Below are 56916 nucleotides of genomic sequence, written 5' to 3'. Positions count from 1 at the left end.
GCGACCAGCGGCACGGAGAGCGCGTCGCACTCGGTGGCCAGGCGGCGCACGTCGGCGCCCGGTACGTCGAAGACCACGGGCCGGGCGGGCAGCCGCCAGCTCCGCAGGGGGTCCAGGGCGGTCGCGGTGGCGCACTCCTCGGGGGTGGCGCCGATGACGTCCGCGGGGATGCCCGCGCGGCGTCTGCGGGTCTGGTCACCGGTCCACCGGTCCGAGAGGAAGAGGCGCCAGTTCACCGGGGCGCTCAGCTCGTCCGACGCCGACCACAGGCCGTAGGCGTACTGGCCGCCGGAGGGATCGCCCGCCTGTCTGTCGCCCCGCGGGTCGACGCCCACCGACCACTCCCCCACCTTGGGGATGACGTGCGGCCGGACCACCCAGGCGCTCGGCGGCGCGCTCCGCTGGAGATAGTGGGCGAGTGCCTCCCTTGCGGGCCGCCAGTCCCACGTCGAGGCGCTGATGAAGTGGTGCATGCTCTGTTCCGCGGCGCCGCCGCCGAGCAGGGCGGCGATGTTGCGCATGGACTTGCGTCCCTGTGCGGCGAGCAGCCCGCCCACGTACTGCTCGCCCTTGCTGAGCTGGTCCCTGCGGTGCAGGGAGTGCGGCAGCACGTACTCCGTCAGTCGCGAGGCCGAAGAGGGCGCCCTCTCCCCATGACCTGCTGGCTGCCTCGTGAGTGCGGTGGAAACCACGAGATCCCCCTTCTGGCTCGGTGTACGGCATCGGGCTGAGCACCACAGTGGCCGCTGGAGGACGCGCGGACGATGTGGCACCGGCACCCCGTTGGGGCGGTCACCGGTGGGCGGCTCATCAGGGGGACCGCCACCGCGGGGCGGATCGGGTGCCGTACGGGGATCGGGGTGTGGGCCGCCCACCATGGTGGGCGGCCCGGGTGGCCGGCGGCCTCAGACGAGCTGGGCGCGGACCTCCGGTGCGCCGAGCGTCCCGGAGGCCCGCAGCGCGGCACGCCGCACCTTGCCCGACACCGTCATCGGCAGCCGTGCGGCGATCTCGACGACCGCGACGGCCGTCTCCGGCGGCAGTTCGGTGGCCGCGAAGTCGAGCAGCGCCCTGGCCGCGCCCTCCCGGTCGAGCCAGCCGGGGGTGAGGACCACGAAGGCCTTCGGCACCCACAGGCCCACGGGGTCCGGCACCGGGACCACGGCGACCTGCGCCACCGCGGGATGCCGCAGCAGCACGCGCTCCAGCTCCAGCGGGGAGATGCGGTGGTCGAACGACTTGAACATGTCGTCGTCCCGGCCCGCGTAGCGCAGCTCCCCGTCGACGCCGAGGGAGACCAGGTCTCCCGTGTGATACCGGCCGTCCGCGAAGGCCCGCGCGGTCTTCTCCTCGTCGTCGAGGTAGCCGGTCATCAGGCCCATGGGCCGGTTCGTCAGTTCGAGGCAGAGCTCGCCGGTGGCGCCGGGCGCGGTGGGCAGGCCGGAGGCGGGGTCGACGACCACCGCGTCGTAGCCCGGCAGGACGCCGCCCATCGTGCCGGGCGTGGTGCGGGCACCGGATATGTGGCCGAGCTGCGCGGTGGTCTCCGTCTGGCCGTAGCCGTCGCGCACCCGCACGCCCCAGGCCCCCGCGACCCGGTCGACGAGGGACGCCTCCAGCGGCTCCCCGGCGCAGGTGGCCTCCCGCAGCACCGGCGGCACCGCGCCGAGGCCTTCGGCGAGCAGGCCGCGCCAGACGGTGGGCGGGGCGCAGAAGCTGGTGACGGACCGGGTGCGCAGCGCGTCGAGGATGTCGGCGGCGGCGGGCCGCGGATCGGTGAGCGCGACCACGGTGGCCTCCGCGTTCCACGGCACGAAGAAGGAGCTCCAGGCGTGCTTGGCCCAGCCCGGCGCGGAGATGTTCAGGTGGGTGTCGCCGGGGCGCAGTCCGTTCCAGAACATGCCGGACAGGTGGCCCACCGGGTAGCTGCTGTGGGTGTGCGCCACCATCTTGGGCCGGGAGGTGGTGCCCGAGGTGAAGTAGAGGAACAGCGGGTCAGTGGCGCGGGTGAGGACCTCCGGCACGAACCGCTCGCCGGACGCGGTCCACGACTCCTCGTACGACGTCCAGCCGGGCACCGGCGCGCCCGTGGCGATGCGGGTCCAGTCGCCCGGCGCGCCGGCGAAGCGGCCGGTGAGCGAGGCGTCGGTGAGTACGTGCCGCACCTCGGCCCGCGACAGCCGGTCGGCGAGGTCGGCCGGGGTCGCGGTGGCGTAGGTGGGGACCACCACCGCCCCCAGCTTGATCGCCGCCAGCATGGTCTCCCACAGGGCGCGGCCGTTGTGCAGGGCGATCAGGATGTGGTCCCCGCGCCGCACGCCCAAGCCGCGGAGCCAGTGGGCGACTTGGTCGGAGCGGAGCGACAACTCGTCGTAGGAGATGAGCTCGTCGGCCGCCGTGCCGGCTCCGACGAGGTGCAGGGCCGTCTTCGTGTTGCCTTCGGCGATGACGTCGAACCAGTCGAAGGCCCAGTTGAAGTGGGTGAGGCTGGGCCAGGAGAAGGCGTCGCGGGCGCCGGTGAGGTCGCCGTGGTGGTCGAGCAGTATGTCGCGGGCGGCGCGGAAGGCCCGGCTCCCCTCGGGGCTGTGCACGCTCATGCGGCACGTCCCGCGACGAGGGTGGCCGGCGCGGTCCTGGCCGCGTCGCGCGCCGCGCGCAGCATGTCGCGGGCGATGGCGTCGGCGTCCTGCCGGAACAGGGTGTTCAGTCCCGGCTTGCCGCTGCCGACCTGGGTGAACCAGCGGGTGTGCTCGGTCGGGATACCGAGGGCGTACAGGCCGTAGCGGACCGTCCCGTCGGCGGAGACGACGTGGAAGGGCGCCATGGTCACGTTGAGGCCGCCGGTGGCGCGGGTGCGGCCGGAGACCGGTTCCTCGTGGATGAACTCGCTGACCAGGCCCCCGGCCCTCAGGGACCGGGCCAGCGGTGAGACGTCCCGGTGCAGGTTCGGGGTGGGGATACGGGCGTCGATGAGCGTCTCGGCGCCGCGGTCGGACCCGGCCACCTGGGGCGAGCCGATCCGGAAGCGGCCCGTGGCCTCGTCCGCCGTGAACCGCGTGGCGGGCCCGGCCACCTCCACCACGCCGCTCTCCACGAGGGCGAGCAGCTGCTCCACCCGTTCGACGGGCGGACCGGCCGAGAGCAGCGCGTTGACCGGCACGAAGTCCCGCTGGAACTCCTCCGCGTGGGAATCGGGGTGCAGTCCGCCGAAGTCCACGGCTTCCCTGACCACGTTGCGGATGTCGCGCAGCACGTCGAGCGCCGCCTTGAGCGGGCCCGTTACGTTGCCCAGGGCGGCCTGCGCCAGGTCCTCACGCATGACCTCCACGAGCCGGTCGCGGAACGCCGCGGGAGAGTCGAACCGGGCGTCCTTGAAGGGGCGGGCCAGCGCGTGCAGGTCGAGGGGCGGCAGCGGCTCTGTGGCTCCCGACGCCCGGTGTGCGGAGCGGTACACATGGTCGAGGTCCTTCAGGAGCAGGGGCAGTACGTCCTCGTTGAAGCGCAGCCTGTCGCTGCCGGTGGCCGAGTACCGGCGCTTCCGGGCCGCGGCGACGGCCTCCTTGGTGAGGAAGCGCGGCCGGAAGGTGTGATCGGGCTCCTTCTGGTTCCTGCCGCGGGCCGGGATCGGCAGCCCGCTGCGCGACCCGGTGACGATCCTGGGTTCGAGGCCGCTGGGCACGTACCGGAGCCGGCCGTCCCCCGCCTGCTCGAAGGTGCCGCCGCGGCCGACCGTGAGGGAGAGCATCACGTCGTAGAACGACAGGCCCATGCCCCGGATGCCGACGGTGCTGCCCGGGGCGATCTCGCGCACGGAGAGCGGCATGTCCGCCGCGGAGTCACCGCACAGGTACGTGGTGCCGGGGTGGCGTGCCGCGAAGTCGAGGAGTTCGGCCTCGTGCGGGTCCGGCGCGTTCCGCGGGTGTCCGGTGGCGAGGAGGACCTTGTCGGCCTCGATCAGGTAGGGCGAGCAGTCGAGTTCGAGGGCGTAGCCACCGCGTGCGGTGGTGACGACGGAGGTGACCGAGCCGCGTATCTCGCTCAGCTCGACGTTCGCCGGGAGGTGATCGACGATCGTGCGGTAGACAGAGCGCAGGTACTGGCCGTACCGGCGCCGCGAGGCGTAGTCGTCGGCGCCCAGCGGGGGTTCGCCGTGAGTGGCGGCGCGCCGCGCGATCCACTGCCCGAGGGAGGGTCCGGCACCGGGTCGGGGCGGGCCGCCGTCGGGGACGCCGGAGTACATCGTCACCTGGCCGACGACGGTGTTCATGGTGAACCACTCGTCCTGGTCGGTGCGCCAGACGCGTCCGGCGCCCGGCTCGGTGGCGTCGATGGCGTGGATACGGACGGTGTGGTCGGCGAGTTCGCCCTCCGCGAGCCGGACGGCGAGCCGCTCCAGGACGGAGATGCCGCGCGGGCCGGTGCCGATGACCGCGATGGTGAGGGTGGGGCGTCTGCTGCTTTCTGCGGGCACGTTCGATTCAGTCCTTCGAGAGGGCGGTGGAGGAAGGGAGGGCGGGACCGGCCGTCGGGAGCTCCTCCAACGCGGCGTCGTCGTACCGCCGTTGCACGTAGCTGAGCATCTCCAGGAACGCGTCGGCGCGCAGTCGGCGCGCTCCGGCCGAGGCGGTCGTGGTGATCGGCATCGAGCCGACGGACTGCCATTGGAGGGTGCCGTCACCGGCTATGTAGCTGCGGGAGCGCTGGGCGTTGTCGGCGTGCAGGCAGTAGGGCACGTCCAAGTAGCCCTTGGCGAAGGCCTTGAGGAGGGCCTTCCCGATGTCCGGGTCCAGGTTCAGGACCGCGTCGACGAGGGCGCGCGCCTCGTCGTACACCGGGTTGCCGCCCGCCGGATCCGCGGCGGCGTCGATGCCCAGGGCGTCCGGCGGCAGCCGGGCGGCCGACTCCGCCGCGCGTGCCGCTTCCTGGAGTGCCTGGATGTTGTCGGCCACGGTGGGGATGCGGTGGGCCTCGGCGGGCGTCTTGACGATCATCCGCTCGGTGCCGGTCACCGCGGCGAGCACGGCGCTGTCCCGCAGCAGGGAGAGCGCTCCGGCCGGGGTGCGGGGGAACACGCCCATGTACGTGTAGAGCACGACGTGCCACTGGAGGTCGCCGAGGAGTTCGCCCGCGAGACGGCGCATGGCCCCGATCGCGTCGACGTCCTGGGCGAAGCTGGTCCCCTGCGCGTAGCTCAACGACACGCTGCGCAGGCCGTGCTGCTTGAAGAACATCCCTTCGAGCACGGAGATGGCCACCAGCAGGCCGGGCGGGCACAGCTGGCCGAGCATGCAGCCGCCGAAGCTCTCCAGGTGCGCCCCGTCGACCTGGTCCGCGAGCAGCTCGCAGCTGTCCGCCCAGGCGGTCACGGCTTCGGCGAGCGGGGTGCGGCTGTAGGGCAGGCAGTACGAGACGGGGCCGCCCTCGGTCGCGTCGAGCCCCGCGTCCAGCAGGGCCTGGACGATGCCCAGGGGCAGCGGCGAACCGTGCCGGACCTGGATGGCGAAGCCGGTGCCGCCGCCCACCCGGGCGATCATGTCGCGGGTGACGTCGGCGCCGTGCGCCACGATGGGGAAGCCGTTGAGATCGCTCCCCTCGTCGAGGGCCTTGCGCGCCGAGGCGTGGTCGCCGACCCGGGTGTAGCTGTCGAGCGTCACGGTGCCGACGGTGGTGGCGTCGGCCGCGGTCACCGCCCGCAGGCCGGTGAGCATGCCGGCCACGTCGGGGAAGCCCATGCGGGGCTGGACCACGAGCCGGCCCGCCGCCGCGGCGGCGGCCACCGCCGCCCCGAAGGGCGTGGTGGAACGCCGCCGCACGGCGACCGGGGCACCGGTCGCGAGCAACGTACTCATACGGTCTCTCCCGAAGCGACGAGAGCGGGCGCGGGTCGCGGGGCGCGGCCGATTCCCGGCCTGCCGGCTTCCGCGAGGTACCTGCGGAACGGGGCGACGCCCGCGGTGTCCTCGAAGACCGCGTCGAAGCCCGCGGCGATCAGCTCCGGACCGAGGGCGCGGTTCTCCGCGCCGCGGGTGCCGAGCTTGCCGCCGATGACGACGGGCAGCCCGCTCAGCCCGGGCTCGGCGCGGAGCCGGCCGATGAGCCGGCGGCCGTCCAGGTGGCCGTGGCCGTTGACGCTGCTGATCACCACCATGTCGGGGGCGGTACGGCGGCATTCCGCGATCAGCAGCTCATCGGGGACACAGGAGCCGAGATTGATCACTTCGTGTCCCAGCTCCTCCAGCATGAGCTGGAGGAAGACCAGATTCCACGTGTGGGAGTCCGAGGAGACGCTGGAGACCAGGACGCGCCGGCCGCCGTCTCGGACTTCGGGCGGGGCGTCGCCTGTCGGTGCGGGCGAGTGCATGAACCTCTCTCATTCGACGAGCCGTTGTTCGGTGACGGCGGCTGGGTGCGGGTCTCTCGGACGGAGGCGTCGGACGGCGGCGTCAGACGGAAGCGACCTCGCGGATCGGGCTCTGCGGCACCCGCGCCTCGGCCGGGCGCGTGCGGATGGCGAGGACGGTGCAGCCGTCGGCGCTGGACATCTGGTGCTGGGTGCCGGGGCCTTCGACGACCAGGTCGCCCTTGACGTACGAGGTGCCGTCGCTGTGGTCGAGGCGGCCGTCGAGCACCAGCATCAGCTCGTACCCGAGGTGCTCGTGGAAGTCGCCGTGGGCCGTCGGCGGGAAGCGCAGGAGCAGGCCGACCGAGTCCTCGCCGCTCTCGGCGTCCGGCGCCCACAGCACGTGGTGCTCGACGCCGGCCCGGCCGGGTTCCTGCCAGGACGTCCACTCGATGTCGGTCAGCTCGAACCCGCTGCGGAAGACGTTCTTGATGTACTCGATCTCGGACATGTGAATCCCATTTCTTTTCCGACCTGTTGGGCTTGGTCAAAAACTTATCCGGGTCGACGGGTGCCACAACGGGCCGGTGTCCGATGGGGGGCAACGGAAGAACCGCACGCCCTAAGTTGACTAAGTCATCCGGAGCGCGGTGACGCGGGCAGCCGCCGGACAGCAGAATGGGCCGATATATCAATGGCCGGAGGGGCGACCATGGAAATTACGCTGTATCAGGTGAGAACCTTCCTGGAGGTGGTGCGCACCGGCAGCATCACGCGGGCCGGACGCAATCTCGGATACTCGCAGTCGACCGCGGCGGCCCATATACGCGCGCTGGAATCACAGGTCGGCACCTCCCTTTTCCAGCGCCTCTACCACGGGGTGCGTCCCACGCCGGACGGCGAGACCTTCCACGGCTACGCGGTACGGCTGCTCGGCCTGGTCGACGAGTTGACCACGTCCCTGGCCGGCGGCCGGGAGATCAGCGGCCGGGTGTCCGTGGGCGCTTCCCCGCTCTCCGTCGACCAGGAGCTGACCCGGCTCGTCTGGGAATGCAGATACCGCTATCCGAAGCTGGAGCTCGCACCGGCGGGAATGGATTCCCAGCGCATCACGGAAGAGATATCCGCAGGACGTCTCGACATGGGCCTCATTCTTGAGCCGCAGGGCCGCGGCGCGCATGTACCGGCCGGTCTGCACGTCGAGGATCTGCGTTCCGTCGATGTGGTGGCGGTGGCCGGGCGTGAAATCCTCGGAATGCTCGAAGAAGACCGGCTGAACACCGCGCGACTGCTGCACGTGGATTCCGACGGCCAATCTCTCGAAAAATTCCGGGCGGGCATCGAAAACGCCTACACGCTGCGTACCGAGTTCATGTCGATAGCGTCCGTGCAGGGCGCGCTCGAACTCCTCCGCAACGGCCCGTGCATCGCGGTGCTGCCGCGCGAATCGGTGGGCCGGGAGCTGGAGAACGGCGAAGTCGGCGTGGTCGATGGGGTCCCCGGTGAACGCCATGTCGTGCGCATGGTCTGGAACCAGCAGACCTGGCTCCCGCCGGCTCTCGCGGCCACCCTCGAACTGGCCCGGCGGATCGGCTCACCGGCGGTCACCGTCGCCTGATCTCGCCCGAACCACCGGCCGCCCAAACACCGAATCCCGCACCGCGAGCGACGCGGTGCGGGATTCCTGGGATACGTGGACCGGTTCCTGGGTCACCACCAGTACGACGGGTAGGAGGGGGCGGCCCGGTTCAGGCCCGCCGCCATGCCGATGACGACCAGTACGGCCGCCGCCAGGGCAAGCAGCGCCAGGAAGGGCAGTACCGCGGGCTCCGTCAGGACGACGATCACCGCCGTGGCCGCGGCGGGTGAGTGCGGGGTGCGCGCCACCACCATCACGCCGAGCGCGAGGCCCCCCGCCACCGCGGCGGCGGCCATCGAGCCGCCGCCCACGGCGAGTACGACGAAACCGGTGCCCGCGGAGAGCAGTTGGCCTCCCACGACGCTGCGCGGCTGCGACAGCGGGAGCGCCGGGGCGCCGAAGATCAGCGCGGCGCTGGCGGCCAGCGGCGGCACGAGCAGCACCTGGTGCGTCCAGGCGCCGAGACCCACCAGGACCAGCAGGGCGGCCACGGCGCACAGGGTCGCGGGGATCACCCCCTTCCAAGCCGGCCTGGGAGGCGCCTTGCTGGTCAGGATCCTGACCAGCGGGCGGTCTGCTCGGGGGGACGGCTCGACGTCCCGCGTCTCGGTGGGGGTCTGGGGCTCGGTCACGGTAGGGGTTTCTGTTGCCATGCGCGCGACGCTAAATTCCGGCGGGGCGGCGACAGAAGCGGCGCCCTGTCACTTAGTCAGGTCCACCGGTCAGTCAGGTCCACCGGGCACGTCCACCGGCCGCAGCGCGCGCAGTTCGTTGCCGTAGTACACGGCCGGTTCCGCCTCGCCCGCCTGCGCCCAGGCGACCGTGCCGACCACGAGCGTGTGGTCGAACAGGGGCACCAGCTCGTGCACCTCGCACACCATCGCCGCGGTGGAGCGGCTCAGGACGGGGACCTGGCGCATGAGGTCCCAGCCGACCCCGGCGAACCGTTCGGCCGCCGTGCCGGTGGCGAACTTCCGCGTGAGCGCGCGGTCGGACCAGGGCAGCACGTTCACGGCGAAGGAGCCCGCCGCGCGGATCCGCTCCAGGGTGGCGCTCCGGCTGCCCAGGGAGACGAGGAGGCTCGGCGGTTCCAGGGAGAGTGACATGACCGCGTTGGCCGTGCAGCCCACCGGTCCTTCGGGACCGCTCGCGGTGATGACGGTGACTCCGGTGGGCAGGCGGGAGACGGCGGCGCGGTAGCCGTCCGCGGTGACCGCGGGCGAGGCGTCGTCCAGCAGGGCGAGCGGCGGGCCGCCCGGGGCCAGCGTGGGTTCAGCCATGGCGGGCCGCCAGGTTCGCGCCCAGGGCCTTGCGGTCGATCTTGCCGTTGGCGTTGAGCGGCAGCTCGGCGAAGACCGCGATGGAGCGCGGCACCATGTACGCGGGCAGCCGCGCCCGCAGCGCGCGGATCAGGTCGTCCGGGTCCAGGCCGCCACCCGTGCAGACCGCCTCAAGTACGGTCTCGCCACCGTGCCCGGCGACCGCGACGACGACGGCGTCACCCACCCCGGGCCGGGCGCGCAGCACGGCCTCGATCTCGCCGAGTTCCACGCGGTAGCCGCGCACCTTGACCTGCTGGTCGAGCCGGCCGAGGTGGACGAGACCGGTCTCGGGGCCGCCGCTGCGGACCCGGTCCCCGGTGCGGTACCAGTGCGCGTCGGTCAACGGGCCCTCGCCGTCGTAGCTCTGTGCGGCCGCCGACCCGTCCCCGGCGTACCGCACGAACCGGCCCGCGTTGTCGGCCGGATCCAGGTAGCCGGAGAACCGCTGGGCGCCGCGCACGACCAGCTCGCCCTGGTCGGCGGGCCGGCCCCGCTCGTCCAGGACGCGGTGTTCGAGCCCCGGGTAGAGCCGTCCGACGGGAACGGTGCCGTTGCCGGTGACCGGCCACGCGTCAGGGTCGCGCGGAAGCCTGAACTGCGTGCAGCTGATGGTCAGTTCGGTCGGCCCGTACAGGTTCTCCAGCGTGCTGTTCGGCGCCGCGTCGGCCCAGGCGCGGGCCTGCTGCACGGTCAGTGGTTCGCCGCAGAACAGGCTCCAGCGCAAGGAGGGCATCCGGTCGGGGCCCAGGGAGCGCATCCGGCTCGCGTAGGAGACCATCGACGGCACGGAGAACCAGTGGGTCAGTCTCTGCCGGGCGGCCCAGCGCACCGGCGCCATCAGGTCCTTGCGGTCGGGGACCACCAGGGTGCCGCCGCCGCCCCAGGCGGTGAACATGTCGAAGACCGAGAGGTCGAAGGTCAGGTCGAAGGTCTGCGAGACACGGCTGCCCGGCCGCACCTCGTACCGCTCCACGACGTGCGCGAGGTACGCGCACACCTGGCGGTGCCGGATCGGCACACCCTTCGGCCTGCCCGTCGAGCCGGAGGTGAAGAGCACGTACGCGACGCCGTCCGCCGCCGCCCGGTACCGCGGCGGCTCCGCCGTGGCAGCGGCGCCCGGCACCGTCGGGGGCACGAGGACGGGGACGGAGAGGCCGGCCGCGCTCCCCCGCTCCTCGGCGAGCACCAGGTCGAGGCGGCCCGCCGTCACCACGGCCTCGGTGCGTGCCGCCGGGAAGGCCGGGTTGAGGGGGACGACGGTGGCGCCGAGGCGCTGCACCGCCAGGTACCCGGCGTAGGCCGTCGCGCTGCGCTCGGCGAGCAGCCCGACCCGGTCGGGCACACCGCCGTGGGCCGCGACCAGCTCGGCGGCGAGGCGCTGGGCCAGTGCGTCCAGTTGTTCGTACGTCAGGCTGTCCGGGCCCACTTCGAGGGCGGGCTCGTGCGGGTGCGCGGCGACCGACGCCGCGAACCACTCGTACAGGGTCTCCTTCACTGCTGTCCTTCCAGGGGGTGCGGGGGTACCGGGGTCGGGGTCTGCACTGCGTCCGGGAGTGGTGCGAGCGCGTCGAGCAGCCTGTCGAAGGCCGCGCCCACCAGCCCCGCGCGCGGACGTCCGCGTTCGGCGGACCGGTCCGCGAAGCGCAGGGCGCGGGGCAGTTCGGCCCAGAGGGCGGTCAGTGTGTCGGCTGCCTCGCGGCTCACGGCGCCGGACTCGGCCAGCACGGCCAGGCGGTGGGCCTGGTGACAGCCCGCGGCCCACAGGTCATCGGCGTACCGGCCCGGTGCCGTCGGCTCGGCGACGAGGACATCGCGTACGTACGAGAGGACCTCGGGCAGGTCGAACAGCCAGCTCCCCTCGTCGGGCGCGGTGGCCGCCGGGTCGCGGGGGGCCGGGCCGGTGCCGTCCGCCGCGGGCTCCCGCGCCAGCCACCGGAAGCGGCCGGGAGCGGGTACCGGGACGGCGCTGCCCAGGGCGAGCCTGTCGCGCAGCGCGACCTCCGGCGCCGGGTCGGGCACGGGCGTGAGGGCCAGGGCCAGTTCGTCCCCGTCCAGATGGCCCAGGTGGGGCTCCTGCGGGCCGTGCGGTGTGAGGGCGACGAAGTGGTCGGCGACCAGCCAGCGGTCGTCGCGGTGGTCGTGCAGGAGCAACCAGTGCGGCGCGTCGGCGCGGCCGTACCCGGCCGACCACGGCAGGTACCGCGTGTTCCCGACCGCGAGAACCCTGCCGTGCAGGGCGAGTTCGCGGGCGAGCCCGGCACGGGCCGCATGCCGGTCGGCGGCGCTCCGGTAGGTGAGCGGGCCGAGGCCCGGCGCCGTGTCCACCCGGGTGTGGTGGGAGAAGGCGAGCCGGCCCGGTGGCAGTCCGGTGCGGACGGCGAGCCGTACGGAGTCCGCGAAGTGCCGTCCGGCGTCGGGCAGGTCCGCGGACAGGTAGGCGACCAGGTTCGTGGTGTAGCAGCTCAGCCTCGGGGGCGGTGCCGCGAGGGTCGTCGTCATCATCGCTCCAGGTCCGTGAAGGCACAGCTCAGGGGGATCGGAGAGCGGCGCAGGCTCACCCAGCGGTAGGGGCCCCAGCGGCCCCGGTCGCGGCCCGGTGCCACGTCGATCGTCCAGGGGCTGCCCGCGAGCCCGGTGCCCTCCGCCTTCACACAGGCCTCCTGCACGGTCCAGACGCGGGCGAACTCGGTGGACCTGTCGGGTTCGGGCAGGGCCCGCACCTGGGGGGCGTGGTCCCGCAGACATCTGCGTACCAAGGCGTCCGAAAGGCGCGCGGGCGGCACCTGGACGTCGACGCCGACGCGCCGTCCCGTGCCCACGGCGGCGGCGATGGTGCCGCCGTCGTGGGAGACGCTGATCCCGACGCCGGGGTGCCCGTCGAGGACGGGACGGCCGCGCCGGTCCTTGCGCACCGCCGCGTCGACGAGGTCGGCGCGCACCTGGTGCAGCAGGCGGCGCAGCACCGCCCGGCTCGCGGTGAACTCCGCGGCGCGCCACCGGGGCAGCCCGCGCGCCTGCCGCAGGTCGTCCTCGCTGGGCGCGGCGCCGGCGGGGAGGTCGTCCTGCGGGCCGCTGAGCACCCAGGTCCGGTCGGCCACCTCCTCGGCCCGCCAGGCGGTGGCGGTCATGCGCGCAGCCTCTCCAGGAGGGGTTCCGCGCCGTCGGCGACGCTGCCGAGCAGCAGCCCGGTGACCCCGCCGCCGATGCCGAGGACGGCGGCCTCGGCCCGGATCTGCTGCGCGCGGCCGCGCAGGAACCCGTCCGCGCCCTGGAGCTGTGCGCAGCAGGCGAGCACCTCGTCCGCAGCCAGGCCGACGGCGGACTTCAGGAGCGCCGCGGCCGCCAGGTCCTGCTCCTCGACGATGCGTCGCGCGTGCGTCTCGTACAGGGCGCGCAGGCCGGAGACCTTGACCAGGCAGGCCGCGAAGTCGCGGCGCACCACGTCGTTGTGCCACAGGGGTACGCCGTCGACGCTGCGGCCCTGGAGCACGTCGAGCGTCTGGGCGAGGACTCTGCCGGTGAGCGCGACGGCCCACTGCGCTCCGGCGAGCCGTTCGGTGCCCATGTGCCGGGCGAACGCGGCCATTCCGCGGCCCTGCCTGCCGACGATGTGGTCGGCGGGGAGGCGGACGGAGTCGAAGCGGATGTGTCCGGTGGCAGAGCCGGGCAGCAGGTCCGTCGCCGCGCTCACGACCTCGGCGCCGGGGGCGTCCGCGGGCACGAGCACCCAGGTGAAGCTGGTGAAGTGGCGGCCCGGCCGGTGCCTGGCGAGGACCAGGAAGTGTCCTGCCACGCGGGCGCCGGTGGCCCAGCGCTTTCCGCCGGTGAGGGTCAGACCGGCGCCGTCGACGCTCACTTCGGTGCCGAGTGCGGCCAGGTCCGAACCGGGGGCCGCGGCGTCCGTCGCCGCGAGGGCCACGGTCGTCTTCCCCCGCAGCGCCTCCTCGTACACCCGTGCCGCGGGCGATCCCGCGGGGGCGGAGCCCAGCAGGGGCACCGCGCTCGCCGTCTGCACCAGCACGCCGAGGGTGACGCCGTTGTCGCCGCGGGCGTCCGTGGCGGCCAGCAGCGCCCCGAGCCGTCCCGGGTCGGCGACGGGTCCGTCGCGGCCGGTGCGGCGGTAGACCCCGGCGAGGAGACCCGCGGCGCCGAGCGCACCCCACACCTTGGGGAGCGCGGCGTCCTCGGGCAGCGGCTCCAGGGCCCGCCCGGCCGCTGCCCGGAATCCGTCGGGGAAGGGCGGGCGGGTTGCGTCGTCAGACAAAGCGCACCTCCGGGTCGAGGAGGGCGAGCCTGCCGTCGGCCAGGTGCAGGCGGTCGTTGCTGTAGTTCAGGGCGGCCGAGCGCAGGTCGCGCAGCGCCTGTTCCAGGCGGGTCGGGGAGTTCTTGAGGTAGCCGTGGCGCATGCCGACCGCGGTCACCAGTTCGTCGACCGCACTGTGGCACATCTCGGCCGCGGTGATCTTGAGGGCGTTGAGCTGGAGCTGCACGCGGGGCACGCTCAGGTCCGTACTGTCCAGGACGGTCTGCTGCACCCTGATGAGCAGGGCGTGCACGGTGTCCAGGCGCTGCCGGACCTTCGAGAGCCGGGTGAGCAGCAGTTCGGAGGAGAGGTCGGTGCTGCCCCGGCCCTGCGGGGAGCGGAGCAGCTTCAGCACCCGCGAGAGCGCCCCGGCCGCGGTGCCCAGCCAGCACGCCGACCAGCCCAGGTGGGCGAGCGGTCCGAACACGGTGGCCGCGACGGTGTGGAACTGCCCGTGCTCGCCGATGACGTGGTGGGCCGGCACCGTGCCCGTCAGCAGGAGCGCTCCGCTGTGGCTGGCCCGCATGCCCAGGGGCTGCCACTCTCCGGAGGGCCGGATGTCGAGCTGTGTCCGGTCCGCGTAGACGAGGGAGACCTGGCCGGGTCCCGCGGCGCCGGGCGCGAGCATGGTGACGAGGAATCCGTCGGCGTGGCCGCCACCGGTGACGATGGGCGCGAAGCGGTCGATGACGAGATCGTCGCCTGCGGTGGTGAGCGCCGCCCGCGAGGTGAGCAGATGGCCGCCCTTCCCGGCCTCGGTGGTGACCGAGGCGAGATACACCTGGCCCGCGGCGATCCGCGGCAGGAGTTCGGCGCGCAGCCGTGCGCTGCCGTGGCGCACCACGGCCTCGGTCTGCTGGCAGTGCATCGCGAAGATCATCGCGACCGAGGTGTCGGCCCTGCCGAGCGTGATGCCCGCCTCGACGAGATCGGCGACGGTGCCGCCGAGTCCGCCGTACTCGCGGGGCACCAGCAGGCCGAGCAGCCGGGTGCGGCGCAGTTCGGCGAGTGCTTCGAGGGGGAAGGACGCGTCCTGGTCCCTGCGCGCCGCGTGCTCGGCGGCGACGGCTGCCACGGCGGCGACCCGGTCGGTCCACGGCACGTCGGCGGCGGTGGCGGCTTCGGGTGCTGTGAGGGTCACGCCGCCACGCCCTGGGCGGTCAGCGCCGCGTCGACGGCCTGCCACAGGCTGCCCGCCGTGGCGAACGTCGCGTCGTTCATGTCGTCGTCCGGGAGCGTGACTTGGAAGGTGTCCTCGATGGCGAAGAGCAGCTCGATGGCCTGCATCGAGTCGAGCCCCAGATCGCGCAGGGAGGAGTCCGCGCCGATCTCGTTGTCGCCGAGGAACTTGAGGAACGGGGTGAGCAGTTCGGTGAAACGAGCGTCCATCAGTCCATGACTCCTTGCCTGATAAGGGTGGTACGGGATATCTCGGGCGGCGTTCCCGGCCGGTCGCTGTCGACCACGGCCTCCGCGGGCAGCGGATGCCCGAGGAAGGCGACGAGGCTCGCCGACAGGCCGTAGGCGCCCACGTTGGGTACGGCGACCAGGTCGTGCGGGCGCAGCGCGGGCAGCCGCGCGGCACGCGACCAGGTGTCGAGGGGGGTGCACAGGGGGCCCGCGACGATGGCCGTCAACTCCCCTTCCGGCAGCGGTTCCTGGGCCGCGACCAGGGTCGGGTTGAGCGGCGGGAGCCGCCGCATCCCCGCCATGCCGCCCAGGTGGTTGATGCCGGATTCGAGGATCACGACGTCCTTGCCGTGCGAGCGCTTCACGTCGAGTACGGCCGTGAGCAGGGTGCCCGCGGTCCCCACGAGGTGGCGCCCGGACTCGAAGACCACCTCGGGGCCGCCGTCGCGCCAGCCGGGGATCTCCTCGTCGAACAGGGCCTCCAGGCGGGGCCGCAGGGCCCGCAGGTCGGGGGCGCGGCCGGCGCGGGCGAAGGGCGCCCCGAAGCCGCCGCCGAGGTCGAGCACCTCGCAGCGCACCCCGTGCGCGGACAGGGCGGCGTCGAGGGTCCGCGCGGTGCGCAGGGACCGGGTGAACTGCGCCTCCAGGGCGTCGACTTCGCCGAGGTTGCTGCCCATGTACAGATGCAGGCCGACGACGCGCGCATGCGGCCGGTTCGCGAACCGGGCCGGCTCGGCGAGGACCCAGCCGGCGTCGGCGCCGAACTGCGAGGCCACCCCGGTCATCGCGAGGCCCTGTCCCGGCACCGGTTCGTCGTCGTTGATCCGCAGCAGACAGCGGGCGGTGACCCCGCTCCCGCCCGCGAGACGGCTCAACTGGTCGATGGCGTGCGGCGAGTCGACGGAGAAGAACCGTACGCCGCGACCGAGCGCGTCGGTGATCTCCGCGTCACGCTTTCCGGGGCCCGTGTACAGCACCGTGTCGGCGGCCCAGCCCGCCTCCAGTGCGGCGGTGAGTTCGCCGGTGGAGCACACCTCGGGCCTGGCGCCGCCTTCGCGCAGGGTGCGCAGCAGGGCGGGGTGCGGGTTGGCCTTCAGCGAGTAGTACAGCCCGGTCCGCTCGGGCAGGGAGGCCCGCAAGCGCCGCTGGTTGCGGCGTACTTCTGCGAGGTCGTAGACGTAGGCGGGGGTCGGTACCTGCGCGAGGTCCGCCAGTGGGACGGGCAGCACGGACCCGCCCTCCTCGGTGGTGGGCCGGGGCGCGGCGTCAGTGAGCGCGGGCATGGCCGGCTCCTTCCTCCAGGGCGGCGAGCGCCTTGCGGTCGGTCTTGCCGTTGCCGGTCAGCGGCAGGGCGTCGATGACCAGGCAGTCGCGCGGAATCTTGAACTCCTCGATCTGCTCCCGCATGCGCAGCAGCACGTCGGCGCCGGTGAGGCCGCCGGTGACGTGGACGAAGAGCCGGGCGGCCCGGTCGCCCTCCGGGGCGAGCACGGCCGCGGCCTCCACTCCGGGCACCCGGCGCGCGGCCGCCTCCACCTCGGTGGCGCTCACCCGGAAGCCGTTGGTCTTGTAGATGTCGTCGCGGCGCCCGCTGAAGTACAGGAAGCCGTCCTCGTCGAGCCGGCCGTAGTCACCGGTGCGCAGCTCGGGGAAGAGGCCTTCCGCGCGGTGGAAGCGCTGCGCGGTCAGTTCGGGGCGGCGCCAGTACCCGGCCATGACGTGGGGGCCCCGTACGGTGATCTCCCCGATCTCGCCGGGCGGCAGGCGGTGGCCCGCGTCGTCGACGACGAACACCTCGGTGCCGGGCAGCGCCCGGCCGCTCGCACCCGGCCGTACGAGGTCCTCGTCGGCGGGCATGATGGTGGCGCGCTTGCACTCGGTGAGGCCGAACATCAGATGCACCCGGAGCCCGGGGACGGCCTCGCGCAGCGCGGCGAGGGCCTGCTGCGGCATCGCGGCGCCGGTGTTGGTCAGCATCCGCAGCCGGGGGGTGCGGTCCGGACCGGCCCTGCGCAGCAGCCGCGCCAGGGCGTCGGCCACGGCGGGGACGGCGGGCAGCACGGTCGCCCCGGCGCGCAGCAGGTTCGTCAGGAGCCGCGGCCCGACCTCGGCGGGCCGGCCGAGCCAGAGGTGCGCGCCGCTGCTCGTGGCGAGGAAGAGCTGGTAGAGGCCGTAGTCGAAGGACTGCGGCAGCGGGCTGTAGATCACGTCGTCCGGCCGGTAACCGAGCACCCGCTGGATCGCCCGCACCGCGAACACCGCCTGCTGATGGGTGCTGACCACGGCCTTCGGCAGCGCCGTGGTGCCGGAGGTGTAGATCAGGCAGAAGGGGTCGACCGGCAGCGGCGCGGCCGGCAGCGGACCGAGCGGTGCCTGCGGGTCGAAGGCCCGGCGGGCGACGTCGTCGGCATGGTGCGCGCGTACGCCCCGCAGCGCGGCGGCGGCCAGCGACTCGCTGTGGTCGCTCACCAGGAGCGCGGGCTCGCAGTCGCCGAGGACGTGGTCGAGGGCCGCGCCGCGCACCTGTTCGTGCAGCAGCGAGAAGGCGACACCCGCCCTGGAGGCGGCGTACACGAGGACGGACTGCAACACTCCGGGGCCGCCGGCGATGATCAGGCGCTCGCCCCTGCGCACACCCGACTCGTGGAGCCAGGCGGCGAGCCGGCGGCTGGCCGCGTCCAGCTCCGCGTAACTGACGTGCTGCTCACCGCTGGTGACGGCGGGGGCCTCGGGGTGGAGCCCGGCCGCGGTGTCGAGCAGTTCGTGCATGGTGGTGGCGCTCGGCGGGGCCGCCTGCGCGGTGGACGTCGGGAAGTTCATCGGCCCTCTCCGTCAAGGGCGAGCGCACGGGGTGCGCCGCCGTCGTTCGTTCGCTGGATGACGCGGCAGACCGCGTCGACGTGGTGCAAGTTCTCGGGGGCCAGGTCGTCGGCGGCGAACTCGATGCCCAGGTCGCTCTCCAGCCGCTCGACGATCTCCACGACCCGGAAGGAGCTGAACGACGGCACGGAGTCGAAGGCCGCGCCGGCGAGCAGGGTGGCCTCGTCGGTGCCGAGCACCCGGGCGGCCGTGGCGGCGACCGCGCGGCGCAGTCCCTCCGGCACGCCGGGGGTCCGCGGTCGCGGTGTCCGGGCGGCGGGGGCGGCCGGCCCCGCGCCGTGCCCGAAGACCACCGGGTCGGCGTGGAGGAGGGCGGCGAGCCGGTCGGTGAGGCCCTGGGGCTCCGGGCGGCCGCGCTCGACCCGGCGGTGTGCGAGGTAGGCCTGCTCGGTCAGCTTCCGCCAGGCGGTGAGATGCGCTTGCGGCGCGTCGCCGTCCGGGAGCCGCCCGGTGTGGCGGAGGTAGGCGGTGTGCAGCTCGCGGTCCCTGGTGAGCAGCCAGGTCTCCAGGGTCAGCTGCCGCAACGCTGCGTTGCGGTCGGGGTGTTGGCGGTACGCGTCGGCGTAGGCGTCCACCGTGTGCGGGTCCGCGAAGTCCGCCTCGGGCGCGGCCGCGGCGGGGGTGCCGCGCCCGGCTCCCAGCCGTACCGTGAGCGCCGGGCCGGGGACGGCGGCGGCGAACTCGCGCCGGGTCAGCGTCCACCGGCCCGGTCTGGCGATGCCCCAGGGCGTCTCGTTGTGGTAGCTGTCGCGGACGAGCACGCCGTCCGTACCGTCGTTCTCCAGCAGGAAGCTGTGCTCCATGTGGCGTTGCCGGTAGTACGGCACCCAGGGCAGGTGGAAGGCGTCGGCGACGACATAACAGCCGTCGGCGGGGGTGAGGTCCGCCGCCGAGGAGGCCGTGTACGGCTCGCCCGCCACGAGCCCGAGGCGCCGGGTGGCCTCCGCCAGCTGCGCGCGGACGCCGCGCTCCACCGTCGGCAGCCCGAGGGGCCCCGGCGCGGGCCTGAACCGCAGCGCGGCACCGAGCAGGAGATGGGTGCCGGCACCGTGCAGCCGGTCGGCGTGCGCCGCCAGGTTGACCTGGAGGCAGTCGAAGAGCTCAGCGTCCATCGCGGGCCCCGGTCAGCGCGATGTCGACGAGGTCCCGCACCGTCTCGAACCAGCGCCCGACGAGCACGTCGTCGGTGAAGTGGACCCCGAGCTCGTCCTCCAGCTCGACGAGAATGCTCAGTACCGCCAGGGAGTTGAGTTGCAGCACCTCACCGACCAGGAGCTCTTCCTCACGGACGGGGCCGGCGCCGGCGGGGAGCCGCTGGGCCAGGAGCCGTTGTACGCACGCGGCGACGGAGTCACGCGTCAGTAGGGCGCTCATCGTGTTCCTTCTGGGTCTGGGTGGTGTTCACGGTGTTCACGGTATTCACAGAGGGCGAGCGTCAAGGGCGGGCGTCGGACACGCCACGGAGGCGTCGACGAAGGTGTCGAGGTGCCGGAGGACCGTGCTGGTGTGCCCGGTGCCGAAGGTCTCGAAGTGGCCGCAGTCCAGCTCGGTCACGGCCAGCCGCGGTGCCCGCCGCCGCCAGTCGGTGATCTGCCGCTCGCGCTCGGCGCCCGCACAGGACATGAGCAGCACCGCTCCCGTGTGACGGCTCGTCACCCGGTGGGCGGCGCAGGCGTCGAGGTGCGCCTCGGCGGTGCGGCCCGCCGCCTCGGAGGCCGCGGGGCCCATCGGGACGAGCGCCCCGCGCCGGATGTCCGCGAGGAGCCGCTCGCGCGGTTTCCCGTACGCGGACCAGGGTTCGGCGAAACTGTCGATCATGACGACGGCGGGGGCGGGGCCGTCCGCGGCGAGCCGGGCCCCGGTCTCCCAGGCGAGCAGCCCGCCGAGCGACCAGCCGACCAGCAGGTTCGGGCGGTCCGGCAGGTCGCGGATGAGCCCGAGGTAGCGCTCGGTCATGGCGTCGACCGTGCGGTCCGGTTCCTCACCCGGTACGAGTCCCATGGCACGCACCCCGTGGACGGGGCCGCGCCGGGCCAGCCGGGAGAGCAGCGTCACGTACTGGCCGAGGCCGCCGCCCGCGGGATGGAACACCACGGTGTTCAGCGCCCCGGGCCGCCGTCCGAAGGGGGTGAGCACCGGCTGTGTCGGGGCCGTCATGCGGCGTTCACCTCCTGCGCGGCCGGAGCCTTCGCCTCCGACACGGCCACGGGCCGCGCCTTCAGCAGAACTTCGAGGGCGATCCCCGCGGCGACGGCGAGGGCCGCGTACAGCAGACCGACCGTGGACAGCGCGAGGACGTCGAAGAGCGCTCCGGCGAGCAGTGTGCAGACGATCAGCAGGCCGGTGCCGAGGGCGTTGACGAAGCTGGTCAGTGCCACCAGGTCGGTGGCCGGGCACTCCTGCACGACCTCCCCCTGCGCCGCCGTGAAGGCGAACTCGAAGAGGAAGAGGAAGCCGAAGTACGCGGCGTACAGGCTCCACGGCTGTGCGGTGAGGCAGACCACGAACATCACGGCGGCGGTCAGGGCGTTGAGCGCGAGCCCCTGGCGGGGGCGGGCCGTCGTGCGGCGCAGCACGACGGGGACGGTGACCGCGCCGAGGACGAGCGCGAGGCCCGCGACGATTTGCAGGTTCATCACGCCGGCCTCGCCCTGCCCGAGCACGTGGACCGGCACCACCGTGCGCGCCGCGCTGTGGAAGCCCTGGAACACCCCGACCGCGAGGACGAGATGCACCACCGCACGGATCAGCCCGGGCCGGCCGCTCAGGGTGGCCCGGACCTGGGCGGGCAGCCCGCGGCGCGCCGTGCCCTCGACGCGGGGCACCGAGACGGCCGGCAGCAGGCGGTAGCAGCAGGCGGAGAGGGTGAAGGTGACCGCGTCGACGGCCCCGGCGGTGACGACCGACACCTCACCGACGAGCAGGCTGCCGAGGACACCGCCGGCCGCGCTGCCCACGTAGTAGGAGTTGTTGAAGGTGTACGAGGCGAGCTTGAGGTCCGGCCCGTCGAAGAGCTGCCGTGCGTACACCACGCGGGCCGTCTTGGTGATGCCTTCCAGGAGTCCGCGGACCAGGAAGCAGCCGAGCACCACGACGATCAGGTCCGCGCCGAGGAAGACGCCGATGGCCAACGAGACGACGGCGCCGCCCAGTTCGGCGTACACGACCGTGCGGCGCAGCCGTGGTCCTTCGCACACCTTCCGGACGACGCCGACCAGCAGGACCGGCAGGATCCACTGGAAGCCGAAGACGGCGGCCGCGCCGAGCCCGGAGCCGCCCTCGGTGAGCAGCCAGGAGGAGGCGGTGAGCAGCAGGAAGAACGTACCGGCGGAGCTGACGAGCATGGCCGTCCAGAGCACCAGGAACCGGCGCGAGGTGAACAGCGCACGGCGCGCCGCAGCGGCGTCGGGCGCCGTGTCGTCCGGTGCCGGGCCTTCCGTCGCGTCCCCGGTGGGCCGGGCGCTCATGAGCGCGCCTCCAGCAGGCCGGGAGCCAGCGGCACCATGGGGAAGCCGAGGAGTTCCGAGATCTCCTCACGCAGCTCCGCACAGGCCGCCTCGGCCCGCGCGGCGTCCTCGGCGACCACCCGGATGACGCCGTACGTGGTGGTGTTGCCCTCCATGCCGAGCAGGCGGGAGCCGGGACCGATACTGCTGGACCCGGAGTGCAGCCGCGGCCGGAACGCCTCGAACCAGTCGGCGGGCAGGTCGTCGCGGACGACGCAGTCCTCCCGGGCCGCCAGGAAGGTGTGGCTCGCGGCCGTCTCGACCGGGAAGGGTTCGGGCGACAGCGGCTCGCCGACGTACAGGTCGACGAGGACTTCGAAGAGGCCGCGGCCGGTCGCCGCCCGGATGACCTCGGGCACGGTGCCGCCCGCGATCCGCGGATTGACCTCCACCAGGCGGGGGCCGTCCGCGGTGCCGATCACCTCGACGTGGAAGAGGCCCAGGTCCAGGCCGAGGGCCCGGCACACGTCGACCGCGTAGGCGCCGAGTTCCCGCTCGGCGGCCGGGGGCAGGCCGCACGGCACGGTGGAGCCGAGTTCGAGCACCGGGTTGCCGAGACCCAGCTTGCGGCGCACGGTGACGAGCGGCGTGTAGGTGGTGCCGTCCGTGGCGACCTCGACCGAGTAGAGCGGGCCGACGGCCACCTCCTCGAGGATGTAGCGGTCGTCGAGGTCCACGGCGAAACCCTGTTCGAGGGAGTCGAGCCGGGCCCCGGCCTCCTGGAAGTGCCGCTCGATGTCCTGGGGCGACCGGGCGAACGTGGTGACGTTCTTCCCCACGCCGCAGACCGGCTTGACGACGACCGGATAGCCGATGTCCGCGGCCGCGGCGAGCGCCGCTCCGACCTCGGTCACCTCGGCGTACCGCACGTTGGGCAGGCCGTGCTCGTCCACGGTCCTGCGGCAGGCCGTCTTGTCGCGGGCGGCGGCCACACCGCTGGGCGAGGGCCCCCGGGCACCGGTCAGCTCGGCGAGCCGCGCGGCCGTTCCGGCCAGCATGTGCAGGGTGGCGATCACCCCGTCGATCCCCTCCGCGGGCACCCCGGCGGCGCGCAGCGCCCGGAGCGCCGCTTGCGGATCATGGAGCTCCGCGACCTCGATGGCCCGGTCGGCGAGGGCGAGGGCCCGTGCACGGCTGGCGGGGGTGTGCATGAAGTCGTACCGCGACGACCACAGGAGGGTGACGCTGTCCCCTCTCTCCTTCGCGTACTCCATGGCCCGCAGGCCAAGGACGCTCGAATCGACAAAGACCAGATGCCGCACGGCTGCCGCCCTCACTGCTTCGTTGTCCGGCCGGGGGCCGGGTCGGCTGCCGCCAGTGCGGTCGCCAGGTCGGATGTGATGTCTTCGATGCCTTCGATGCCGGTCGAGAACCGGATGAGGCCGGGCGCCACGCCCGCCGCCCGCTGCTGTTCGGGCGTCAGCTGGTAGTGCGTCGTACTGGCCGGGTGGATGGCGAGACTGCGTACGTCGCCGATGTTGGCGAGGTGGCTGACGAGTTCGAGGCCGTCGATGAAGCGCGCGCCCGCCTCCCGCCCGCCGGCCAGCTCGAAGGAGACGACTCCGCCCGCTCCCCGCGGCAGGTATTTCCGCGCCAGGCCGTGCCAAGGACTGGACGGCAGCCCGGGATAGTGGACCGCCGAGACTTCGGGCCGGCCCTCCAGCCAGCGGGCGAGTTCAAGGGCATTGCTCACGTGCCGTTCCATGCGCAGCGAGAGCGTCTCCAGGCCCTGGAGCACCAGGAAGCTGGTGAACGGTGTGGTGGCGGGCCCGAGATCGCGCAGCAGCCGGAGCCGCAGCCGGCGGGCGTACGCGCCGGGGCCGAACTCGTCCCAGAACCGTAGTCCGTGGAAGCTCGGGTCGGGTTCGCTGTACTTCGGGAAGCGGTCCACGTGCGCGCCGAAGTCGAAGGTGCCGTTGTCGACGACGACACCGCCGATGACCGTGCCGTGCCCGGAGAGGTACTTCGACGTGGAGTGCACCACCACGTCGACGCCGTGCTCGGCGGGCCGCAACAGGTACGGCGTGAGGCCCGTGTTGTCGAGCACGAAAGGCACCCCGGCCGCGTGCGCGACACCGGCCACCGCGCCTATGTCGAGGAGATTGTTGCGGGGATTGCCCACCGTCTCGCCGAACACCACCTTGGTGGTGGGCCGCAGAGCCCGCCGCCACGCGTCGGGGTCATCGGGATCGTCGACGAACGTCGTCTCGATCCCGTACTCGGGCAGCAGGTGCCGCAGCAGGTTGTACGTCCCGCCGTACAGCGTCGCGCTCGACACGACATGGTCACCCGCACCGGCCAGATTCAGGATGGCCAGGGCCACGGCCGCGTGCCCGGAAGCCACGGCCACGGCGTCGACGGCGCCCTCCAGAGAGGCGATCCGGCGTTCGAGGGCTTCGTGGGTCGGGTTCTGGATGCGCGAGTAGATGTTGCCCTTCTCCTCCAGGGTGAAGAGGCGCGCCGCGTGGGCGGTGTCCTGGAACGCGAAGGCTCCCGTCTGGTAGATCGGCACGGCCCGGGCCAGGGTCGTCGGGTCGGGCGCCGTACCGGCATGGATCTGCCGGGTCTCGAAGGACCAGGCCGCAGGCGCCATAGCTTCCGTCATGGAGTGCTTTCCTGTCTCTCTCGTTCCTGCCGGCTCACTCGGTCCGCTCACCGGAGTGCGCCAGTGCCAGTGCCTGCCGGAGGACAGCACCGATCTGCTCGTGTTCGATGAGGAAGCCGTCGTGCCCCGTGGGCGATTCGACGACGGAGAAATGCACGCAGCGCGGCAGCCCGCGGGCGATCCGGTGCTGCTCGTAGGGCGGAAACAGCCGATCACTGCTGAACCCGACGACGAACGCATCCGCCCGCACGCGCCGCAGAGCCGCCTCCACACCCCCGCGCCCGCGCCCGATGTCGTGCCGGTTCATCGCGTCGGTGAGCACGACGTAGCTGCCCGCGTCGAAGCGGTGCACGAGTTTCTCGGCGTGATGGTCGAGATAGGACTCGACGGCGTAGCGGGCGTCTACCGCGGAGGCGGTCCTGCCCCGACGCCTCTCGACCCGCCTGCCGAAGCGCTCCTCGAGCTCGGCGCCACCGCGGTAGGTGATGTGGGCGATGCGGCGGGCGTTACCGAGGCCACGGTGCGGACCACAGCCGTCCGGGGCCTCGTAGTAGTCGCCGCCGCGCCAGTTGGGATCGCTGCGGATGGCGTGCAGTTGGGGAACGGACCAGGCGATCTGGTCCGCCGTGGCCGCCGCGGAGCAGGCCAGCACTCCCAGGGTGCGCACCCGGTCCGGCCGGCCGACGGCCCATTCCAGGGCACGCATGCCACCCATCGACCCACCGAGGACGGCCGCCCAGGTACGAATCCCGAGGGCATCGGCGAGAGCGGCTTCGGCGGCGACCTGGTCACGGATCGTCAGGGCAGGGAAGCGCGACCCCCAGGGGCGCCCGTGCCGCGTAGCCGAGGCGGGCCCGGTGGACCCCTGGCAGCCACCGAGCACATTGGGCGCGACGACGAACCACCGGTCGGTGTCCACTGCCCGGCCGGGCCCGACAAGGTCGTCCCACCACCCGGCGGTGGGATGCCCCGGCATCGCAGGCCCGCTCGCATGACTGTCACCCGTGAGCCCGTGCAGAACGAGCACCGCGTTCGACGCGTCGGGAGCGAGGACGCCCCAACTCTCATAGGCAATCCGCACATCGGGCAGCACGCCACCGCCCTCGAGCCCCAGCGGACCGGCCAGTTCAACCCACTGCCGCCGCCCGACAGCCGCCCCCGGCACCCAGGCCCCGCTAACAGGCGGCCCCACCCAAACGCGCCCCTCTGCACGCGCACTAGTACTCGTACGCGTAGTGGCACTGGCACTGGCACTGGCACTGGCATCCGGACCTTGGAGCACGGCCGGACGGATGCCCCCGGCCCGACGAAGTCCCAGGGCCAGAACGCTGTCTGTATCCATGCCGGAGAACCTAGAAGCGCAGCTCCCAGCCCCGGCACGGCCAACCCACTACTTCGTCATCTCCCCACCGAACCGGCCGCCTCGGGGCCCGCAGTAAGTCAGGTCACCCAACCCGAAGGCAACGACGGCCAAGCAAACCAACCGAAACAGGAACGCGGCAGCCGGTCAATCGTGCTCGAGTCCCGCCCACAGGAACCGAAGCCGTAAGGGCACCGGTGGACGCACTGGGGCAACCAATCCCGCCATGCCGCTTCTGCGGCCAACCCTCAAGCCTCCCAGGCCCGGAAGGACTACCTGACCACTTCTCATGCAGACGAGGGTCCAGGCGGCAGGTCATCGGTGACTGCTTCCCGCCCTCGCTGAGAGTCGACGTTGGTCTCGGCCGAGCCCGAATCGCCCGGCGGTGCGACAGATGAGGGCACGTCGCACTGATGAGCGATGATGTTGCCCCAGTGACGGAGTGGATCGGGGGGCGGCCGTGTATCTGAGTCGCGTCAAGGTAAGCGGACTGCGCGCGAGTGCAGAGACACCAATGAGCTGCGACCTGCCTGGCAGGTTCAGTGTGTTGATCGGCCCGAACGGTGCAGGGAAGACGACACTCACTGACGCGCTGTACCTCGCGCATCCAGGAAGCCGGTTCCCGGTGCTCCCAAGGCCGACCTCAGCCGTGCTGGCGGCGCCCGATACGGGTGTCGAACGCAGTGTGGACATCACGTACACCCTTGCCGACGAAATCCAGGCCGAGGGACGCCTGGGGCGCGAAATTCACACAGACGGGCACCGGCGACTCGGTGGCGAGGCGGAATCCTGGAGTGTCTCTCTGGAACGGCAACTGGGAACAGTCACCTCGCGCCTGATAAGCAACCACGGCCTTGCCCGGAGGATGGATCCCTTCAAGCTGATCTATCTGCCCGCATGGCGTCATCCGTTGGACGAATTGGCGCGCCGTGAGGTGCGCATCTTGGTGGAGCTTCTCCGCGCGCGGCAGCAGGAGCTCTACGGTAGCCGTAACTTAGTGGCTCTACGGGCTCGTGCTTCCCGGCTGTTGGAGGATCTAGCCAGGGACAGTCTGATCGAAGCCGTCGAGGCCCGCATCAGTGGGCAGATGGGCAGGCTGTCGGCCGGCGTGAGCCCGCAATGGCCCTACGTGCGCGGCCAGGTGATGGATGATGCCTATCTCGCCCGCGTCCTGGAGATCATGCTCGCCGTCATCGAGGGCCGCTCCTCAGCCCGCCCTCTAGAGGTCTCTGGCCTGGGGTACGTCAACCTGCTTCATATTGCCGTAACGCTAGCTGCGATACCCGACTCAACAGAGGTCCCTCGCTCGTCAACGAATACACTAGGCGACGCTAACGGTGAGCCCACGTCCGAGGAGGAGCAGGCGCGGCAAGCATTCGAGAACTTGGCTCAAGCGCATGCTGAGGCGGCCTCTGAAGAAGACTCCTTCTTCTCCACGACACCCTTTCACGCAACGGTCGTCATCGAAGAGCCTGAAGCTCATCTGCACCCACAGCTGCAGCACTCTTTGGTCCGGTACCTGCGTAGGACCGTCAAGGCGCGCCCCGAGCTGCAGGTGATCCTCACCAGTCACGCGACTGACATCATCACAGCTTGCGATCCCACGGAGCTCGTCGTCGTACGTCGCACCGACCGCGGCAGTGTGAGCCACTGCGTCAAGGACGTAGTCCCGGACCAATATCGCGACGCCACGCTTCGCCTGGCAAGGCTGCACTTGGACGCAAGTCGTTCATCGGCTCTCTTCGCCGAACGCCTTCTCCTGGTTGAAGGGGTCACCGAGGGCGCAGTGGTGCGCGAGTTCGGCCGAACCTGGGCAGGTCAAGACGAAGCCAAACAAGCCTTCATTGACGCCCTCAGCATAATCCCGATGGGGACCAAGGTCGGCCCGTGGGCTGCTCGTCTCCTGGCGACACCTGGCAAAGAATTGTGCACGAAGCTGGCCATCCTCCGGGACAGCGACAGCGACCTTCCCTTCGACATCACTCGCGATGTTCCAAAATGGGCGACGGAGCATGATCAGTCCGTAGCCCGGGTGTTCATCAGCCATCCCACTCTCGAACCGGCGATCACTCCGGGCAACGAGAACCTCGTCGCGGAGGCCCAACTAGCGATAGACCCAACCCATCCGTTGGGCGAAGTCACCGTCGACAGCGTTCGCTCATACTTCGCCAGCCGAAGCTCGGGAAAAAGCGGCGGAGAAGCAGTCAAAGAGGGCCGTGGTGCCCGCCGCAAGGCCGAGTTCGCCCTCGCTCTCGCCGCGGCACTCAGGGAAACCAACGACACCGGCCGCGAGGCAGGTGGCGACTTCTGCTCCGTATCGGTGCCCGATCACCTTGGAGAACTCTTCGACTTCCTCTACCCCGCCCCGCCCAGTTCTGCCAGCGACTTGACCTCCGACGAGGCTGCCGTGGAACCGCCCGAGTGGCTGGCACCTGACAATATTTGGGACGGAATGCCAGACGTCATCGACTGGGATGACGAGCTCAACGACCCGGGGTACTGGCCGGATGACGAGCCGGTCAGCGCTGAGCATGAGTTCGGTGCCGAAGCCAGCGCAGAGGACGGGACAAAGAGCCAGGGCGACCTTCCGCACGAGCCTCCGATCCAGCAGAACTACATGGCAGAGCGCCGACCGGGAGCCTGGCCCGCGCAAGGGATACCCGGAGCCGCTTCACGGGGGCAGGGCCATGCCTAGCCCCAACACGGGACTTGATGCGTTGACGCCCCAACAGTTGACCGCTAGCGGCTGCTCAAACAGCCGCATCTACGTCCAAGCTGCACCCGGATCAGGAAAGACCACTGTATCGGCCATGCGATTCGGCCTGCACCGCTTCGCTGCCTTCTCTGACCCGCGCGCGGTGGTAGCGGTCAGCTTCACCAGATCAGCCACCGAAGAGTTGCGCACACGAGTATCCCAGCAATGGGGCTCGGCTTCACTGCGCTGGCCTCATCGTATCGTTACCCTGGACACCCTGCTTTGCGACCTCCTCTTCTACCTGCTGAATGAAGGCGTACTGCACTGGCCAGGAGGGCATACCAAATTGGAGGTGGTGGACTCCTGGCGGACTGCTATCGCCACGCGGCGCAGCCGCATAAGGCCCGTCCTCCAGATCGATAGCGGTCATGTTGTCATAAGGACACTTAACGAGCACCAGCCCACCAGCCAGCCTTCAGCCCTGCACTTCAAGGAAGCCGTATTGGCTGGCACGTGTACACACGACAACGTGCGCGAGGTGCTCCAAGGAGCTCTCACTACTACTCCCGCACGCCAGGCACTGGTTGCATACTTCGAGAACTCAGTACGGTCGTTGACCGTGGACGAAGTGTTCGACGCCAACGACCTGGACCGGGAAATATTCTCGCTCGCTGCATCAGCGTCAACCTTTCTCACGTTAGTGGGCGATCCGTGGCAGGCGCTGTACCAGTTCAGAGGCGCACGCCCCGACGCAATGGCAAAGTACATCAGTGACAACGGATTCACCACGCATCACCTGGATGTCTCCTTTCGCTGGGGAACTGATAGACAGTCATGGACCGCACGACAGTTGCGTCGGCGCCTTCCGGTCAAATTGCCAGATGGACACGCCCGCGAAGCCGATGTAGCACTCGCCTACAAATGGAAACAGTTATGGGCGTGCGACCCCCTTATCCTGCCTCTGGCCATCAAGACCGGTGTCGGTCAGATGCAAGATGCGATCTGCACCTTGCTCCTCAACGAGATCGCGCAAGCCGCTCTAGGCACGCAGGTGACATTTCTGCTCGACGCTTTGATCACGCTCGGGCTTGACAAAGAAGAATTGAACATTATAGCCCGTCCCCATCTGCAGACTGCCATTAGTGACCTAAAAGATGGCCAGCAGATATCGCTGGTGTGGCAAAGACTCACAGCAAGCCTGGCCGACCGCCTTCCAATGCTTGCTGCTGCTGAATTCGCCCGCAAACCAACCAGCGCCCTCACCCTTCTGACACTTCGACTAACGGAGGGCCAGCTAATACCAGGTCTCACCTATCACCAGTCCAAGGGGCGGGAGTGGAATACGGTAGCCATCAAGTTAAGCCATACGGAAGCTGCAGCGCTGGCAAACGGTCTGGACCCTGGAAAAGAGGATCATCGCGCCCTGTACGTGGGACTTACACGCGCCCGCCTCAACGCCTTTTCCCTCGCCTAGTTATTCCGCGCGGTGGCCACTTGACTGAACGTGGTCGGCTTCCGAACGTGGGCTGAGCGTTATGGCGTTGGGCCACTCAATTTCACGTTTAGCGGCCATAGATAGCGATTTCCGGCGCACACCTGCAACAGTCGAGCAGGGCCACCGGTTGCCGATAGCGGGTACCACTTCCCTAAAACTCCATTGCCCCATCCAGCGCGCCCGTCGAGAGGCTGCTTGTAACGACCTCCCTTTCGCCGCCATACGGCACTGCATATACCGGTTCGCGTTGTGATACTCCGAAGCACAATCGAGCCCACCTGCGCAAGGCTGCCGAAAGCGTGCAATGACTGATACCAGCAGCCCCCCTGCATATGCCTCACTCGCCGATGGACCCCGCGAGACTTCAGCAGAACATCGGCAAGCAGCTCGCCAACCCGCTCTCGCGGGGATCTACGCAACGCCGAAGCCGGTCGGCGCAGCATGGTTGGCGGCCAGGAGGACATGATCATCGACATCGCGGCGACCCACTCTGCGTGCTGGTCAAGAACGGCAGGCGCCGGTGGAGACGGCGTCTAAGCCGATCTCCGTCCGGCCATAACCGTCAGAGCTTCGCCAAGAGAAAGCCAAAGATGCGCTTCTGCGGACCGCGACCTGCGAAAACATACCCCTGACAACCCGTTAGAGAGTGCTCCAACCGCGCGTCATATGTGCGCCACGAGCGTCGCTTGTGTGTCAAGATATCGCCCGTAACGCACACAACGCCCATAATGCACCGGGCAAAGCCGCAGGTCAGCGACCCTTATCAGCAGGCTCCAAAATCGCCACACACTCCACATGGTGAGTCATCGGAAACAAATCAAACGCCCGCAGCGTCCGCACCCGATACCCCCCCTCCCGGAAGTACCCCAGATCCCGCGCCAGCGCCGCCGGATCGCAAGCCACATAAGCGATCCGGCGCGCGCCCAGCTCCGCCAGCCGGCGGACCGTCTGCTTGCCCGCTCCCGCGCGCGGCGGGTCCAGGACGATGAGGTCGACCTCCGTGATGCCCGTGCGCGGGAGGACCGATTCGACCTTGCCCTGTTCGATGCGGACGCGGTCGAACGACGCGAGGTTGTGGCGGGCGTCCTCCACCGCGCGCTTGCTGGACTCGATGCCGAGCACCGCGCCCTTCTCGCCGACGCGGTCGGCCAGTGCGCCCGCGAAGAGGCCGACGCCGCAGTAGAGGTCGAGGGCCGACTCGCCCTTGCGGGGGGTGAGGCCCTGCATGACGGCCAGCATGAGGGTCTCGGCGGCCTTGGGGTGGACCTGCCAGAAGCCGCCGCTGCCCACGCGGTACGTGCGGCCGTCGGCCCGCTCGCGGACGAAGGGGCGGCCGTGGACCCGGTGGACCCCGCCGTCCTTCTCGCCCACGCGCATCACCGAGACCGGCTTGTCCAGTTCGACGATGGGCAGGCGCGCGCCGGGGCGCGGGGCCAGGATCACCTGGCGGTCCTGGGAGCCCGTCGCCGCGATCGCCTCGACCGAGGCCATGCCCGACCAGTCGCGCTGTTCGATGCCGAGTTCGGAGACGCCCTCCGCCGCGATCATGCAGTGCTCGATCGGCTCGACCTCGTGCGAGCGGTGGCGGCGCAGGCCCGCCTTGCCGGTCGAGGCGTCCACCGCGTACTGGACGCGCGTGCGCCAGGACGGGACCTCACCCGGCGGAAGCTTGTCGCCCTCCGCCGGCATGACCGTGCCGTCCCAGCCCGCCTCCTCGGGGGTGAGTCCGGCCAGGCGCTTGAGCTGCTCGGCGATGACCTCGCCCTTGAGGCGGCGCTGCGCGCCCGGCTTCGCGTGCTGCCAGTCGCAGCCGCCGCAGCGGCCGGGGCCGGCGTAGGGGCAGGGGGCCTCGACGCGGTCCTTGGAGGGGTCCAGGATCGTCACCGCGTCCGCGCGCAGGAAGCGTGCGCCCTCCTCGCCCTCCGTCACGCGTGCGACGACCTTCTCGCCGGGCAGCGCGTGCCGGACGAAGAGCACCTGGCCCTCGTCCGTACGGGCGATGCAGTGGCCGCCGTGCGCGACGGGGCCGATCTCGACCTCGTACTCCTGACCGATCAGTGAGACCGGCGATGTCGACGGTGTCGACGCGTGTCCCGCCTGCGGGTTGTTCTGGTCTGCCTGCATGGCGGGGTGACTCCACAACGTCAGAGTGAAAGGGGACGGCCGGACCACGGACGGCCGGACCACAGCCCACCAGTCTACGTGGGTGTCGTCCGGCCGTCCGACCAGAGCGGGCCTGAGCGCGTCAGGCCTTCTTGCTCGGCTCCTTCACGCGCTTCGGCTTCTCCACCGGTCCCCGCCGCACCGCTCCCGGCGCGTTCCACTCCGAACGCCTGCGGGCCCGCCTCTTCGCGGCCTCGGAGGAGTCCAGCTGGTAGGGGACGGAGGTCACCATGACGCCCGGTGTGAAGAGCAGGCGGCCCTTGAGGCGCAGGGCGCTCTGGTTGTGGAGCAGGTGCTCGTACCAGTGGCCCACCACGTACTCGGGGATGATCACGCTGACCACGTCGCGCGGGCTCTCGCGGCGCAGGTTCTTGACGTACTCGATGATCGGGCGGGTGATCTCACGGTACGGCGAGTCGAGGACCTTCAGGGGGACCGTGATGCCGCGGCGCTCCCACTCCTCCTTGAGGGCCTTGGTCTCCGCCGGGTCGACGTTGATGCTGAGCGCCTCCAGCGTGTGGGAGCGCATCAGCTTCGCGTACGCCAGCGCGCGCAGCGTCGGACGGTGGATCTTGGAGACCAGGACGATCGAGTGGACCCGCGAGGGGCGCACGCTGTCGTCGCCGAGGGTCTCCGGGGCCGCGATCTCCTCGGCCACGCGGTCGTAGTGGCGGCGGATCGCCGTCATCGTCGCGTAGAAGATGCACATGCCGAGCAGGGCGACCCAGGCGCCGTGCGTGAACTTGGTGACCAGGACGACGACGAGGACGAGGCCCGTGAAGAACGCGCCGAACGTGTTGATCGCGCGGGAGCGGACCATGCGGCGGCGCTTGTCCCGGTCCTTCTCGGTGGCCAGGTGGCGGTTCCAGTGCCGGACCATGCCGATCTGGCTGAGCGTGAAGGAGACGAAGACGCCGACGATGTAGAGCTGGATGAGGCGCGTCGAGTCCGCGCCGTAGACGACCACGAGGAGCGCGGCCGCGCCGGCGAGCAGCACGATGCCGTTGGAGAACGCGAGGCGGTCGCCGCGGGTGTGCAGCTGGCGCGGCAGGTAGCGGTCCTGCGCCAGGATCGAGCCGAGCAGCGGGAAGCCGTTGTACGCGGTGTTGGCCGCGAGGAAGAGGACCAGCGCGGTCGCCGCGGCGAGGATCATGAACAGGAAGCTGCCGTGGCCGAAGACGGCCTCGGCGACCTGGGAGATCACCGGGTTCTGGACGTAGTCGCTGCCGACCGGCACACCGTTGTGGATCAGGTCGTCGGCGGGCTTCTCGGCCATGTGGACGTTGGTCGCCATGGCGAGGCCGATGATGCCGCAGAACATCGTGACGGCCAGGGCCCCCATGAGCGCGAGGGTCGTCGCGGCGTTCTTGGACTTCGGCTTGCGGAAGGCCGGGACGCCGTTGCTGATGGCCTCGACGCCGGTGAGCGCCGCACAGCCCGAGGAGAAGGCCCGCAGGAGCAGGAAGACGAGGGCGAAGCCCGCGAGGCCCTGGTGCTCGGGCTTGATCTCGTAGTCGGCGGTGGGCGAGTTCATCGTGTCGCCGAGGACGAGGCCGCGGAAGGCACCCCACGCGATCATGATGAAGACGCCGGCCACGAAGACGTACGTCGGGATCGCGAAGAGCTTCCCGGACTCCTTCACGCCGCGCAGGTTCATCACGGTGAGGAGCAGGATCACCGCCGACGCGCAGAGCACCTTGTGCTCGACCACGAACGGGACCGCGGAGCCGAGGTTCTCGATGCCCGAGGAGATCGACACGGCCACCGTCAGGACGTAGTCGACGAGCAGGGCGCTCGCGACGGTGAGTCCGGCGCGCGGGCCGAGGTTGGTGGTGGCGACCTCGTAGTCGCCACCACCGCTCGGGTACGCGTGCACGTTCTGTCTGTAGGACGCGACGACCGTGAACATCAGCACGACGACCGCGACGGCGATCCACGGGCTGAAGTGGTAGGCCGACACGCCCGCGATGGAGAGGACGAGAAGTACCTCTCCCGGCGCGTACGCCACGGACGAGAGCGGGTCGGACGCGAAGACGGGGAGTGCGATGCGCTTCGGCAGGAGCGTCTCTCCGAGCCGGTCACTGCGCAGTGCGCGCCCGATGAGGATCCGTTTGGGCACGTCGGTCAGTTTGGACACGGAGAGGATCGTAAGCGTTCGAATGGGGGCGCGCCCACCCACCACCCCCAACTGCTCCGGCTATCGGCCTTGTGCGATCCTGCGCCCCTCCGGACGGGCGTGGTGCTCCCCCGTGAACCGCTCCTCCACGGCCTGTTCCCCCGCTCCGTGCTCCCCTGTCCCCCGGAATTCCGCGGCGACCCGGGCCTCCGCGCGGCGGATCGCGCCCGACGGCCACCACGTGGCGCGGCCGAGCAGCAGCAGCGCGGCGGGCAGGATCATGACGCGGATCACAAACGCGTCGAGCAGGACGGCCACCGCCAGGACGAGGCCCATCTGCTTCATCTCCAGGATGTGCAGCATCACGAAGCTCGCGAAGACGGTGACCATGACGAGCGCCGCGCTGGTGACGACCTTGGCGGAGGAGGTGATGCCGTCGATGACCGCCTGGCGCGTGGGCACGCCGTTCAGGGCGGCCTCGCGGATGCGGCTGACCACGAAGACCTGGTAGTCCATCGAGAGCCCGAAGAGGATCACGAAGAGGAAGAGCGGCACGCGCGAGGAGATGCCGTCGAGCGAGATGAAGGAGAGCAGTTCCTCGGCCCACTCGCCCTGGAAGACGAGGACGAGCACGCCGAGCGCCGACGCGGCGGAGAGCAGGTTGAGGACGACGCCGAGCACTCCGAGGACGACCGAGCGGAACGCGAAGACCGTCATGACGAAGGTCATCAGGAGCAGGAAGCCGAGGACGAGCGGCAGCTTCTCGTTCTGGTGTTCCACGTAGTCGACGCCGCGCGCCACCTCGCCGGTGACGGCCGTCTCGACGCCGGGCAGCCTGCCGACGGTCGCGGGGATGTGGTCGTGCCGGATGCGGTCGAGCGAGTCCTCGGCCTTCTCCGAGTACGTCGGGTGCGGACCGTTGAGTTCCAGCGTGGTGGTCCGCCGGTCGTCGGAGGTGCGGAGCAGCGGGGTGCGTGAGGGGTGCGAGAAGAGCGGGTCGGCCTGCGCCCTGCGGTCCAGCTGCTCCAGGGCCGCCCGCACGTCGGCGGCGCGCGAGGCCTCGGCCCGCACCACGACGAGGTGCCGCAGGCGCTGCTCCGGGAAGGTTTCGAGCAGCCTGTCGTACCCCCGCATCGCGGGGATCTCGCGGGAGAAGCTGTCGCGCGCGGGGTTCTTGAGGTTCATGTCCAGGGCGGGCAGCGCCAGGCCCAGCATGGCGAGGACGGAGAGGCAGAGGGTGAGCGCGGGGCGCTTACGGGCGGGGGCGAGCAGGGCGCTCCAGGCACGTCCGGGCTTCTTCTCGCCGTACGACGCGGAGGACGCGGACGACGCGGCCTGCCCAGGTGACCCGGACTGCCCAGACGCCCCTGGCAGCCCTGACGCCCCGTACGACCGGACCGGCTTGCCCCGCGCGGCGCGCCTGGCCGCGCGGCGCTCGGTCCGTCGTCCGAGCCGGACCAGGAGCGCCGGCAGGACCGTCACGGAGCTGACCACGGCGACGGCGACGACCAGGATCGTGCCGGTGGCGAGCGAGTCGAAGATGACGTCACGGGCGAGGAAGAGCGCGGTGGTGGAGACGATGACCGCGAGCCCGGAGACCACGATCGCCCGGCCCGCCGTCGCGGCGGCGGCCTCGACCAGCGCTTCCGAGGTGAGGCGGCCGCCCGCGCGGGCCCGCTCCTCGCGCTCGCGCTTGAGATAGAAGAGCGTGTAGTCGACGCCGACCGCCATGCCGATGAGCAGGATCATGCTCATCCCGACGCCGGTGTCGGGCAGCAGGTGCGAGGCCACCATCGCGAGGCCCATCGTCGCCATGATCGAGGTGATGGCGAGCAGCAGCGGTACGCCGACCATGACGACCGAGCCGAAGACCACGGCGAGCGTGATCAGCGTGATCGGCAGGGTGATCGCCTCGGAGAACTTCAGGTCCTTGTCGCGCTGCCCTTCGACGCCCTTGCTCACGGAGGCGTCGCCGGTCTCCTCGATCCGCAGGCCGGGGTGGGCCTCGGCGGCCTGCGCGGTCTGGGCCTGGAGCGGCGGGACGCGTTCCTGGTCGTCCTGGTCGGAGCCGGTCAGCTCCACCGGGACCCGCAGCACGCGTCCGTCGGCGGAGGCGACCGGAGCCTTGACCGCGGCGACCTCGGGCAGGGCCCGCATCCGGTCGGTGATGTCCTTGACGGCGGCGTCGGCGGCCGCCCTGTCCAGCGGTCCCGGCCGGTCCCAGGAGCCCGTCGCGGCACGAATCAGTATGTGTTCCGTGGAGCGGTGCGGGATGCCGCCCTCGTCGGCCAGGGCCTCGGCCCGGCCCGCCTCGCCGACGCGGAAGTCCGCCGAGGTCGCGCTGTTCGTCCCGGCGGCGATTCCGCCGCCGAGGCAGAGCGCCACGAAGACCAGCCAGCCGACGATCGCCCGCCATGGGTGCCGCGCGCTCCACCTGGCCACGCGCACCGTGACCGATCGCTTTCTCATGTCCGTCCCCCGCCCTTTCGGCATCGCTCGTGCTTCATGTGTAAGTGGAGACTGACAGGTGGCGGAACGAGCCGTCAACTGTCATGGATGAGCGGATAGGCGTCGGCGCGCCGCGGATTGACAGCGGTTCCCGTCATGCGTAAGCCTTGACTGACAGGTTTTGGAGCAGCGCGAAGGCGGACCATGGACAGCGAGGAGCTGCTGGCTTTTCTCGCGGCGGTCGGCCATGCACAGCGCATCCGGATCATCACCGAGCTCGCGTCCGGCAGGCTGTACGTCAGCGAGCTGGCCCGCCGGCTCGGGGTGTCCCGCCCCTTGCTCTACATGCACCTCGAACGCATGGAGAAGGCAGGCCTCGTCGTCGGCCACCTGGAGCTCTCCGACGACGGCAAGGCGCTCAAGTACTTCGAACTGGCGCCATTCGACGTGCAGTTGAACGCGGATACGATCGTCGCGGCCGTCCGCCACGACCAGTCGGGTCAGACAGGTCGGTCGGGCGATGACGGACAGCACTCAGCAAAGGGGACGCCCTAGTGGACGACGTGATCATTCCCGTCGCTTTCTTCCTGATACTCGCCGGCGCGATCGTCGCCGTCGCCTACTTCCAGACGCAGCGCAACCGCGAGCGCGACCGGCAGTACGCCGAGGCCATGCAGGGGTACCGTGAGGCCGTCGAGCGCGCCAGGTCCGAGCAGGAGTCGACCCGCCTCCAGCTCGTCGAGCTCGGCCACCGGCTGGAGAAGGTCGAGGGGCTGCTGCGCAGCGTGGACTGAGCTCTCACCTCCGCCGGGCCCTTTCGCGTCCTCATGGGTGAGCCCGGGGACGGACCCGGGTCCAGCCCGGGTGTGTCCGTGGTGAGTACGCGAGTGAGTGCAAGGGCCTCGTTGCGGCTTAAGCTCGTCTCTTGGCAACGCCGCACGCTGTTGCCCCGTTGTTGCCAGCAGAGTGAGAGAGAAGAGTGAGCACGATGTTTTCGCAGGTCAGCGGGATGACCAGGAGTGCGGGGTAAAGGACAGGTGCACATCGTCATCATGGGCTGCGGGAGAGTCGGGTCCGCTCTCGCCCAGAACCTGGAACAACAGGGGCACACGGTCGCCGTCGTCGACCAGGACCCCACCGCCTTCCGCCGTCTCGGCTCCGGGTTCGGCGGCCGCCGCGTCACCGGCGTCGGTTTCGACCAGGACACCCTGCGCGAGGCCGGCATCGAGGAGGCGGGCGCCTTCGCCGCCGTCTCCAGCGGCGACAACTCCAACATCATCGCCGCCCGCGTGGCCCGCGAGATGTTCGGCATCGAGAACGTCGCGGCCCGCATCTACGACCCGCGCCGCGCCGAGGTCTACCAGCGCCTGGGCATCCCGACGGTCGCCACGGTCCGGTGGACCGCCGACCAGATGCTGCGCCGCCTGCTGCCCTCCGGCGCCGAGCCGCTCTGGCGCGACCCCACCGGCGGTGTCCAGCTCGCCGAGGTGCACGCCTCGGCGGCGTGGATCGGGCACAAGATCAGCCAGCTCCAGGAGGAGACCGGCGTCCGCGTCGCCTTCCTCACCCGGCTGGGCGAAGCGGTCCTGCCGACGTCGCAGACGGTCCTGCAAGAAGGTGACCTGGTGCACGTCATGATGCGCACCGACCAGGTCGACAAGGTCGAAGCGGCGTTCGCCGAAGGCCCCGAGGAAGGCGGTCACTGATGAGGGTCGCCATTGCCGGAGCAGGCGCGGTGGGCCGTTCCATCGCCGGTGAGCTCCTGGAGAACGGGCACGAGATCCTGCTCATCGACAAGGCGCCGACCGCCATCTCGGTGGAGCGCGTGCCGCAGGCCGAGTGGCTGCTCGCCGACGCCTGTGAGATCACCTCGCTCGACGAGGCGGCGCTCCAGCGCTGCAACGTCGTGATCGCCGCGACCGGCGACGACAAGGTCAACCTCGTCGTCTCGCTGCTCGCCAAGACCGAGTACGGCGTCCCGCGGGTCGTCGCCCGCGTCAACAACCCGAAGAACGAGTGGCTCTTCAACGAGTCCTGGGGCGTCGACGTCGCGGTCTCCACGCCGCGCCTGATGTCCGCGCTCGTCGAGGAGGCGGTGAGCGTCGGCGATCTCGTCCGGCTGCTCCGCTTCAGCCACGGCGACGCGAACCTCGTCGAGCTGACGCTGCCGCCCGAGTCGGCCCTCGCGGGCACACAGGTCGGCGACGTGCAGTGGCCCGAGGACACGTCGCTGGTCACGATCATCCGCGGTACGCGTGTCCTCGCGCCGACGGCGGACGACTCCCTGGAGGCGGGGGACGAGCTTCTCTTCGTGGCCGCGCAGGCGCGTGAGGAGCAGTTGGAGGATCTGCTTTCGGTGCGGCGCGAGAGCTAGCCCCTGGGCTCTGAACCGTGGATGGGGGCGCCCGGCGATTGTCGGGCGCCCCCATCTCGTGCGTATGTATGACTGGTGCGGGTGCGTCGTGGCTTGTCGCGCAGTTCCCCGCGCCCCTGGACCGCCCCTCCGGGGCGGCTTCAGGCGCCCCTGTGCTCCCGTTCGCGTTCCGCCTTGCGGGCCTCCTCCGCCTTCTCTGCGGCCTCCATCTCGGCGAAGACGTCGATCGGCGGCGGGGCCTTCGCGAGGAAGACCCAGGTCAGGTAGACGGCGAGGAGGAAGGGCGGGATCTTCAGGGCGACCAGGACCCAGCCGAACTGGGTGGTGTCCGCCCACCAGTACAGCGGGAAGAGGATCGCGCACTTGGCGAGCAGGATCAGGCCCCAGGCCCAGCTGGCCTTCGCGTACGCCTTCTTGCGGCCGGGGTTGCGGGTGCGCCAGGAGAGGTTCTCCTTGAAGACCGGGCCGAGGATGAGGCCGATCAGCGGGACGCCCGCGAGAGTCGTGATGATGTACGCCAGGGCGAGGCCCAGGGTGTAGAGCATGCCGGGCAGGTAGAAGTCCTTGGCGTTGCCGGTCATCATCGCGAAGACCACACCGAAGGCGACACCGAAGACACCGCTGAAGGCGTGCTTGACGGTGTCCTTCATGACCAGGCGGACCACGACGAGCACCAGGGACACCGCGAGGGCCGCGATGGCCGACATGTGCAGGTCCTTGTTGATCGTGAAGATGGTCACGAAGAGCAGGCCGGGAACGACCGTCTCCACCATGCCCCGCACGCCGCCGAAGGCTTCGAAGAGCGCTGCCTCGGTCACGGCCCTGGAATCGGCGTCCTGATCGGCGCTCCCGTGGTCCGTCGGCTTGTCGAGGGACGTCACCGGTTACTCCCGTCCGAGGGGTCTGAGTTCGTACTTGGGGTTGAACAGCACCCGGCGGCCTCGGCTCATCGAGATCCGGCCCGATGCGATCAGCCTGCGCCCCGGCTCTATCCCGACGATGGAGCGCCTGCCGAGCCACACCACGTCCAGCGCCGCCGAGCCGTCGAACAGCTCGGCCTCCAGGGCGGGAACCCCGGCGCGTGGTCGCAGAGTGACCGTGCGCAAGGTACCAGTAACGGTGACTATCTGGCGGTCCTGGCAGTCGCCGATACGGACGCAGCCCGCTGTCTCGGCGTCCTCCCGCAGCTCCTCCGACTCCAGGTCCTCCTGGGAGGAGGAGAGCCGGTCGAGCATGCGCCGGAAGCGGCCCGCCGGCTTGTCGGAACCAGAAACAGCACTCATACAAGAAGCGTACCGGTGGGCGCCGACACCCGGGACAGGGGTGCGCTCAGCTGTGCGTATGCCCGCTCACTTACCCGCTCCGGGGGCTGGTGAAGCGAGCGGTCCGCTCAGTATTTCCGGTCATTTCCCGAACCCGTATCCGGTCACCCGTATCCGGTCATTTCTCGAACCGGTATCCCATTCCCGGTTCCGTGATGAAGTGCCGCGGGTGCGCCGGGTCCGCCTCCAGCTTGCGGCGCAGCTGCGCCATGTAGACCCGGAGGTAGTTCGTCTCCGTGCCGTACGAGGGGCCCCAGACCTCCTGGAGCAGCTGCTTCTGGCTGACCAGGCGGCCGGTGTTGCGCACCAGGACCTCCAGGAGGTGCCACTCCGTGGGGGTGAGGCGTACGTCGCGTCCGCCGCGGTTGACCTTCTTCGCGGCCAGGTCGACGGAGAAGTCGCCGGTGTCGACCAGGACGTCGTCGTCACCGGGGCCTGTGGGCTCCGCCCTGCGGACGGCGGCGCGCAGCCGGGCGAGGAGTTCGTCCATGCCGAAGGGCTTGGTCACGTAGTCGTCGGCGCCCGCGTCCAGCGCCTCGACCTTCTCGTCCGAGCTGTGCCGGGCGGAGAGCACCAGGATCGGGACGCGCGTCCAGCCGCGCAGGCCCCGGATGACCTCCACGCCGTCCATGTCGGGCAGACCGAGGTCGAGCACGATCACGTCGGGGTGGCGGGCCGCGGCGACCTGAAGCGCCGTGGCGCCGTCGGGGGCCGAGTCCACCTCGTACTTGCGCGCCTTCAGGTTGATCACGAGGGCGCGTACGATCTGCGGCTCGTCGTCGACCACGAGCACCCGGGTCATGCGTACCTGCCTTTCCGGCTTCTGGTTCTGGAGCACGGCTTGTGTTCTGGGTCCGGGGTCCGGTTCCGGGTCACGAGGTGGCCCGGGACGAGAGCTCCGGGCGGACCGGCGGTGGGCCGGCGGCCGCCCGCAGGGTGAGGACCATGGTGAGGCCGCCGCCGGGGGTGTCCTCGGCGGCGAGGGTGCCGCCCATGGCCTCGACGAAGCCGCGGGCGACGGCGAGGCCGAGGCCCACACCGGCACCCCGTGGAGCGTCACCGTAGCGCTGGAAGGGCGCGAAGATGCGGTCCTTGGCGCTGTCCGGGACGCCGGGGCCGCGGTCCACGACGCGGATCTCGACGCGCTCGCCGAGGGCGCTGGCGGAGACCTTGACGGGCGCGCCCACGGGGGCGTACTTCACGGCGTTCTCGACGATGTTGGCGACCGCCCGCTCCAGGAGGCCCTTGTCGACGGCGACCATGGGCAGCGTCTCGGGGATGTCCAGCTCCGCGCTGCCGTCGGGTACGCCGCCGAGGGCCATCGGGACGACCTCGTCGAGGTCGATCTCCCGGATCAGCGGGGTGACCGTGCCGGTCTGGAGCCGGGACATGTCGAGGAGGTTCCCGACGAGGTGTTCGAGCCGGTCGGCGCCCTCCTCGATGCCCGCCAGGAGCTCGGCCTCGTCCTCCTCGGACCACTCCACGTCGTCGGAGCGCAGCGAGGAGACGGCTGCCTTGATGCCCGCGAGCGGGGTGCGCAGGTCGTGGCTGACGGCGGCGAGCAGGGCGGTGCGGATGCGGTTGCCCTCGGCGAGGGTGCGGGCCTGGTGGGCCTCGGACTGGAGGCGCTGGCGGTCGAGGACGACGGCGGCCTGCGCGGCGAACGCGGCGAGGACGCGGCGGTCGGCGGCGGGCAGGACGCGGCCGGAGAGGGCGAGCGCCATGTGGTCGCCGACGGGCATGTCGACGTCGGCGTCCTCGGGGCGCTCCAGCGGGCGGCCGTCGCCGACGCTGCCCGCGCAGGTCCAGGGGTCGGTGTCGCCCGCGCGCTCCAGGAGGGCCACGGACTCCATGGCGAAGGTCTCGCGGACCCGCTCGAGGAGGGCCTCCAGGCTGGTCTCGCCTCGCAGCACGCTGCCGGCGAGGAAGGAGAGTATCTCCGCCTCGGCGCGCAGGCGGGCCGCCTGGTGGGTGCGGCGGGCGGCGAGGTCCACGACGGAGGCCACCGACACCGCGACGCCCACGAAGACGGCGATGGCGAGGATGTTCTTGTTGTTGGAGACCGTCCACAGGTGCAGTGGCGGCGTGAAGTAGTAGTTGATGAGCAGCGAGCCGAACGCCGCTGATGCCAGTGCCGGGGCCAGCCCGCCGAGCAGCGCCGCGGCCACCGTGAGGGCCAGGAACAGCAGCATGTCGTTGGCGAGGCCGAGGTCGGCGTCGACGTGGGTGAGCAGCAGCGTGAGCAGCGTGGGGCCCGCGACGCCGACCAGCCAGCCCCAGATGACCCGGGAGCGGCCGAGGCGCGCCCCGCGGGCGACGGGCAGGCCGCGCCCCTTGGCGACCTCGCCGTGCGTGACGATGTGCACGTCCAGGTCGGGGCCCGAGTCGCGGGCGACGGTCGTGCCGACGCCGGGCCCGAAGACGTACTGCCAGGTCTTGCGGCGGGAGGAGCCGAGGACGATCTGGGTGGCGTTGACGCCGCGGGCGAAGTCGAGGAGCGCGGCGGGTATGTCGTCGCCTATGACGTGGTGGAAGGTGCCGCCGAGGTCTTCGACGAGGGTGCGCTGGACGGCGAGTTCCTTGGGGGACGCGCCGGTCAGGCCGTCGCTGCGGGCGATGTGGACGGCGAGGATCTCGCTGCCCGAGCCCTTGGCGGCCATCCGGGAGGCGCGTCGTATGAGGGTGCGGCCCTCGGGGCCGCCGGTGAGGCCGACGACGATGCGCTCGCGGGCCTGCCAGGTGGAGCGGATGTTGTGCTCGCCGCGGTACTGCTGGAGGTATTCGTCGACGCGGTCGGCGACCCAGAGCAGTGCGAGCTCGCGCAGCGCCGTGAGGTTGCCGGGGCGGAAGTAGTTGGAGAGGGACGCGTCGATGCGGTCGGGCTTGTAGATGTTGCCGTGCGCCATGCGGCGGCGGAGCGCCTGTGGCGACATGTCGACCAGTTCGATCTGGTCGGCGCGGCGCACCACCTCGTCCGGCACGGTCTCCTTCTGGCGCACCCCGGTGATCGACTCGACGACGTCGCCGAGGGATTCCAGATGCTGGATGTTGACCGTCGAGACGACGTCGATGCCGGCCGCGAGGAGCTCCTCGACGTCCTGCCAGCGCTTGGGGTTGCGCGATCCCGGGACGTTCGTGTGGGCGAGCTCGTCGACCAGGGCGACGGCCGGGGCGCGCTCCAGGGTGGCGTCGACGTCCATCTCGGTGAACGCCGTGCCGCGGTACTCCAGCTCCTTGCGGGGCACCTGTTCGAGGCCGTGCAGCATCACCTCGGTGCGCGGCCGGTCGTGGTGCTCCACGAAGGCGACCACGCAGTCGGTGCCGCGCTCGATGCGGCGGTGGGCCTCGGAGAGCATCGCGTACGTCTTGCCGACGCCCGGTGCCGCACCGAGGTAGATCCGAAGCTTGCCGCGTGCCATGGCCTCATTGTCTTCCCGAAACTGCTGTGTACGCAGCGTCGACCTTACGGCCAACAATTCCGGCATTACGGATGAGGGGGCGCGGGGGTGGCGTCCTTGACACAACCCTGATGCGGGCCGCCGGACGGCCTCGCGCCCCGCCTGTGATCAGTCCGCGACGATTTCCCCGTCGCGCAGTTCCAGGACCCGGTCGGCCAGGTCGAGCAGGGCCGCGTCGTGCGTGGCGACGAGGGCGGTGACCTTCTCGCTGCGGACGACCGCGCGCAGCAGCTCCATCACGGCGAGCCCGGTCTCCGCGTCGAGCTGTCCGGTGGGCTCGTCGGCGATCAGCAGGGCGGGTGCGTTGGCGAGGGCGCGGGCGATGGCGACCCGCTGCTGCTGTCCTCCGGAGAGCTCGCCGGGCCGCTGACCCGCGTGGTCGCTGAGGCCGACGAGAGCCAGGAGGAGGGCGACCCGTTCCTCACGCGCGCGTGGCTCGGCCTTGCGCAGCCGCAGGGGGACGCCGACGTTCTCGGCGGCGGTGAGGATGGGGATGAGTCCGAAGGACTGGAAGACGAACCCGAGGCGGTCCCTGCGCAGTTCGAGCAGCCCCTTCTCCCCCAGCCCCACGAGCCCCACGCCGTCCACGGTGACCTTGCCCCGGTCCGGGACGTCGAGTCCGCCGACGAGGTTGAGCAGCGTCGTCTTGCCGGACCCCGAGCGGCCCTTGAGGGCGACCAGCTCCCCGCGCGGCACCGTGAAGGAGACGCCCCGCAGGGCGTGCACGGCGGCGGCACCGCTGCCGTAGGTCCGGTGCAGATCCTCTACGACGACCATGGCGTCGGCCCCCCTCACCGCGCCTCCCCCCGCCCGGCGCCGGACCCGTCGGGCCACACCCCCACGTGATCGGGCTCCGCCGTCAGCCGTACCCGCCCCCGCAGGCCGTACCGCTCCACGTACTCGCCCGGCAGTTGCAGCCGCCCCGCCCGGTCGAGGACCGTGAACTCCTCGCCCGTGCCGCCCTGTTCGCGGAGCGTCTCCGTCGACGTACGGCCGTCGCGGATACGGACCGTGCGGCGGACCTGCTCGGAGACGAGAGGGTCGTGGGTGACGACCAGGACGGTCGCGCCGAGCTCTTCGTTGGCGCGGCGCAGGGCGGCGAAGACGTCCTCTCCGGAGACGGTGTCCAGTTCGCCGGTCGGCTCGTCGGCGAGCAGGACGCGCGGGGAGTTGGCGGTGGCGACGGCGACGGCCACGCGCTGCTGCTCGCCACCGGAGAGTTCGGTCGGGCGCCGGTCGCGGCAGTGTGCGACGCCGAGTACGCCGAGCAGTTCGGCGGCCTTGTCCCGGCGTGTGCGGCGCGGCACGCGCGTGTATTTCATCGGCAGGGCCACGTTCTCCAGTGCGGTCAGGTAGGGCAGCAGATTGCGTCCGGTCTGCTGCCAGACGAAGCCCACGGTGCTCCTGCGGTAGCCGAGGCGCTCGCGGCGCCCCATCGCGAGCAGATCGTGGCCCGCGACCCTCGCGCGCCCCGCGGTGGGCAGGTCGAGGCCGGAGAGGATCGACAGGAGCGTGGACTTGCCCGACCCCGACGCGCCGACCAGCGCCACGCACTCGCCGGCCGCGACGACCAGGTCCAGGCCCTGGAGCGCCTGCACCTCGACCTCGTCGGTGCGGTAGACGCGGACGAGGTTGTCGCAGACGACGAGGCCCTCGTCGTCGGCGGTACGCCCGGCGGCGCGGGCCCGCGCCTCAAGGTCGGCAAGTTCAGTCATCCGCTCTCCCGAGTCGTAGGACGGCGCCGAGCCCCCGGCGCCGTCCGAGCCAGCTCTCCACGCCCACCGCCGCGGCCACCAGGACACAGAGTCCCGCGCTCAGGGCCGCGGTGAACAGCGCATCGACGTGCCGGTCGGGCGCGGTGGGCCCGCCGGTGAACTCCCGCAGGTCGAGGGCGGGCCCGAGCAGCGCGGGCAGCGCGAGGCCGAGCGCGACGCCGCCCACGACGGCGGCGAGCACCAGGGGCAGGAGCTGCACCAGGTGCAGGGCGGACGCGGCACGCCCACCGAGGCCGAGGGTGCGCAGGTAGGCGGTGGTGCGTCCGCGCGCGGGGGCGGACAGGAGCAGTTCGAGGACGAGGGCGAGGAGCGCGAGGAGCACGGCGAGCGCGGTGCAGGCGGTGTGTGCCAGGGTGACGGCGGTGATCAGCCGGTCGTCGGCGGCCTCGGCCTGTTCCTCGGCGCGGACGCGGAGCTCTCCGGCGCTCGCTCCGGGCGCGGCGCGCGGTACGAGGGAACGCAGCGCCTCGGCGTCCAGGCGCGCGCCGTACAGCAGGAGCGCGGACTCCTCGAAGTCCGACGCGGCGAAGGCGCGCAGGTCGCGGCTGTCGGCGAGGAGCAGGTGCTGCCGGGACTCGGTGGCGCCGCGCACGGGTCCGAGCGCGGCGTCGCCCGCCACGCTCTCCGGCAGCGGTCCGACGACCCGCAGCCGGTGCTCCTTGCCGTGCAGGGAGAAAGTGAGCAGGTCACCTGTGCGCCCCTCGGAGGCGAGCACCCGGATGTCCCTGCCGCCCCCGCCCCTGGTGAGGCCCGCGTCGGCCAGGGCGCGGGCGGCGGCCGAACTCCCGTCGGCCGCGCGCAGCCTCGCACCGTCCACCCCCACCAGGCTGGAGATCCCGTACCGCCCCCCGTCCCTCCCACTCACCGGATCGACTCTCAGCTGCCGCACGGTCACCGTTTCCCGCACTCCACGCGCGCGTGCCAGCCGTTCCGCCGTGCCGGGGTCGCGGTCGGCCCCGAGGAAGGAGGCGTCGGCGCCCACCCGCCAGGCCGCCGCGGCCCGCCGCCCCTCGACCAGCGTCCCCGAGACGAGCCCTCCGAAGACGGCACCGGCGAGCGTCACCACCAGGACGAGCAGCGCGAGGCCGCGCGCCGGGGCCTCCTTGGCGGCGCGGGAGAGCGCGACGAGCACCACGGTGCCCCGCCCCCGCGCCGACCAGCGCGCCACCGCCCGCACCGGCCAGGGGTAGCACCGCACGAGGACGGCGACCGTCGCGAGCCCCAGCAGCACGGGCACCGCGGCGAGCAGCGGATCCGGCCCGGCCGCCCCTTCCGTGCCCCGTGCCCGCAGCGCGACGACCCCGCCCGCGGCCAGCAGCAGCACCAGCGCCTCCACCACGATCCGGCGCCCGGCGCCCCGCGGCGCGCGCTCCCGCAGCACGGCCCGGTCCCGCACGGCGAACCACGTGAGGGCGGGCAGCAGCAGCCAGCACAGGAGGGCGACGGCCAGCCCTTCGCCGTACGCGGGTGAGCCGCCCGGCGCCCGTGTCAGCGCCGCGGCCGCGCAGCCGGCACCGAAGCCGAGCAGCGCCGCCGGTGCGCTCTCCGCGGCGCGCCCCAGGGCGAGCCCGGCGGCCGACGCCCCGCGCGCCCGCAGCAGCCGGTCCCCGTCGAGCCGCCGCCGCACCACGAGCAGCGCCGTCACGACGGCGGCGGCGAACCCCACGCCGAGCAGCGAGGCCAGGGCGAACGACATGACGACGCCCGCCTGTCCCCACTGGCGCCGGAACTCCTCGAAGACGCCGACCAGTTCGGTGTCGGTCGCCAGCTCCGTCGCGGGGTGGGAGCCGAGGACGCACCACTTGCCGCCGAACGTCTCCATGTCGCAGAAGGCTTCCTTGGCCGCGAGCGGGTAGCGGGCCATGAGCCGGTGGAAGTCCCGTGCGCCGCGCTCCCCCACGAACCGGCCCGCGATCTCCTCCGCCAGGTCGAGCCGCATGTTCCACTCGACGGTGAGCTCGGCGTCCGCCTGGTTCTGGAGGATCTCGGCGCCGCGGGGCGCGATGAGCGCGCCGACGTCCGGGACGGCCCTCTCCGCGCCGGTCAGCGGCCGTGCCAGCAGCGGCTGTTCGCTCCACAGCCGTGTACCCTTCCCGGAGCCGGAGCCGCGACCGGGGCCGGAGCCCTGATCGGAGCCGGAGCCGGAGCCCTGATCGGGGCCGGAGTCGGAGCCCGAGCCCGGCGCCCGGAAGACCCCGACGAGCCGCCCGACCGCACGGACGTTCTCCATGGCGCCGCCCTGTAGCCCGATCCGCTGCCCGACGCGCAGCCGGAGCGCGTCACGCGTCCGCTCGGACACGGCGAGCTCCACCACCTGCCCGCGCGCGCGGGGCGCCCGCCCGGCGACGTACGCGCTCCGCCCCGGGGCGTCGGACGCGTACACCAGCGACAGCGAGACGCCGCCCGCCACGTCCCCCTCCACCGTGGGCAGTTCGATCCGGGTCGAGTCGTGGACGAGTCCGCCGCGCAGCCGGCCCGGCGAGGCGTTCTCGATGACGGTCGCGTACCTCGCGAGATCGGCCCCCAGCTCGCCCTCCTCGCCCGGACGGGGTTGCTCCGGATCGATCCGCGCGCTGTGCACCACCCCGGGCGCCGTGCGCTGCACCTGCTCGAACCGGCCCGCGAGCGCCTGGCCGCCGAGCCGTTCGAGCAGCCCGGGACCGGCGGCGGCGACGGCCACGAGCACGCCGATCACCATCCCGAGACCCACCACCAGCGGCGCCCGCCGCCACCACTCACGCCGCACAGCGCCCCCCGGACCTCACGGGCCACCGCACCCGCACACCCCACCGGCGCCCGATCACACGTCCTCCCCCGCCCGGAGCACCCGCGCCAGATCCACCCGCCCGAGCAGCCGCGCCGCCACCGTCACGACCGCGCAGATCACCGCCGCGGTCACCCCGGCCGTCACCACCACCCGCACCCACGGCACGGACGCCGCCAGCTCGGGGAAGACCGGATCCCCCTCCGCGTCGACCGTCACCACCGGCATGATCAGCGCGGCGAGGGCGGCCCCGAGGACCGTGCCGAGCACCGCCGCCACCCCGGCCAGCGCCAACTGCTCCGTCCACAGGTACGCCGCGAGCTGCCCCCGCCGCGTCCCGAGCGCCCGCAACAGGCCGAACTCGCGCTCCCTGGCCCGTGCGGAGACCACGGTGTGCAGGGCGAACGCGATGACGGCGAAGGCGGGGGCGAGGACCAGGCACAGCACGAGCGCCCCGCGCGCCCCGCGCCGCAGCGGGTCGGCGGCCAGCTCCTTCCTGACCTGCGGGACGTCCACCGCGTGCCCCAGCCGCGGGTCCGCCCGCACCGCCGCCGCTGCCGCCGCCGCGTCCGTGCCCCGGACCCCCACCCACCAGGCGCTCTCCGTCCCCGGCAACGCCCCGCTCAGGGCCCACTGGGCGGCCATCGCCCGGGAGTCGGCGAGCAGCCGCGGCCGGTCGCGCGGCATCCCCGGCACCGCCGCGAGCCGCCCGACGATCTCGACCCGCGCGCTCCCGCCCGTGCTCCCGCGCACCGTCACGGTGTCCCCGACCCGCACCGCCCCGGAGGCCAGCAGCGCGTCGGAGGCGAGCGCGGGCGCGGCCGGGCGCCCCTTGGCGCTGTCCGTGCCGAGCCGCACGCTCCACGTGGGGTACTTCAGCTGTCCGTCGGGGCCGCGCAGCACCGCGTCGATGAGCTTGCCGCAGCCGGGCCGGTCGGCGCAGAGGACGGGTCCTGGCGCCTTCCCGGACGGCGGCCGCCCCGGCGCGCGCCCCCGCTCCCGCGCGGCCCCCGGACATCCCGCCGCACGCCGGTCGGGCCGGTCCGCCCGCAGATCGCGCCAGCGTGCCTCCCGCGTCAGTCCCGGTACCTGATCGACGGTCAGGCGGTACGTCCGGCGCACCCGCTCACCGGCCATGCTCAGGTCGATCTGCACAATGCGGACGCCGTCGCCGCGCGCCCCCACCTTCAGCGGCACGGTCCGTGCGCCGCCCTCCTTGACGACCACGGAACTCTCGTGGACCAGCCCGTCGCTGTCTTCGAAGAAGACGGTGAGCCGTACGGGTACGACCGTGCCTGCGCCGTCGGCCGACATCCGCACGCGCAGCGGCAGTTCTCCCTCGGGCCCCCGCCCTGCCCCCGCCACCGGCAGGCCGTGCTCGGGTATCCCCTTGCCGAGCGGCGCCACGAGTTCGCGGACGGGCCGGTCCGCGAGGTCGCCGCGCAACGAAGGGACCGGCCCCCGCCGGGTGTTGATGCCGGTGACGGCCACCGCGTCCTGTCCGACGTACCCCTCCGAAGTGATCACGGGCGTGACGGATTCGGCGCCCGGCAGCGCCTCGTACGCGGCGCGCCGCTCGCCCGGCGGCACCCCGTCGCCCGGTACGACGCGCAGGTCGGCGCCGACCTGGAAGACGGCCTGGTCCCGGTCGCCCCGGTCAAGGACCGCCAGGGCCGTACTGCTGAGCGCGGCGACCGCGAGAGCGAGCGTCACGACCAGGGCGGGTCCGGCGTGCCGGGCGGCGCGCCGGCCGAGCTGCCAGCCGCCGAGCGGCAGGACGAGGCCGCGGCCGCGCCGTGCGAGCGGGTCGACGACGCGGGCGAGCAGCGGCAGGAACCGCAGGACGAGCAGCGCGGCCGCCACGGTCATCGCGACGGGCGCGAGCACGAGGACGGGATCGACACCCCCGACGCCCTCTCCGCCCCCGGTCACCGGCGAGCGGTACTGCCGCAGTTGCAGCCAGCCGAGCACGGCGACCGCGGCGAGCGCCAGGTCGGCCCCGAACCGCTGGGCCGCGGCGAACCTCGCGATCCGCCACCGGAGCCGGGCCACCGCCCGCCGGTCCCGCACGACCCGCACCGTCGGGACGAGCACCGCGAGGCCGTGCACGACCAGCGCGCCCACGACGGCCGCCCACCCCGCGCCGGTCACCGCCGACGCGGGCACCTCGCCCTCGACGAGCCCGCCGCCTTCGAGCGCGTGGAGCAGCGGCCCGGCGAGGAACGGCGCGGCAAGACCGGCGGGCACGGCGGCGCAGGCCCACTGCGCGGCCGTCGACAGGGCGATCCGGCGCGGGCCCGCCCCGCGCGCGGCCAGCAAGGCCAACTCGGGGCGGCGGTGTTCGACGAGGCGGCGCGCGGTGAGCACGAGGGCGGCCACGGCGAGCGCGGCGAGGAGCGTCGCGGGGACGTAGAGCCCGGCGCGGGCCACGGCGATGGGTGTGGTGAGCCGGTCGAGCGCCCTGCGCAGCCCGGCGGAGAGCGTCAGGTCGCCCCCGCCCGCCTCGCGCGACACGGAGAGCGCGGCGTCGCTGCCCGCGAACCGGCCGGCCCGCTCCCGGAGCGCCCCGATGTCCCCGAGCCGCAGCCCGCCCGTCTCGGGCACGCCGAGCCACAGCGCGGTGGCGTCCCCGGCGAGCCCGCCGCCCTCGGCGAAGGCCCGGCGCGGCACGACCGCGATCGAGTCGGGCGTCCCGAACGTGCTGCTGAGTGCGGCCCACAGGGCGGGCGAGCGCCCTTCGGCGGCGTACAGGCCGACGACCCGCAGCGGCACCGGCCGTTCGTCGGCGTCCCGCACCGTGAGCCGGTCGCCGGTCCGCACGCCGAGCTCCCCGGCGGCGGCCTCGGTCAGCGCGACCTCGACCGGCCCGTCCCCGGGGCGCGGCCACCGCCCGGCCACCGGCGAGGCGTGCCGGGCCACGCCCTGGAGGGCGACGACGGAGAGGGTGGCGTCCTCGCGCGGGCGGCCTGCGGCCTCGGTGACGGCGAGTTCGTCGTTGCGGGCGGCGGGCGCCCGCAGCGCGGACCAGGTGCGGTGGGCCACGTCGCCGTACGTGCGGTCGAGCGCGGTACGTACGTCCCGGTCCAGCTTTCCCGCGGCGGCGGCCCCGCGGCGTGCCGCGACCTCGACGACGGCGTCGCGGTCGGCGGCGAGCCTGCGCTGCACCCCGCCCTCGACGGCCTTCTCGGACAGCGCCGCCAGCGCGGCGAGCACGGTGGCGGCGAGCAGCACGGCGAGCCCGGCCGCGCCAAGGACCAAGCCATGGTGCCGGCTCCCCCGCACTGCCGCGGGCAGGCGTCGTCCCCTCACCGCACCGGTCTCCCCCCGAGTGACCGGCACAGTATGGGCGGACACGAAAGTGGCCCGCAATGGTCCGGACGAACCGGAACCACTGCGGGCCACCAGGCAGTTGAGTACCTGTCAGCGGACCTCGGCGGTCAGCGCACCTCGGTGATCTCGGGGCCGCGCTGAAGCTGGCCCATGCCGCCGGAGAAGCGCGAGCCCTCCTGCTGCTCCTGCTGGACGCTGCCCTCGGCGACCATCTGCGCGTCCTCCGGCAGCTTCAGGACGATCGGGTCGCGCGGCGCCATCGGGCCGTCGCCGCGCACGACGACGGTGTCCCGGAAGATCTGCTCCAGGAGCCCGGCGGCCTGCGGCTGCACCGCGCCCTGCCCGGAGATCACACCGCGCAGGAACCAGCGGGGGCCGTCGACGCCGATGAAGCGCACGACCTGCACGCCGCCCGTGCCGTCCGGCAGCTGCACCGGCACCTGGGCGCGCAGCTCCCAGCCGAGGGGACCCTCGACCTCGTCGATGACACCGCCCTGCTGGGTGATGCCGGAGGCGATCTCCTCGCGGACCTCGCCCCAGATGCCCTCCTTCTTGGGGGCGGCGAAGCCCTGAAGCTGGATGGCGCTGTCCTGGAGCACCACGGTGGCCGCGACGATCGCGTCGCCCGCGACCTCCACGCGCAGCTCCATGCCCTCGACACCGGGCACGAAGAGCCCACCGAGGTCCACGCGGCCCTCGCCGGGCTCACGGACCTCGGAGAGGTCCCAGGGACCGTCGGGGCGGGGCTCGGGCTCGAGCCTCACGCGCGAGCGCGCGACGCCGGAGTCGGCGGACTCATCGCCGCGCACGTCGTCGACGACCTGCTCGTCCGCGCCCGCCGCGTCCTCGGCGGCACTGTCCTTCTTGCGACGTCCGAACACGTCACTGTCCTTCCCGGTCGGATACGACCGATGCGTATCGATTCCCACCCGTTTGTTCGCCCGGGCTCACGCCCGGACCGCTGCCCACGGCGGCATGGCCACCGGTGGACCCGAAGCCCCCCTCGGCCCGCGCCGATACGGGAAGCTCCGCCACCTCCTGGAAGCGAACCTTCTCGACCTGCTGGACGACCAGTTGGGCAATCCGGTCGAAGCGCTCGAACCGCACGGTCTCGCGCGGGTCGAGATTCACCACGATCACCTTGATCTCTCCACGGTACCCGGCATCCACCGTCCCCGGGGCATTCACCAGAGCGACACCGCAGCGGGCGGCGAGCCCGGAACGCGGGTGCACGAAGGCCGCGTACCCCTCAGGGAGCGCGATCGACACTCCGGTCGGCAGCACCACCCGCTCACCGGGCGCGAGTTCGTGGGCCTCCGTGGTCCGCAGATCGGCGCCCGCGTCACCGGGCTGCGCGTAGGCGGGCAGCGGCACGTCGGGGTCGACACGCCTGATCAGTACGTTCAGTTCGTTGGAGGGCGTCTCGTCGGAGGGCATCACGGGTTCACCTCGAAAGCACGGGCGCGCCGGATCTGGTCCGGGTCGTTCATGGCGGCCTGGATCTCCTCCGGGCGGCCGTTGTCGATGAAGTGCTCGACCTTCACCTCGATGAAGAGGGCGTCGGCGCGGACCGCGACGGGCCCGTCGGGGCCGCCGATCCGCCCGGTGGCGGTCGAGTAGATCTTCCGTCCGGCGACGGCGGTGACCTCGGCCTCCAGGAACAGCACGGTTCCCAGCGGCACGGGGCGCACGAAGTCGGTCTCGAGGCGGCCGGTCACGGCGATCACCCGCAGCAGCCAGTTCAGTGAGCCGAGCGTCTCGTCGAGCGCGGTGGCGAGGATGCCGCCGTGCGCGAGCCCCGGAGCGCCCTGGTGCGCCTCGCGCACGGTGAACTCGGCGGTGACGGCGACGCCCTCGCCGGCCCGCGCCGCGAGGTGCAGTCCGTGCGCCTGCCCCTCGCCACAGCCGAAACAGTGCTCGTAGTGGGCACCGATGAGCTCGCCGGGGGCGGGTGCGTCGGGGTGGCGGACGGGCGCTATCGCGTCGGCCGGGGGCGTCAGAGCTGCAGATGTACCACTCACAGGCGCAGACCTTACCTCCGCGTCAGCGCGGCAACCGCACCATGCCAAGCTTGGTTCCATGCAGCCTTACGAAGAACGCCTGACCGCGCCCCGTTCGTGGTGGTTCGCCTCGGTCCTGGTGGGTGTCGCGATGGCCCTGATCCTGCTGCCGTTCGGCACGCTGCCGCTCCTCGGCGGCCTGGTCGGCGGCACCGCCGTGGCGGCCGTCGTCACCAGCGCGTACGGCGCCGTGCGGATCAGGGTGGTGGCGGGCTCACTGGTCGCGGGCGACGCGAAGATCCCGGTGTCCGCCCTGGGCGAGGCCGAGGTCCTCTCCGGCGAGGAGACCCGCGCCTGGCGCACCTACAAGGCCGACCCGCGCGCGTACATGCTGCTGCGTGCCTACATCCCCACGGCGCTGCGCATCCCGATCACGGACCCGGACGACCCGACGCCGTACGCGTACGTCTCGACGAGGCATCCGGAAGAGCTCGCGAAGGCCCTGGCGGCGGTACGCGAGAGCGCCGCGTAACCGAAGGCGCCCCTCCAGGGGCGCGGGGAACTGCGCGCTCAGCCACAGCCGGCCCGCGGCCGACCAGACCGGCTCAGCGCCCCAGCTCCTTGGGGAGACCAGCCACCCGCAGAGGATCGTCCGGCCGCTCCAGGGGCGGCAACTCCGGCAACGCATCCCACGGCACCTGACTCCGCCGAAGATCCGCACGGACCTTCGCGGCCAGCTTCTTCGTGTCCCAGCGGTTCATGACCGCCCCCACCGCGGCACCCACCATGAACGGCATGAGGTTCGGCAGGTTCCGGACCATCCGCTTCATGATCTGCTGCCGCAGCTCCCGCTTCATCTGGCCGCCCAGCGCGGCGTTGAAGGTCGTCGGCTTCGTGACATCGATGCCACGCTCCTCGGACCAGGAGTTCAGATACGCGGTGCTGCGCTGCTTCAGATTGCCCTCGGGCCGCCGTCCGTAGACCTCGTGCAGCTCGGCGATGAGTTTCAGTTCGATGGCGGCGACGCCGGTGATCTCCGCCGCGAGCTCGGCGGGCATCGCGGGCGGCACCGGCATCATCGCGGCGGCGCCCACTCCCGCGCCCACGGTGGACGTGGCGTTGGCGGCGCCCGCGACGAGCTTGTCCGCGAGCTGCTCGGGGCCAAGGCCCGGGAACTGCTTGCGGAGGGTCGCGAGATCGCGGACCGGGATCCGCGGGGCGTTCTCGATGAGCCGGTCGGCGAGATATCCGATACCGGCCCTGGCGCCGCGCCCGCCCTTGCGCACGCCTTCCTTCACTCCGTGCGTGACGGCGGCGACGCGGCCCGTCCGGGACCCGCCCCCCGCTCTCCGAGTGGCCCTGGGAGCCTCGTCGGACGCCGTCGCGTCCGGCACCGCCTCCAGGGCGTCCGCCGGTTCGAGCGAGGCTTCTCCGGTGGCGGAAGAGCCTCGCCCGTCGTCACGTACGCCGGCGTCGTGGACGCCGGCCTCGTCCGCTCCGCCCTTGCGGAAGCGGCGCTTCCAGGACGGGGTCGAGCCAGTCACGGCCGACCCCGCCTCAGTCGCAGTCGCGGCAGATCGGCTGGCCGTTCTTCTCCCTGGCCAGCTGGCTGCGGTGGTGGACCAGGAAGCAGCTCATGCAGGTGAACTCGTCCTGCTGCTTCGGGAGCACGCGGACGGCGAGCTCCTCGTTCGAAAGGTCCGCGCCGGGGAGTTCGAGGCCCTCTGCGGCCTCGAACTCGTCGACGTCCACGGCCGACGTCGACTTGTCGTTCCGACGTGCCTTGAGTTCCTCGATGCTGTCCTCGTTGACGTCATCGTCGGTCTTGCGTGGGGTGTCGTAGTCCGTTGCCATGTCGCTCTCCCCCTCTGGGTGTCTGCGGGTGTCTCCAGCGCACGTAACGCGTGAGAGGCCGGACTTGTGCCCGACCCGAGGCGGAGATTTTGCCTCACATCAAGGTCTGTTACTCAATCGACACCCAACCGCACCCCCGAAGAGGTGCTCGGGTTGGATGGCGATCGGACCGTACACGGTCCGAATGTCGCACTTCACGGGCGCCACCCCGTGTACTTCCCGTGATCAAGACCCCCGAAAACCCGCATTTTCCCGGCTTTCCGACGACTTTCACGATCACAGAGAGTAGATGGCCGAAAAATCGGCCATGTGATCGATCGCACATTTCTTCCCCGGGGTGGAGCCCCGAAAATTCCGCGCAAAGCGAACACAGTGGCGTGCCTGATCCTGCGCCTCAGAGGGGCAAGGTGACTCGCATCACGAGGCCACCCCCCTCACGCGGCTCCGCGATGATACGGCCCCCGTGGGCCCGCGCCACCGACCGGGCGATCGACAGGCCGAGTCCGACGCCCTTGTCGCTGCCCGTCCGCTCCGTCCGCAGCCTCCGGAACGGCTCGAAAAGGTTGTCGATCTCGTACGCGGGCACCACAGGGCCCGTGTTCGACACCACCAGGACCGCCTGACCGTGCTGGGCCTCCGTGGTGACCTCGACCCAGCCCTCATCCGGCACGTTGTACCTGACGGCGTTCTGCACGAGGTTCAGCGCGATGCGCTCCAGGAGGACGCCGTTGCCCTGCACGACCGCCGGGCCGCGCTCTCCGCGGATCTCCACGCCCTTGGCCTCGGCCTCGGCACTCACCTGGTCGACGGCGCGGTCGGCGACCTCGGCGAGGTCGACCGGTTTGCGCTCCACGATCTGGTTGTCGCTGCGGGCGAGCAGCAGCAGGCCCTCCACGAGCTGCTCACTGCGCTCGTTGGTGGCAAGGAGCGTCTTGCCGAGCTGGTGGAGCTCGGGGGGCGCCCCGGGGTCGGAGAGGTGGACCTCCAGGAGCGTGCGGTTGATCGCCAGGGGCGTGCGCAGCTCGTGCGAGGCGTTGCCGACGAACCGCTGCTGGGCGGTGAAGGCCCGCTCCAGGCGGTCCAGCATCTCGTCGAAGGTGTCCGAGAGCTCCTTCAGCTCGTCGTCCGGGCCGTCCAGCTCGATGCGGCGGGACAGGTCCGTGCCGGCCACCCTGCGGGCGGTGCGCGTGATCCGGCCCAGCGGCGAGAGCACGCGGCCCGCCATCGCGTACCCGAACGCGAAGGCGATCACGGCGAGGCCGAGCAGGGCGAGCAGCGAACGGCTCAGGAGGTTGTCGAGGGCGCTCTGGCGCATCTGGTTGACGCACTCGTTCAGCGCGGCGTTGAGCTGCACCTCCGAGGGGCGCTCCGGGAGCCCCTGGAAGTTGGCACAGGTGCTGCTGCTGACCGTGGACTTGCCCGTGACCCGGAACGGCAGGTCACTGCCCACGTTCAGCGCCTGCGCGGCGAGCAGGTAGATGATCGAGAGGAGCAGGATGCCCGCGATCAGGAACATGCCGCCGTACAGCAGCGTGAGCCGTATACGGATGGTCGGGCGCAGCCACGGGAACGGCGGTTCGACCTTCCTCGGGTCCCACGTCGGCTTCGGGGGCGCGGCTGGTGGCGCCGGGGTCGCGGCCACCGCCGGTCAGATCCGGTAGCCGGAGCCCGGCACCGTCACGATGACGGCCGGCTCGCCGAGCTTGCGGCGCAGGGTCATGACGGTGACCCGGACGACGTTCGTGAACGGGTCCGTG

50 protein-coding genes (2 of these 50 only partly in view) are annotated in these 56916 nt (G+C 71.8%); 9 read left to right on the top strand and 41 right to left on the bottom strand.

Translation table 11 applies throughout. From position 1 onward, the window contains the following. The 6 genes from ACZ4Z4_RS09565 to ACZ4Z4_RS09540 form a co-directional block, all read right to left on the bottom strand. On the bottom strand, positions 1-611 hold the 5' end (the start) of the coding sequence (locus ACZ4Z4_RS09565) for an IS701 family transposase (protein ID WP_468324591.1). It extends 661 nt beyond the left edge of the window; only the first 611 of its 1272 coding nucleotides appear in the window; the start codon lies at positions 609-611; its stop codon lies off the left edge, out of view. A 294-nt stretch (positions 612-905) separates the two neighbouring features. After that, a complete protein-coding gene (locus ACZ4Z4_RS09560) occupies positions 906-2597 on the bottom strand; it encodes an AMP-binding protein (RefSeq protein WP_468324589.1) in 1692 nt (563 codons plus the stop codon). Beyond that, positions 2594-4471 carry an FAD/NAD(P)-binding protein gene (locus ACZ4Z4_RS09555; RefSeq protein ID WP_468324586.1) on the bottom strand — a complete coding sequence of 626 codons (1878 nt, stop codon included), beginning with the start codon at positions 4469-4471 and terminating at the stop codon, positions 2594-2596. The genes ACZ4Z4_RS09560 and ACZ4Z4_RS09555 overlap by 4 nt, the downstream gene beginning before the upstream one ends. Positions 4472-4478: 7 nt before the next feature. Further along, the gene (locus ACZ4Z4_RS09550; RefSeq protein WP_468324584.1) at positions 4479-5849 is read right to left on the bottom strand and encodes a methylaspartate mutase; all 1371 of its coding nucleotides are present in this window, start codon (positions 5847-5849) and stop codon (positions 4479-4481) included. Next, on the bottom strand, positions 5846-6361 hold the full coding sequence (locus tag ACZ4Z4_RS09545) for a cobalamin B12-binding domain-containing protein (protein WP_468324582.1): 516 nt from the start codon (positions 6359-6361) through the stop codon (positions 5846-5848). Before ACZ4Z4_RS09545 ends, ACZ4Z4_RS09550 begins: the two co-directional genes overlap by 4 nt. An 82-nt stretch (positions 6362-6443) precedes the next feature. Next, positions 6444-6851, bottom strand: coding sequence for a cupin domain-containing protein (locus ACZ4Z4_RS09540; protein WP_468324579.1), 408 nt, complete (start codon positions 6849-6851; stop codon positions 6444-6446). A gap of 222 nt (positions 6852-7073) precedes the next feature. On the opposite strand from ACZ4Z4_RS09540, the gene ACZ4Z4_RS09535 reads away from it, so the two are divergent. Then, the gene (locus ACZ4Z4_RS09535) at positions 7074-7958 is read left to right on the top strand and encodes a LysR family transcriptional regulator (RefSeq protein WP_468324577.1); all 885 of its coding nucleotides are present in this window, start codon (positions 7074-7076) and stop codon (positions 7956-7958) included. Between the two features lie 92 nt (positions 7959-8050). Here ACZ4Z4_RS09535 and ACZ4Z4_RS09530 read toward each other — a convergent pair whose 3' ends face one another. The 17 genes from ACZ4Z4_RS09530 to metX all read right to left on the bottom strand — a co-directional run bounded on the left by ACZ4Z4_RS09530 (position 8051) and on the right by metX (position 25197). Next, entirely contained in the window at positions 8051-8632 is a 582-nt protein-coding gene (locus ACZ4Z4_RS09530; protein ID WP_468324575.1) for an HPP family protein, read from the bottom strand. Positions 8633-8701: 69 nt separating this feature from the next. Beyond that, complete coding sequence (locus ACZ4Z4_RS09525; RefSeq protein WP_468324572.1) at positions 8702-9259, bottom strand: flavin reductase family protein; 558 nt, start codon at positions 9257-9259, stop codon at positions 8702-8704. Further along, on the bottom strand, positions 9252-10796 hold the full coding sequence (locus tag ACZ4Z4_RS09520) for an amino acid adenylation domain-containing protein (RefSeq protein WP_468324571.1): 1545 nt from the start codon (positions 10794-10796) through the stop codon (positions 9252-9254). Before ACZ4Z4_RS09520 ends, ACZ4Z4_RS09525 begins: the two co-directional genes overlap by 8 nt. Continuing rightward, entirely contained in the window at positions 10793-11803 is a 1011-nt protein-coding gene (locus tag ACZ4Z4_RS09515) for a hypothetical protein (RefSeq protein WP_468324568.1), read from the bottom strand. The genes ACZ4Z4_RS09520 and ACZ4Z4_RS09515 overlap by 4 nt, the downstream gene beginning before the upstream one ends. Further along, on the bottom strand, positions 11800-12429 hold the full coding sequence (locus tag ACZ4Z4_RS09510; RefSeq protein ID WP_468324567.1) for a 4'-phosphopantetheinyl transferase family protein: 630 nt from the start codon (positions 12427-12429) through the stop codon (positions 11800-11802). The genes ACZ4Z4_RS09515 and ACZ4Z4_RS09510 overlap by 4 nt, the downstream gene beginning before the upstream one ends. After that, the gene (locus ACZ4Z4_RS09505) at positions 12426-13565 is read right to left on the bottom strand and encodes an acyl-CoA dehydrogenase family protein (protein ID WP_468324565.1); all 1140 of its coding nucleotides are present in this window, start codon (positions 13563-13565) and stop codon (positions 12426-12428) included. The genes ACZ4Z4_RS09510 and ACZ4Z4_RS09505 overlap by 4 nt, the downstream gene beginning before the upstream one ends. Next, a complete protein-coding gene (locus ACZ4Z4_RS09500) occupies positions 13558-14745 on the bottom strand; it encodes an acyl-CoA dehydrogenase family protein (RefSeq protein WP_468324562.1) in 1188 nt (395 codons plus the stop codon). The genes ACZ4Z4_RS09505 and ACZ4Z4_RS09500 overlap by 8 nt, the downstream gene beginning before the upstream one ends. Further along, entirely contained in the window at positions 14742-14993 is a 252-nt protein-coding gene (locus ACZ4Z4_RS09495; protein WP_468324559.1) for an acyl carrier protein, read from the bottom strand. Before ACZ4Z4_RS09495 ends, ACZ4Z4_RS09500 begins: the two co-directional genes overlap by 4 nt. Continuing rightward, complete coding sequence (locus ACZ4Z4_RS09490; protein WP_468324556.1) at positions 14993-16297, bottom strand: type III PLP-dependent enzyme domain-containing protein; 1305 nt, start codon at positions 16295-16297, stop codon at positions 14993-14995. The genes ACZ4Z4_RS09495 and ACZ4Z4_RS09490 overlap by 1 nt, the downstream gene beginning before the upstream one ends. Beyond that, positions 16281-17834, bottom strand: a complete 1554-nt coding sequence (locus tag ACZ4Z4_RS09485) for a class I adenylate-forming enzyme family protein (protein ID WP_468324553.1) — start codon at positions 17832-17834, stop codon at positions 16281-16283. The genes ACZ4Z4_RS09490 and ACZ4Z4_RS09485 overlap by 17 nt, the downstream gene beginning before the upstream one ends. Continuing rightward, the gene (locus ACZ4Z4_RS09480) at positions 17831-19006 is read right to left on the bottom strand and encodes a hypothetical protein (RefSeq protein ID WP_468324550.1); all 1176 of its coding nucleotides are present in this window, start codon (positions 19004-19006) and stop codon (positions 17831-17833) included. The genes ACZ4Z4_RS09485 and ACZ4Z4_RS09480 overlap by 4 nt, the downstream gene beginning before the upstream one ends. Then, positions 18996-19268 carry an acyl carrier protein gene (locus ACZ4Z4_RS09475; RefSeq protein ID WP_468324547.1) on the bottom strand — a complete coding sequence of 91 codons (273 nt, stop codon included), beginning with the start codon at positions 19266-19268 and terminating at the stop codon, positions 18996-18998. Before ACZ4Z4_RS09475 ends, ACZ4Z4_RS09480 begins: the two co-directional genes overlap by 11 nt. Positions 19269-19313: 45 nt before the next feature. Next, positions 19314-20051 carry an alpha/beta fold hydrolase gene (locus tag ACZ4Z4_RS09470; protein ID WP_468324545.1) on the bottom strand — a complete coding sequence of 246 codons (738 nt, stop codon included), beginning with the start codon at positions 20049-20051 and terminating at the stop codon, positions 19314-19316. Continuing rightward, positions 20048-21361 carry an MFS transporter gene (locus ACZ4Z4_RS09465; RefSeq protein WP_468324542.1) on the bottom strand — a complete coding sequence of 438 codons (1314 nt, stop codon included), beginning with the start codon at positions 21359-21361 and terminating at the stop codon, positions 20048-20050. Before ACZ4Z4_RS09465 ends, ACZ4Z4_RS09470 begins: the two co-directional genes overlap by 4 nt. Beyond that, positions 21358-22614, bottom strand: coding sequence for an ATP-grasp domain-containing protein (locus tag ACZ4Z4_RS09460; protein WP_468324539.1), 1257 nt, complete (start codon positions 22612-22614; stop codon positions 21358-21360). Before ACZ4Z4_RS09460 ends, ACZ4Z4_RS09465 begins: the two co-directional genes overlap by 4 nt. Before the next feature lie 59 nt (positions 22615-22673). After that, positions 22674-24005, bottom strand: coding sequence for an O-acetylhomoserine aminocarboxypropyltransferase/cysteine synthase family protein (locus ACZ4Z4_RS09455; protein WP_468324536.1), 1332 nt, complete (start codon positions 24003-24005; stop codon positions 22674-22676). Positions 24006-24039: 34 nt separating this feature from the next. Further along, a complete protein-coding gene (metX, locus tag ACZ4Z4_RS09450) occupies positions 24040-25197 on the bottom strand; it encodes a homoserine O-acetyltransferase MetX (protein WP_468324533.1) in 1158 nt (385 codons plus the stop codon). Between the two features lie 682 nt (positions 25198-25879). Here metX and ACZ4Z4_RS09445 point away from each other — a divergent pair. The 3 genes from ACZ4Z4_RS09445 to ACZ4Z4_RS09435 all read left to right on the top strand — a co-directional run bounded on the left by ACZ4Z4_RS09445 (position 25880) and on the right by ACZ4Z4_RS09435 (position 30092). Then, on the top strand, positions 25880-28060 hold the full coding sequence (locus ACZ4Z4_RS09445) for an ATP-dependent nuclease (protein WP_468324531.1): 2181 nt from the start codon (positions 25880-25882) through the stop codon (positions 28058-28060). Further along, positions 28053-29534 carry a UvrD-helicase domain-containing protein gene (locus tag ACZ4Z4_RS09440; RefSeq protein ID WP_468324529.1) on the top strand — a complete coding sequence of 494 codons (1482 nt, stop codon included), beginning with the start codon at positions 28053-28055 and terminating at the stop codon, positions 29532-29534. Before ACZ4Z4_RS09445 ends, ACZ4Z4_RS09440 begins: the two co-directional genes overlap by 8 nt. 351 nt (positions 29535-29885) lie before the next feature. Beyond that, positions 29886-30092 carry a hypothetical protein gene (locus ACZ4Z4_RS09435; RefSeq protein ID WP_468325742.1) on the top strand — a complete coding sequence of 69 codons (207 nt, stop codon included), beginning with the start codon at positions 29886-29888 and terminating at the stop codon, positions 30090-30092. A 213-nt stretch (positions 30093-30305) separates the two neighbouring features. Here ACZ4Z4_RS09435 and ACZ4Z4_RS09430 read toward each other — a convergent pair whose 3' ends face one another. The 3 genes from ACZ4Z4_RS09430 to ACZ4Z4_RS09420 all read right to left on the bottom strand — a co-directional run bounded on the left by ACZ4Z4_RS09430 (position 30306) and on the right by ACZ4Z4_RS09420 (position 36303). Continuing rightward, complete coding sequence (locus ACZ4Z4_RS09430) at positions 30306-31679, bottom strand: class I SAM-dependent RNA methyltransferase (protein ID WP_468324526.1); 1374 nt, start codon at positions 31677-31679, stop codon at positions 30306-30308. A gap of 121 nt (positions 31680-31800) precedes the next feature. Then, positions 31801-33855, bottom strand: coding sequence for an APC family permease (locus ACZ4Z4_RS09425; RefSeq protein WP_468324524.1), 2055 nt, complete (start codon positions 33853-33855; stop codon positions 31801-31803). Between the two features lie 60 nt (positions 33856-33915). After that, entirely contained in the window at positions 33916-36303 is a 2388-nt protein-coding gene (locus tag ACZ4Z4_RS09420) for an MMPL family transporter (protein WP_468324521.1), read from the bottom strand. Between the two features lie 183 nt (positions 36304-36486). On the opposite strand from ACZ4Z4_RS09420, the gene ACZ4Z4_RS09415 reads away from it, so the two are divergent. The 4 genes from ACZ4Z4_RS09415 to ACZ4Z4_RS09400 all read left to right on the top strand — a co-directional run bounded on the left by ACZ4Z4_RS09415 (position 36487) and on the right by ACZ4Z4_RS09400 (position 38656). Then, positions 36487-36837 (top strand): ArsR/SmtB family transcription factor, encoded by a 351-nt coding sequence (locus ACZ4Z4_RS09415; protein ID WP_468324519.1) that lies wholly within the window; start codon positions 36487-36489, stop codon positions 36835-36837. After that, positions 36837-37076 carry a hypothetical protein gene (locus ACZ4Z4_RS09410; protein WP_398305244.1) on the top strand — a complete coding sequence of 80 codons (240 nt, stop codon included), beginning with the start codon at positions 36837-36839 and terminating at the stop codon, positions 37074-37076. The genes ACZ4Z4_RS09415 and ACZ4Z4_RS09410 overlap by 1 nt, the downstream gene beginning before the upstream one ends. A 243-nt stretch (positions 37077-37319) precedes the next feature. Then, positions 37320-37988: a potassium channel family protein gene (locus ACZ4Z4_RS09405; protein ID WP_356249822.1), complete on the top strand. Its 669-nt coding sequence runs from the start codon at positions 37320-37322 to the stop codon at positions 37986-37988. After that, entirely contained in the window at positions 37988-38656 is a 669-nt protein-coding gene (locus ACZ4Z4_RS09400) for a potassium channel family protein (protein WP_362992296.1), read from the top strand. The genes ACZ4Z4_RS09405 and ACZ4Z4_RS09400 overlap by 1 nt, the downstream gene beginning before the upstream one ends. Positions 38657-38796: 140 nt before the next feature. On the opposite strand, the gene ACZ4Z4_RS09395 is transcribed toward ACZ4Z4_RS09400, so the two are convergent. The 11 genes from ACZ4Z4_RS09395 to ACZ4Z4_RS09345 all read right to left on the bottom strand — a co-directional run bounded on the left by ACZ4Z4_RS09395 (position 38797) and on the right by ACZ4Z4_RS09345 (position 53326). Next, positions 38797-39537 carry a DUF3159 domain-containing protein gene (locus tag ACZ4Z4_RS09395; protein WP_468324516.1) on the bottom strand — a complete coding sequence of 247 codons (741 nt, stop codon included), beginning with the start codon at positions 39535-39537 and terminating at the stop codon, positions 38797-38799. Positions 39538-39540: 3 nt separating this feature from the next. Beyond that, on the bottom strand, positions 39541-39939 hold the full coding sequence (locus tag ACZ4Z4_RS09390) for an OB-fold nucleic acid binding domain-containing protein (protein ID WP_362992781.1): 399 nt from the start codon (positions 39937-39939) through the stop codon (positions 39541-39543). A 157-nt stretch (positions 39940-40096) separates the two neighbouring features. Next, positions 40097-40780: a response regulator gene (locus ACZ4Z4_RS09385; RefSeq protein ID WP_362992807.1), complete on the bottom strand. Its 684-nt coding sequence runs from the start codon at positions 40778-40780 to the stop codon at positions 40097-40099. 70 nt (positions 40781-40850) lie between these two features. Beyond that, a complete protein-coding gene (locus ACZ4Z4_RS09380) occupies positions 40851-43397 on the bottom strand; it encodes a sensor histidine kinase (protein WP_468324514.1) in 2547 nt (848 codons plus the stop codon). 147 nt (positions 43398-43544) lie between these two features. After that, a complete protein-coding gene (locus ACZ4Z4_RS09375) occupies positions 43545-44213 on the bottom strand; it encodes an ABC transporter ATP-binding protein (RefSeq protein WP_468324512.1) in 669 nt (222 codons plus the stop codon). A gap of 14 nt (positions 44214-44227) precedes the next feature. Then, a complete protein-coding gene (locus ACZ4Z4_RS09370; RefSeq protein WP_468324510.1) occupies positions 44228-45151 on the bottom strand; it encodes an ABC transporter ATP-binding protein in 924 nt (307 codons plus the stop codon). Next, a complete protein-coding gene (locus tag ACZ4Z4_RS09365) occupies positions 45144-47957 on the bottom strand; it encodes a hypothetical protein (protein WP_468324508.1) in 2814 nt (937 codons plus the stop codon). The genes ACZ4Z4_RS09370 and ACZ4Z4_RS09365 overlap by 8 nt, the downstream gene beginning before the upstream one ends. Before the next feature lie 54 nt (positions 47958-48011). Next, the gene (locus ACZ4Z4_RS09360; RefSeq protein ID WP_468324505.1) at positions 48012-51233 is read right to left on the bottom strand and encodes an FtsX-like permease family protein; all 3222 of its coding nucleotides are present in this window, start codon (positions 51231-51233) and stop codon (positions 48012-48014) included. A gap of 179 nt (positions 51234-51412) precedes the next feature. Beyond that, entirely contained in the window at positions 51413-52186 is a 774-nt protein-coding gene (locus tag ACZ4Z4_RS09355) for a DUF3710 domain-containing protein (RefSeq protein ID WP_468324503.1), read from the bottom strand. 1 nt (position 52187) lies between these two features. Then, the gene (dut, locus tag ACZ4Z4_RS09350) at positions 52188-52742 is read right to left on the bottom strand and encodes a dUTP diphosphatase (RefSeq protein WP_468324500.1); all 555 of its coding nucleotides are present in this window, start codon (positions 52740-52742) and stop codon (positions 52188-52190) included. Continuing rightward, complete coding sequence (locus ACZ4Z4_RS09345) at positions 52742-53326, bottom strand: PaaI family thioesterase (RefSeq protein ID WP_468324497.1); 585 nt, start codon at positions 53324-53326, stop codon at positions 52742-52744. The genes dut and ACZ4Z4_RS09345 overlap by 1 nt, the downstream gene beginning before the upstream one ends. Before the next feature lie 58 nt (positions 53327-53384). On the opposite strand from ACZ4Z4_RS09345, the gene ACZ4Z4_RS09340 reads away from it, so the two are divergent. Continuing rightward, entirely contained in the window at positions 53385-53837 is a 453-nt protein-coding gene (locus ACZ4Z4_RS09340; RefSeq protein WP_468324494.1) for a DUF3093 domain-containing protein, read from the top strand. Between the two features lie 73 nt (positions 53838-53910). On the opposite strand, the gene ACZ4Z4_RS09335 is transcribed toward ACZ4Z4_RS09340, so the two are convergent. The 4 genes from ACZ4Z4_RS09335 to ACZ4Z4_RS09320 all read right to left on the bottom strand — a co-directional run. Further along, a complete protein-coding gene (locus tag ACZ4Z4_RS09335; protein WP_468324491.1) occupies positions 53911-54849 on the bottom strand; it encodes a hypothetical protein in 939 nt (312 codons plus the stop codon). A gap of 13 nt (positions 54850-54862) precedes the next feature. After that, a complete protein-coding gene (locus tag ACZ4Z4_RS09330; protein ID WP_055544889.1) occupies positions 54863-55159 on the bottom strand; it encodes a DUF4193 domain-containing protein in 297 nt (98 codons plus the stop codon). Positions 55160-55553: 394 nt separating this feature from the next. Then, positions 55554-56801 carry a sensor histidine kinase gene (locus tag ACZ4Z4_RS09325; protein WP_468324488.1) on the bottom strand — a complete coding sequence of 416 codons (1248 nt, stop codon included), beginning with the start codon at positions 56799-56801 and terminating at the stop codon, positions 55554-55556. Positions 56802-56807: 6 nt separating this feature from the next. Next, positions 56808-56916, bottom strand: the 3' portion of a protein-coding gene (locus ACZ4Z4_RS09320) for a response regulator transcription factor (protein WP_062780089.1). It continues 545 nt past the right edge of the window; 109 of the gene's 654 nt are visible here — the last part of the coding sequence; its start codon lies beyond the right edge, outside the window; its stop codon occupies positions 56808-56810.

It is taken from the genome of Streptomyces sp. NPDC030245, assembly GCF_055572995.1.
The sequence above is the reverse complement of the archived record's forward strand: the minus strand, read 5'-3'. Positions and strand labels throughout refer to the sequence as shown.

Coding starts and splice junctions, on each gene's coding strand:
- ACZ4Z4_RS09485 (WP_468324553.1), bottom strand. CDS start 17,834: ATGAACTTCCCGACGTCCACCGCGCAGGCGGCCCCGCCGAGCGCCACC.
- ACZ4Z4_RS09380 (WP_468324514.1), bottom strand. CDS start 43,397: ATGGCACGCGGCAAGCTTCGGATCTACCTCGGTGCGGCACCGGGCGTC.
- ACZ4Z4_RS09390 (WP_362992781.1), bottom strand. CDS start 39,939: ATGAGTGCTGTTTCTGGTTCCGACAAGCCGGCGGGCCGCTTCCGGCGC.
- ACZ4Z4_RS09400 (WP_362992296.1), top strand. CDS start 37,988: ATGAGGGTCGCCATTGCCGGAGCAGGCGCGGTGGGCCGTTCCATCGCC.
- ACZ4Z4_RS09530 (WP_468324575.1), bottom strand. CDS start 8,632: ATGGCAACAGAAACCCCTACCGTGACCGAGCCCCAGACCCCCACCGAG.
- ACZ4Z4_RS09375 (WP_468324512.1), bottom strand. CDS start 44,213: ATGGTCGTCGTAGAGGATCTGCACCGGACCTACGGCAGCGGTGCCGCC.
- ACZ4Z4_RS09385 (WP_362992807.1), bottom strand. CDS start 40,780: ATGACCCGGGTGCTCGTGGTCGACGACGAGCCGCAGATCGTACGCGCC.
- ACZ4Z4_RS09515 (WP_468324568.1), bottom strand. CDS start 11,803: ATGATGACGACGACCCTCGCGGCACCGCCCCCGAGGCTGAGCTGCTAC.
- dut (WP_468324500.1), bottom strand. CDS start 52,742: ATGCCCTCCGACGAGACGCCCTCCAACGAACTGAACGTACTGATCAGG.
- ACZ4Z4_RS09545 (WP_468324582.1), bottom strand. CDS start 6,361: ATGCACTCGCCCGCACCGACAGGCGACGCCCCGCCCGAAGTCCGAGAC.
- ACZ4Z4_RS09510 (WP_468324567.1), bottom strand. CDS start 12,429: ATGACCGCCACCGCCTGGCGGGCCGAGGAGGTGGCCGACCGGACCTGG.
- ACZ4Z4_RS09340 (WP_468324494.1), top strand. CDS start 53,385: ATGCAGCCTTACGAAGAACGCCTGACCGCGCCCCGTTCGTGGTGGTTC.
- ACZ4Z4_RS09480 (WP_468324550.1), bottom strand. CDS start 19,006: ATGGACGCTGAGCTCTTCGACTGCCTCCAGGTCAACCTGGCGGCGCAC.
- ACZ4Z4_RS09455 (WP_468324536.1), bottom strand. CDS start 24,005: ATGACGGAAGCTATGGCGCCTGCGGCCTGGTCCTTCGAGACCCGGCAG.
- ACZ4Z4_RS09490 (WP_468324556.1), bottom strand. CDS start 16,297: ATGCCCGCGCTCACTGACGCCGCGCCCCGGCCCACCACCGAGGAGGGC.
- ACZ4Z4_RS09525 (WP_468324572.1), bottom strand. CDS start 9,259: ATGGCTGAACCCACGCTGGCCCCGGGCGGCCCGCCGCTCGCCCTGCTG.
- ACZ4Z4_RS09370 (WP_468324510.1), bottom strand. CDS start 45,151: ATGACTGAACTTGCCGACCTTGAGGCGCGGGCCCGCGCCGCCGGGCGT.
- ACZ4Z4_RS09445 (WP_468324531.1), top strand. CDS start 25,880: ATGAGCTGCGACCTGCCTGGCAGGTTCAGTGTGTTGATCGGCCCGAAC.
- ACZ4Z4_RS09550 (WP_468324584.1), bottom strand. CDS start 5,849: ATGAGTACGTTGCTCGCGACCGGTGCCCCGGTCGCCGTGCGGCGGCGT.
- ACZ4Z4_RS09440 (WP_468324529.1), top strand. CDS start 28,053: ATGCCTAGCCCCAACACGGGACTTGATGCGTTGACGCCCCAACAGTTG.
- ACZ4Z4_RS09560 (WP_468324589.1), bottom strand. CDS start 2,597: ATGAGCGTGCACAGCCCCGAGGGGAGCCGGGCCTTCCGCGCCGCCCGC.
- ACZ4Z4_RS09465 (WP_468324542.1), bottom strand. CDS start 21,361: ATGAGCGCCCGGCCCACCGGGGACGCGACGGAAGGCCCGGCACCGGAC.
- ACZ4Z4_RS09430 (WP_468324526.1), bottom strand. CDS start 31,679: ATGCAGGCAGACCAGAACAACCCGCAGGCGGGACACGCGTCGACACCG.
- ACZ4Z4_RS09475 (WP_468324547.1), bottom strand. CDS start 19,268: ATGAGCGCCCTACTGACGCGTGACTCCGTCGCCGCGTGCGTACAACGG.
- ACZ4Z4_RS09460 (WP_468324539.1), bottom strand. CDS start 22,614: ATGGAGTACGCGAAGGAGAGAGGGGACAGCGTCACCCTCCTGTGGTCG.
- ACZ4Z4_RS09540 (WP_468324579.1), bottom strand. CDS start 6,851: ATGTCCGAGATCGAGTACATCAAGAACGTCTTCCGCAGCGGGTTCGAG.
- ACZ4Z4_RS09495 (WP_468324559.1), bottom strand. CDS start 14,993: ATGGACGCTCGTTTCACCGAACTGCTCACCCCGTTCCTCAAGTTCCTC.
- ACZ4Z4_RS09420 (WP_468324521.1), bottom strand. CDS start 36,303: ATGAGAAAGCGATCGGTCACGGTGCGCGTGGCCAGGTGGAGCGCGCGG.
- ACZ4Z4_RS09330 (WP_055544889.1), bottom strand. CDS start 55,159: ATGGCAACGGACTACGACACCCCACGCAAGACCGACGATGACGTCAAC.
- ACZ4Z4_RS09470 (WP_468324545.1), bottom strand. CDS start 20,051: ATGACGGCCCCGACACAGCCGGTGCTCACCCCCTTCGGACGGCGGCCC.
- ACZ4Z4_RS09415 (WP_468324519.1), top strand. CDS start 36,487: ATGGACAGCGAGGAGCTGCTGGCTTTTCTCGCGGCGGTCGGCCATGCA.